The sequence below is a fragment of the Streptococcus suis genome (assembly GCF_002960445.1).
In the GTDB taxonomy this organism is placed as follows: domain Bacteria; phylum Bacillota; class Bacilli; order Lactobacillales; family Streptococcaceae; genus Streptococcus; species Streptococcus hyiners.
In genome coordinates, this window is the sequence record NZ_POJD01000180.1 from 1 (window position 1) to 45,698 (window position 45,698).

The window sequence follows — 45,698 nt, forward strand, 5'->3', positions numbered from 1 at the left end:
TGACCCCTCAAGGGTCACAATTCGAATACGTTCATCCTGTTCTGCTAAAGAAAGTACTAAATCCATCATTTCTTTTTCTGATCTCATTTACATACTCCTCGTTTATTTTTTCTATATTATTACATCTTCTTTTTTGCCGATACAATCAGCATCATTGGGCGTCGCATTTCATCCGCCATCCCCGGAATATCCATCATGTTCTCTGGCGGCTGTGGCTCCACAATCTGATTTATTATAAAACTATTTGAAAGCAGTGTATTTAGATATGTGGTCAGTGTTCTATGATATTTTGTAACCTTCAATAAGGCTTACCCAGACAAGTTTGCGCCAGTAGAAGACTAACCAAGGATTGTGGGAAAGATTACTGGAAATTTTATGCCTATTGAACAGTAAAAACCTCTGAAGTTACTCTTGACTTCAGAGGATTATTTTTATGAAATTTTTATATATTGAATAACAGATTCAAACCCTTGTCGAATAGTTTCAATATCTGTTTCTGGAGCTTGTAAATCAATTATTTTTGTCATATTCCATCTCATCTTCAGTTACCCACATATGATTCTTAACTTCTTTTTGACCATTGGTTGGAGTGTAATTAACAACGTAAACAGTTCTTGTAATAGATTTATCTACTTTTGCTTCAGCTCCCATCATCCCATCCATGTGATCGGCATTCAAGATAACAGTATCGCCCTCATTTGCTACAGTCTTAGTATCTTTTAACTCTTCTTGTACTACCCATCGATGATTCTTAACCATTGGTCCCCCAGTTTTTGGCTTATAGCTTACTTCATAAATTGTAGTATCAAAGGCTCCTACAACTTGAGCTTTTGCACCTTTCATCCCTTTCATATGATCGCCTAGCAGTATAACATTACTTCCCACCGGGAATTTAGGGTGCGCAGCATCTTTCATTGAAGAAGGAACCATACCTTCATGATTCATTCCCTCATGATTCATTCCCTCCATACTATTCATTTTACTAGACGCTATAGAAGTCGATTCCTCGTTTGTACTTTTAGAATTATTCGATTCACTTTGATTGCTACACGCTCCTAAAAATACAATAATTCCAAGACTTACAAATACTAATTTTATCATCTTTTTCACTGTGTTCATCCTCCTTTAATTAATCACATTTAAGTCATCTCATAAATTTGTAATCCAAAAACTTCTTTTTTAATTGTAGCTATTGATAAGTCCTTCTTAGAAAAGATTACTACAGAATTTGATAAGATATCTAAATGAACTTTTTCGATACTATCTATTGAAATCAGTTGAAAAAATATTTTTTGACCAACATTCACATATTAGTTTAGCATTTTTTATCTATTTTTGAAATAAATAACTCTCCTCCTTTATTGAAATGGTAACTTTATAACAAATTTAGTTCTTAGACCTAATTTACTTTTTACAGTTATACTACCTTTATGCGCTTCAACAAAGCTCTTTTCAATACCTTTCCTCCTTTCGACAGACTACAATTGTAGTCGATTGATTACATTTGTAATTATATCATCAAAAAAAATGAGCTGTCAAGAAAAATATTCTCGACAGTTTTTTAATGTTTAAAAAATTCAAGAAGTAGGTGCAAAGTTCCTCTGTTGAAGCAATACGGTTTCTGATACCCCAGCGAACCGTCTCGATAAAACAGACACCGATAAGCTCCTGATAATATTCAATAGGTACATTACCCTTCTGGTATCCACTCTTTTGCATCAAGGTTGGATACAGTTGCTCTTTTAGATACGTTCGTAGTACTCTATGAAAGTAGGGAATTTCAGCTATTCTATAAGTCTACCTCAGTTCCTTCCAGGAAGCGAACGGTTATCTCTCCTTCAAGCCCTATCCTGATATGGTCTAGCACTCGGCACATATCTGAGTGATTGAAGTCTGTCTGCTCCTGCCTAATCAGGTCACTCAATGCTATGCTGTAGTGCTTATCAAGCAGGCGATTCTCTTCTAAGATTTTCTCCCACTTGCCCTCAAGCAAATCAATGTTCTCGCTCAGTATCTCTAACGCCTTTAGGAAAATCTGCTCAAGTGTCGCTTCATCCAAATGGCTACTGTAACACCCTTCAACTCCCTTGATGCGATAGCGGTTGTTACATTGCCAAACTTTACGTTTCCCTCGGCTGGTTGCCCAATTCTTTCGACCAAAGGCAGACCCACAGGCTTGGCAGAAAACCTTGGTGGTAAATGGGTTGTCCTCACTCTGCATGATATAAGACTTGAGCTGATGTTCCTCTCGATAAGTTTTGCGTCTAGCTATTTCCAGTTGAACAGTCTCCCAAATCTCCTCATCAATAATACCTTCGTGGCTATCTTCCACATAGTATTGATTGACTTGTCCATCATTTTGAATAGTTGTTATCCTAGTTGATTAAAAAAATCTCTGATTTCCTCATCTTTTATAAAATAATATATAATTTTCCCCTCTCTTCTAGTGTCCAAGATGTTTTGATTGGCTAGTTTACGAAGATGGTGGGAGGCAGATGCCATACTGAGATTTAATAAACAGGCTATATCGCAGACACAGAGTTCTTCGACGGCAAGGAGATAAAAGATGATATTTATCTGTTTATTATCGGTAAATTTTGATAAAATACGAAGTGATTTTTGGACTTTTTCCTTTTCAAGGTAGTTCGTTGCGGTTGTAACATTTTGTTGATTTATAACATCCACTTGACAGATACTATCTTTTTTCATAATTTTTTCTCCTAGCCTAACACAGCCCATAGCATGTCAAAGCTGTTGTTTTCAATCAGGATATACATCCCCAATCCTAAATAGACGACGGCAATAAACCATCTGCTATATTTTTCCAAAGTTTCTCCAACAGAAGGGACTTGTGCCAATTTTTGGGCAGAAAAAACCAAGAGATAAATCATGACTAGAAAGGTAAGTAAAGCCACTATCAAATTCGCTAAATTTAAGGTAGTAAAATATGGGACAAAGACACCAATATTGTCAGCGCCACAACTTGCAAAAGTAATCATAGCGACTAGAAAGATCAGGTTTTTATTGTCTTTTCGCAAACCATCTTTTGCAATAGCTTCTCCATCAGAATCTCCTAGAAGCAAAACTTTGAGGCCTAGGAAAATTGGAATCAAACCGAGTAAACCTAAAATCTCTTTACTAGGAATATAATTTAAGACAAATGCAAAAAGCAAACTTAGCAATATTAGACTAACAGAGCCTAGAAATTGTCCTAAATAGATGTTAATGATGTCTTTTCTGCTTTTTCTTTTGGCAAAAAATAACATTAGGATAATAAGTAAGTCTACGGCTGTCCCAGAATACAGGATTATTGAAGTAACAACATTTTGAATCATAAAACACCTCATTCAAATATATTTTTGAATGTATTCTAACATTAAACTTTGTAGATGTCAACATAAAATCCACCAAAATATAGATAAGAAGTTAGTGTACCAAATATTAAAAAGCCCTGCCATCGAAATGATAGCAGGGCTTAACTTCAATATCCAGATGATATATTTATCTAAAAATGGTAGAGTAAAAGGTAGAGATTTGATAACTTTGAATAACAATTATTTAACGATTTGAAACAATCCAAACGATTATAAAGATTCAATCAAGATCTCCATCCTACCGATATGCAGTAAAATCTAATTCTTTAAGTAATTTGTTTCAGCATATACGAAAAACCCTTGAAGCCAAGCGATTTCAAGGGTTTTTAATCGTTAATTTGTATCAATTTCCTTATTCCGATTTCAGTCGACTATAGCGATGATTTAAGAGGGGGGGACATCTATTCCCTCATACTACTTTCCCCATGTCCCCACCTTGTGTCTACGGAAATAAAATCCTCTAAAATCCCCCAACATCTCAACTACCTCAACTGAGGTAGTTACACTGATACTACCCCGCCCAAACGTAAAAAGCCTTGTCTCCAAGGCCTTTAATAATGCTTTCGTTCAAAGGTTTCTAGGCTTTCACCAGCAGACCAACTACCTCGACGTGATGCGTATTTGGGAACAAATCCACCGGCCGTACCTTCATCAGTTTATACCCCAATTCCTCATAAAGCTTAATATCACGCGCCATGGTTGCTACATTGCAGGAAATATAGACGATTTTCTCTGGTTGTACAGAGCTACTTGTCTTGATAAAACTCTCCGTTAAACCCTTGCGAGGCGGGTCAACGAAAATTACCGTTGGCTTAATGCCATCTGATACCCATTTTTGCATAGCAGACTCCGCACTATCGCAGACATAAGTCACATTGTCAATCCCATTTCGACTAGCATTCTTTTGGCTGTCAAGAACAGCTTTTTCCACCACTTCCACACCGTAGACATGCTTGACCTGTTTAGCAAAAGACAGTCCAATGGTTCCAATACCAGAATATGCATCAATCACAACATCATCTGCTGAAAAATCAGCAAAATCGATAGCTGTCTGATAGAGTTTTTCGGCCATTTCTGTATTAACTTGATAGAAAGACGGTGCAGAAATCTCAAATTCATTCCCCAGCATGGTGTCGACAATGGTTTCACTGCCATGCAAAAGACGGAATTCTTGTCCAAAAATCGCATTGGTATTCTGGTCATTGATATTCTGGATGATAGAAACCAGATTTGGAAACTGGCTTGTCAAACGCTCAATAAGGGTTTCAACACGGAAAATCTTTGGTCTAGTTGTGACCAAAATCAACATCAACTGACCCGAATAATGACCACGACGAACGACGATATTGCGGATCAGTCCTGTCTGTTCTTTCTCATCGTAAGGCTTCAAATCTAACTTTCTCAATAGGTCACGAGTCGCAAGAATCAAGGCATCGATTTCCTTATGCTGGATATAAAAATCTTCAATTGGAACCAAATCATGCGAATTCTTACGGAAAAAACCAGTTTCTAATTGGCCATTAACTCGACGAACAGGAACTGCCGCCTTGTTTCGATAGGCAAGAGGACTGTCCATTCCAAGAGTACTTTCTACTTCTATTTCTGTAATGCCCGCAATCTTGCGTAGACTATTTTCAACTTGCTTTTTCTTAAATTCAAGCTGGGCTGGGTAATTCAAATGCCCCAAATCTGCAATACCCGTTCTCAGATAGGTCAAATCCAGGTCTTGATTACGGTCTGGTGAGAAGCTCTGCCATTCTTCCACCTTACCAAAACCAATATTTTTCTTGAGCTTCAAAATTCGCATGGAAATCTTCTCACCTGGAAGGGCATTATCAACGAAAAAGACCATGCCATCTAATTTGGCAACCCCCTGGCCCTCATGCGTCAGATCCACCACTTCTACTTCAACAATATCATTTTTCTTAAACATAGTTACTACTTTCTATTTTGGACACGAAAAAAGTGACCGAAGTCACTTTCTAGTATATCACATTTTTATCGCAAGCCCAAATCAGTTAAGCGCTGTTGGTACTTTTCAAAATCAACTCGCAGGGCCATGCCACCATACATATCATAATCGTCAATCCAATCCCCATTTTCAGGAATGGTGATGCGTTCGATGCCATTAGCTGCATCCATAACAACTCCCGGTCCATGAAAGAGCATGAAGGCCTGGGGAACTGTTGTTGGGGTCATCGCCACTACTTTACCAAGTGCTTCAGCCCCTGAAAAGAGCTTCATAGGATTTTTAGCCTGGGTCATGACAGCCGACAAGACTTGTTGCTGACGCTTGGTACGACCGAAATCCCCCTCATCATCTGAACGATAACGCGCGTAGTTAAGCAAGGTTTTACCATCCATCTGCTGTAGACCAACCTGAATGGTTTGATAGGCTGGGGCATTTTCCTCCAGCTGCAAATCATTTGGCACTTCCACCGAGCTAACCGTTTCTCCATCTATGGTTGAAAATTGTGCATCAATAGTCACACCCTCTGGAAAGAGTGTATCAATTGTTGTCGCAAAAGTGGCAAAATCAACCATAGCATAATAGTCAATATCAATACCAAAATTGTTTTTCAAAGCCTTACGAACTTCTTCAGCTCCCTGCTGATTATCCTGCTCTCCAAGGGTATAGGCGGTATTTAATTTATACTCATAACCCTCAATATCGACCAAGGTATCCCGCATAAAACTAACCAGTTTGACCTTATTATCTGCATTATTGATATTTAAGACCATAATGGTATCTGTCCGTATTTCGTCCGTGCTTTCACCTGCACGTCCATCCGTACCCAAAATCAAAATATTGGTACCATTAGCAGAACTAACCCCGTTAAATACTTCAGCAGTAGGCTGCTCACTCACACTATTCAGGCCCTTAATGAAACTAAAGCCCAAAGCAAAAACAAATAACAAAAGGACTACGGCTAGGAGCCTGAAAATCCGCTTTACTCCCCATTTCTTTCTTTTCTTTGGTTTCAATGGCATTTTAGGGACATAGTCCACTAATTCTGCTCTCTCACTAATCTGCTTTTTTCTTCTACTTCTTCTGGACCTAGTATCCGGATAGGCTGGAAGAAGGTCATCATCTGCCTTAGCAACTTCCTCAGACCAGGCATCACCTACAAAGTCCTCAGAAAACACAGGACTTTCATCATTCATTTGCTTTTTCGGTTTCCCATGTTGAATACGAAGTTCCCTCTTATAGAGAAGATAGTCCAACTCCTTCCGCTCTTTATCATTTAAATAATGGATATTTTTATGTAAATAATCCAACCTCAACTCTTCATGATGGGTTAAGATTCCTTTGTTTTTCGTCATACGTTCATCTTTATCCTAACTAGCTAGGTACACTTGATAATTACCTAGTATTTTACATGATATTCCCAAACTCGTCAATTCTTCAAGGGAATAGGACAGTAGGTCCTCTGATTGATTTTCAAGGTCCAGTATGAAAAAATACTCTCCCAAGGCTGTTTTTAAAGGCCGACTTTCAATTTTTGTCAGACTAATTCCTCTCCATGAAAAGACTGACATAGCTTTATATAAAGCTCCTGGTAAATTATCTGGTAAGGTTAAGGCCAAACTAACCTTTTTAGTCACTTTCTGAAGGCCGATTTCTGGAACTTCATTACCCAGTATCCAAAATCGTGTGAAATTTTCACTCATCTCTTGAATATCTTGTCCAATTACCATTAGACCATATTCCTCTGCCGCAGCTTGTGGTGCTATAGCCGCATAAGGCTGGGCTGGATGCTCAGCCACATACCGAGCTGCATAGGCTGTACTAGCTGTCACCTCTATCCGAGCATGGGGAAAATGCTCCAGAATATATTTCTTACCCTGTGCAATAGCCTGTGGGTGTGAATAAATAACTTCGATTGCCTTATCTGCACCCATTGCCAAAAGTTGCTGGGCTATGGGTTGAACAATTTCGGCAACTGCATGGATTTCCGCCTGATGAAAAAGATAATCGATGGTTTCGTGGACACTACCCTCAATAGAGTTTTCAACTGGAATAACAGAATAGACAACCTGCCCTGTTTCATAAGCCTTAATCACTTCTGTAATAGTTCCGAAAGCCTGCAAATCAGCACTTGGAAAGGCCTGTTGGGCAACTTGGTGGGTAAAAGAACCGCGCGGTCCTAGGTAAGCTACTTGCATAGAATCTTCCTTGCTACTTGTTCTGGAGTTAGGTGGTCTGTATTGATAATGGTAGCCGCCAATCCTTGATAAAGGGTCATGCGTTCTTGATAGATAGTTTCAAATTCTTCCTTGCTATGTTGCAAAAAAAGGGGACGCTTTGATTGACTATCTTGGCTAATACGCTCATAGGCAACTTCAAACGATGCAGTCAAAAGAACATTCTTTTCTTTATTATCTAATAATAACTGACGATTGAACTCAGATTTGACCACACCGCCACCAGTCGATACAAGACAGTCAGCAGGCAAATCCAATAATTCTTTCAAGACTTCCGTTTCAACTTTACGAAAAGTAGCTTCTCCTTCGAGCTTGAAATAATCAGCGATGGTCATGCCAATCCGTTCTTCAATAATTTGGTCCATATCGTAAACAGGGAGGTCCAACAAACGTGCTGTGGTGGTTTTTCCAACTCCCATAAATCCAAGTAAAACGATTGGCATAGCTTCTCCTAATCTATCAAACTATTTAAGTGATCAAAGAAGGCTGGATAGCTAGTATTGATAGCCTCCGCTCTCTCTAACTCCACTTCTCCATCCTGAGCCAAAAGGGCCGCAATAGCCGTCATCATACCAATACGATGGTCACCGAAGGTATTAACAGTCGCACCATGCAAGGCAGTCGGACCATGAATAATCATACCATCCTCTGTCGGCTCAATCTTGGCTCCCATGCTATTAAGGGCATCTGCCACCACTTGAATGCGGTCTGTTTCCTTGACTTTCAACTCCTCAGCATCTCGGATAACTGTTGTCCCATTTGCCTGTGTGGCTAAAAGAGCAATAATCGGCAACTCATCAATCAAGCGTGGAATTAAGTCACCAGCAATCTCCGTAGCCTTCAAGTCAGAAGTTTCCACCGTAATGGTCGCAGATTTTGCAATCTCATCAATATCTGATAGTGTCATCTGACCACCCATGGCCTCGATAACATCTAAAATCCCAGTCCGTGTTTCATTGATACCGACATTCTCCAGAACAATCTTGGAATTTGGCACCACCAAACCAGCTACTAACCAAAAGGCCGCACTTGAAATATCGCCCGGAACCGTAATCTCCTGACCTGTAAATTCCTGACCACCTTGGATACGAATTTCCTTGCCATTGACCGTCAACTCACCGCCAAACTGGACAATCATGTCCTCCGTGTGATTGCGGGTCAACTCTTTTTCAATGATGACACTTTCGCCCTCAGCCTGTAAGGCTGCAAATAGCAGAGCAGACTTGACTTGGGCGGATGCTACAGGGAGTTTGTAGTGAATTGGTTGTAGATTCTTGCTACCCTTGATGACCAGAGGTGGCAAATCACGCTCGGTCTGACCAGAAATTTCCACACCCATTTGACTAAGAGGAATGGTCACACGATCCATTGGCCGTTTAGAAAGAGAATCATCACCAAACATAGTCGCTTCAAAGTCCTGACCAGCTAAAACACCAGAAATCAAGCGGATAGATGTCCCTGAGTTGCCCATGTCCAAATGATTTTTCGGAGCTTGTAAGCCTTCAAAACCAACACCATGTACTTCAACCACGTCACCCTTGTCTTCAATGGTGACACCCAAATCACGAAAGACCTGCATGGTGGATAAGACATCCTCACCACGTAAAATATCATAGACCTTAGTAACACCTTTGGAGATGGAGCCAAAAATAATGGAACGGTGACTGATAGACTTATCACCTGGTACTCGGATAGTTCCTTGTAAATTTTCTACATTAACTCTCAATTTCATGACTTTACCTCAAAATAGTATTAGTTTCATTCTACCACATTTACAAAATATTTTCAGATTTTTTTGACAATTTATTGACAATAGCTGAAAATAATATATCTTTTATGTTGAATTTTCAGAATTTACTGTAAATTACACTTAGCATCCTATATCTTTATTTAAAAATCTTAAAAATAATGGTATAATTGAAAAAATCTAGTTACGAAAGAGGACAATCTATTGTTTACAGCAACCAGTGAAAAAATTGACATCAATCAAGTACGAGAGCATTCTAAACTTTCTCCAGAAACACTTGCCAAGAAACAAGCTCGTGACCGTGAACTTGAAGCCATCTTAAAAGGTGAAGATGATCGTCTTCTCCTAGTAATTGGCCCATGTTCATCAGACAATGAAGAGGCCGTCTTGGACTACGCACACCGTTTGGCCAAGCTCCAAGAAGAGGTCAAAGATAAAATTTTCATGGTCATGCGGGTCTACACTGCCAAGCCACGTACAAATGGTGACGGCTACAAGGGTCTCATGCACCAACCAGATACAGATGCTGCACCAAGCCTCATCAACGGTATCAAGGCTGTTCGTAATTTGCACTACCGCGTCATTACCGAAACTGGCTTGACAACAGCAGACGAGATGCTTTATCCAGAAAACCTGCCATTGGTTGACGATTTGGTTTCTTACATTGCCGTTGGAGCTCGTTCGGTTGAAAACCAACAACACCGCTTTGTAGCTTCTGGTATTGATGTTCCAACAGGCTTGAAAAACCCGACTTCTGGCAACCTTAAAGTTATGTTTAATGGTATTTTTGCAGCACAGAAGAAACAATCCTTCCTCTTCAACAATTCAGAGGTCGAAACCTCTGGCAACCCATTGGCTCACGTTATCCTTCGTGGTGCTGTCAATGAAAATGGGAAGTATTTACCAAATTACTACTACGACAATCTCTTGGAAACCATTGACCTCTATGATCAATTTGGTTTGAAAAATCCATTTATCATCATCGATACCAACCACGATAACTCTGGCAAAAATTATATGGAGCAAATCCGCATCGTACGCCAAACCTTGATTAACCGTGACTGGAATGAAGCCATCCGTAACTATGTTCGCGGCTTCATGATTGAATCTTACATCGAAGACGGTCGCCAAGATAACCCAGATATTTATGGTAAATCCATTACAGACCCATGCTTAGGCTGGGAAAAAACGCAAGAACTCATCCGAGAAATTTACAAGAGATAGGAAAATACTATGGGAATTCACAAACGTAGCACCAGTTTAGACATTGATAAAGTAAAGGAACTTTCCAAGTTAGAAGGAGATTTTCTGGCTGCAAAAAATCAGCGTGATGAAGAACTGAAAGGCATTATCCGGGGCGAAGATAACCGTCTGCTCTTGGTTATCGGACCTTGCTCTTCAGATAATGAAGAGTCCGTTTTGGAATACGCACGTCGTCTCTCCAAACTCCAAGAGGAAGTCAAGGATAAAATTTTCATGGTCATGCGGGTTTATACAGCTAAACCACGTACCAATGGTGAGGGCTATAAAGGACTGGTTCACCAGCCAGACACTTCTAAATTGCCCGACCTGATCAACGGTATCGCTGCCGTTCGTAACCTGCACTACCGTGTCATTACGGAAACTGGACTAACGACCGCTGATGAAATGCTCTACTCTGCCAACTATCCATTGGTAGAAGATTTGGTTTCCTACCATGCTATCGGAGCTCGTTCGGTTGAAGACCAAGAACACCGCTTTGTTGCCTCAGGCATTGACATGCCAACAGGTATGAAAAACCCAACTTCTGGCAACTTGACTGTTATGTTCAATGGTATCTACGCAGCACAAAACAAGCAAAATTTTATCTACCGCGATGCCGAAGTTGATACAGACGGAAACCCGCTTGCCCATGCTATCCTTCGTGGTGCCAATACTGAGCAAGGAACCTATGAGCCAAATTACTACTACGATATTCTCTTGAAAACCATCAAACAGTATGAACAATTTGGCCTTCAAAATCCATTTATTGTCATTGATACCAACCATGACAATTCGGGTAAAAATTATTTAGAACAAATCCGTATCGTCCGTCAGACCCTCATCAATCGGGATTGGAACGAATCCATTCGCAAATATGTCCGTGGTTTCATGATTGAATCCTACTTGGAAGACGGCCGTCAAGATAGCCCTGAGGTGTTTGGCAAATCCATTACCGACCCTTGCTTGGGCTGGGATAAAACGGAAGCCCTTATCCGTGAAATCTACCAGACCCTATAAACTCAACAATTAAAAAATCAGATGAAAAATGGAGGAAACCTGTGACTATTGATGGATATACTCGCCTGGCTGCTGTTGTAGCCAAGCCAATCAAACACTCTATTTCCCCCTTTATTCATAATCTGGCTTTTCAAGATACAGGTGTAAATGGAGTATATGTTGCTTGGGAAATTCCAGAGGAAGACTTGGCTGTTACGCTAGAAAATATCAAACGATACGATATGTTTGGTATCAACCTATCCATGCCCTATAAGCAGACTGTCATCCCGTATCTCGATAGCCTAACTGACTCTGCTCGATTGATTGGAGCTGTCAATACCGTAATTCATAAGGATGGTAATCTAATTGGGCACAATACTGACGGCATTGGATTTTTCAAGAGCTTGGAAAAACTTAGAGGATTTCAAGTGCACGACAAACGCCTAACCATTCTTGGAGGTGGAGGCGCTTCTACTGCTATCATTGCTCAGGCCGCTCTAGATGGGGCCAAGGAAATCACCATTTTCTGCCGCCAACAAAGCTTGGAAAGAACACAGGCGAGTATTGCACCAATTACTCAAGCTACTGGAGTGCCCATGAAGGTCCTAGCCAACGATGATAGCCAGTTGATGCAAGAAGAAATTACCAAGTCAGACTTGTTGGTCAACGGCACCAGTGTCGGTATGGACGGCGTTTCTCTACCGATCCCAGCTAACCTAGAATTTCCAGAACAACTCTTGGTAGCGGACATCATATACCAACCATTTGAAACACCTTTAATGAAGCTTGCCCAGTCACAAGGCAATCCAACTATCAATGGTTTGGGCATGCTTCTCTTCCAAGCAGCTGAAGCTTTCCAAGCCTGGACTGGTAAAGAAATGCCGACTGACTTGATTTGGGACCAATTAGTCCAGAAATACGACATCAAATAGAGAGGAAATCTGATGAAACTGACCGTCAATCTTCCCCACAATCCCTACGACATCCTCATTCAAAGAGGAAGTTTAGCACAGACAGGTGCATGGGTCAAAGAACTTTGGAAACCTCAGAAAATCGCCATTATTACAGATGACCATGTTGGCTCACTCTATGCTGCCACCGTTCAAACTAGTCTGGAAGCTGCTGGCTTTGAAACCATTGTCTTTGCATTTCCAGAAGGCGAAGCTTCAAAAAATCTTGACACTGTCAATCAGGCCTACGAATTTCTCGTACAGCATGGCATGACCCGCAGTGACGGCATTATCGCCCTCGGTGGCGGTGTCGTTGGTGATTTGGCTGGCTTTGTTGCCTCAACCTATATGCGTGGCATTCACTTTCTCCAAATTCCAACCAGCTTGACTGCCCAAGTTGATTCTTCTATCGGTGGAAAAACTGGCGTGAACACACCATTTGCCAAAAATATGGTGGGTACCTTCTGCCAGCCTGACGGCGTTTTAATTGACCCTGACACCCTCAAAACCCTTGGCAAACGGGAATTGATTGAAGGAATGGGCGAAGTTGTCAAATATGGCTTAATAGATGATGTGGAGCTTTGGGAAACCTTAGACCAACTAGATGGATCTGTCGAGAGCATTTTGGAACACGCTGACTATATCATCTACCATTCCTGCGAAGTCAAACGCAAGGTCGTTGTCGAAGATGAATTAGACAACGGTGTCAGACTCTACCTCAACTTCGGTCACACAATCGGACATGCTATCGAAGCTACCGCAGGCTACGGTCAGGTCATGCACGGTGAAGCTGTTGCCATCGGCATGGTACAGATTGCACGCGTTTCCGAAAGAAAAAAACTCATGCCAGCTGGTATCACTAAAAAAATCATCGCCATGTGCGAAAAATTTGGCCTGCCAACTGCTCACCAACCTTGGAATGTAGATGAACTATACGCTGCCTTGACACGAGATAAAAAAGCACGAGGCAAGTCTATCAAACTCGTCATCGTACCACAATTAGGCCAGGCAGCCATCCATCAAATTCCAATGGAAGAAATGCTGGAATTTCTACAACTATAAGAAAAAGACTACTGACTTGAATAAATCAGTAGTCTCTTTTTTTATAAAATCATTTCATCATCAGTTAGCTTTTCACCGCTGTTTTTGTAGAAGAGGTCCATTAGATTTTGAACGGTTAGGTTCTTCTTCTCTTCACCTTCTACATCGACAATGATCTGACCACGGTGCAACATGACCAAACGGTTGCCGTATTCGATGGCATTTTCCATGTTGTGGGTAATCATAAGGGCTGTCAACTGGTGACTTTCAACGATTTTCTTTGTCAATTCCATGACCATATCACTGGTTTTTGGATCAAGGGCTGCAGTGTGTTCGTCCAAAAGCAGAACCTTTGGTTTCACGAGCGAAGCCATCATCAAGGTCAGTGCCTGACGCTGCCCTCCTGAAAGAAACTGCGTATCCACCTTCATACGGTCTTCCAAGCCCAAGCCAAGCTCTTTCAAGGCTTCTTTGAAAATAGCACGTTCACTATCTTTCACACCCCAACCAAGTCCACGTGAAAGTCCACGACGGTAGGCAATGGCCATATTTTCTTCAATAGTCAATCGAGAGGCGGTTCCCATCTTCGGATCTTGGAAAACACGACTGATGTCCTTAGAGCGTTTGGCAGCTGATACATGCTTGATTGATTTACCTTCAAGCAAAATATCGCCTGAGTCAACTGTCAAAGCACCTGCCAGAGAGTTCATGAAAGTTGATTTCCCAGCACCATTACCACCGATAATGGAAATGAAATCCCCTTCTTTTACATCTAGGTTCAAGCCACGAAGAACATGGTTCTCATTGACAGTCCCTGCTTCGAAGGTCTTATGAATATTTTGAATTGATAAAATAGTCGTCATATCTTCCTCCTAAGCATTTCCGTTCAATTTTGGTCGACGAATGTTGAGCTTCTTCTGCAATTCTGGCACATAAAGGACTGTTGCCAAAAGAATGGCTGAGAAGAGTTTTACTAGGTCTGCATCCATGCCTGGAATTTCCAAAATCGCAAGAATAATCAAGCGATAAACAACTGCACCAAGTACAACGGATAACAATCTCCAACCTAAGCGCAAGTTGCGTAAAATTACTTCTGCAATAATAACAGAGGCCAGACCGATAACAATGGTACCTGTACCAGAGTTGAGATCCGCATAACCGTTATTCTGGGTCAAGAGAGCACCACAAAGGGCAATCAGACCGTTTGACATCATGTAGCCATAGATTTTCATATTGTCAACGTTGATACCATTAGCCTCACTCATTGGGATATTGTCCCCGGTTGAACGAATAGCCAAACCAATTTGAGTATTCAATAAAAGAGTAAGTAGACCTACAACTGCTAGTACAAAGACAAGACCGATAACCAAGACGGCATTTGTTTTGGTTAGACCAAATTCCTGCAATTGCGTTACCAAGGTTTCTTGTTTTAGTAGGGCCACATTGGCCTTACCCAAAATTTTCAAGTTGATAGAATAAAGGCCTGTCAAAGTGACGATACCTGTCAAAAGGGATGGAATTTTGAGCTTTGTATGAAGCAAACCTGAAATCAATCCAGCTACCATACCTGCTAGCACTGCCATAACAGTCGCCAGCAAGGGATTTACTCCATTAACAATCCCAGTTGCACAGACTGCAGCTCCGAGGGGATAAGACCCCTCCGCTGTCATATCTGCGATATCTAAAATACGAAAAGTCAGATAAACACCAATCGCCATGACCGACCAAAGCAGGCCTTGCGAAATACTTGATAAAATAATATCCACAATTTTCTCCTTATTTGATAAAAATAAACTAGGTTCTATCTTATCATTCTTATTCTGTTACAGATAGTTTAGAAGTATCAATACCCAATTTCTCAGCCATTTCTTCGTTGACATGAAGGCTAACTGTTTCAGGATATTCTACAGCTGTTTCAGATACCTTAGCACCTTCAATAATCTTAATGGCCATTTTGGCCGTTTGACGACCGAGTGCCTCATAGTTTGTACCATAGGTCAACAGACCGCCTTCATCCACCATATCTGTAGAACCACCGATGACAGGAACCTTATGCTCCACAGACAATTCACCAATCATGGTCATGGTTGAAGCAACTGTATTGTCAGTTGGAACAAAGACAGCATCTACATCTTGCATCAAGCTAGTTGTCGCATCTTGGACCTCATTTGAAGAAGCAATTCCTTTGACAACAACCGTATATCCTGCTTTTGCAAGCAATTCTTTGGCTTGCTCAACCTGAACTTCTGAGTTCCGTTCACTAGTCGTGTACAAAATACCAACTGTCTTGGCATCTGGAACAGCTTGACCTAGCAATTCAACTTGTTTATCAATTGGAGCCTGGTCTGATGTACCCGTCAATAAGCCACCTGGTTTCTCGATAGTTTCAACCAAGTCGGCTGACAAGGGATCAGTAACTGCTGTAAAGAGAATTGGTGTTTCCGTTGATACAGTCGCCAAACTTTGAGCTGATGGCGTTGCGATGGCTAGGACTAAATCATTTTCCCCAACCAATTGTTCTGAAATCGTTTGAAGGTTGGCTTGGTCACCTTGGGCATTTTGATAATCCAAGACCAATTTTTCACCTTCCTTGTAGCCGTTTGCTTCCAGTTCAGCCACAAAACCTTCACGCGCAGCTGTCAATGACTCATGCTCCATATACTGAAGGACACCAACCTTAACCGCTTCAGATGAGGCTTGTTCAGATGTAGATGAGCAAGCTGCAAGAGTTAACAAACCTACACTTGCCAATGAAATAGTTGCCAATTTTTTTACTAGCTTATTATACATATAATCCAATCTCCTAACTGTTTATTCTTCTAGTGATTTTATGGTTGCTGCATCGATACCAACAGCATTTGCCATTTCTTCGTTAACTGTAATAGCTGCTGTATTTGGTTTTTCAACAGCCAAGTCTGCTGGCTTCTCACCATCCAAAATTTTAGCAGCTAATTCTCCGGCCTGAACACCGATTGCGTGGTAATCTACACCGTAGGTAAAGAGTGCTGCATCAATAACCGCTGCGTCAGATCCCATAGCTGGAACTTTTGCCTCTTTCAAAACATCGCCAATGGTTGAAGCTGTTGATGCTACTGTATTATCAGTTGGAAGGTAGATTGCATCCACTTTGCCAGCCAATGAAGTGACAGCTTGCTGAACATCATTTGTTGAAGTAACAGTAGTCACTTCTACCTTAATCCCTTTTGCTTCAAGAGCTTTTTTAGCCTGATTAGCTTGAACTTCCGAGTTTACCTCGCTTGAATTGTAGAAAATACCAACTGTTTTGGCAGAGGGAACTACTTTGACTAACATATCAATTTGCCCCTCTACATCTGTCGCATCAATTGAGCCTGTCATGCTTCCTCCTGGGGCTTCCAAGGATTCCACCAAGCCTGCTTCAACTGGATCCGTTACAGCTGTAAATACGCCAGGAGTTTCAGCATCTGCGTTTAACATGGCCTGGGCAGCTGGTGTTGCAATGGCAAAGTTAAGGTCATTGTTACCAGCTAACTTTTGAACCATTGTTTGCAAGTTGGCTTGATCACCTTGTGAATTTTGCAAATCAATTGTTAAGTTTTCACCTTCTTTGTAGCCTGCTTCTGCCAAGGCTTCCACAAAACCTTCACGGGCTGCAGATAATGCCTCATGCTCGGCATACTGAATGATACCAACAGTTACTGAACTATTGTCTGATGAACTTGAGCTACAAGCAGCCATGGTAATTGCTGATAAGAGTGTTACTGAACTAAGAATAATTTTTTTAAATCCCATGATTTATCTCCTTTTTATATATAAAAAATGAACAAGAAAGGACCGCTTAGACTACACTCTAAACGGTCCTATATTTCAACTGTATATGAAAACAGAAGGAATTACTGTGCCATTTAGATGTATCATCTATGGGGCACACGTCAAAACAGCTACAGCCACATAGATACAAACTTTACGTTCCCGTGTTTGCATCCATGTTTACCATGTCTACAAACACTATCTAAAATAGCCGTAGAAATAAGTATGATTAGCTGAATGATTTTGACACATTAGTAACATTTCTGTTTTCCTTCCTAATTGATTTTTAATTCTTACTTATCTTAATTCATTTTCAAGCATTTGTCAACAAAAATTGCTTAAATTTTCAGATTTTTTAACTTTTTTCCGAAAATCTTTTAATAATTTCATGGAAAAAGGAATTGGAGATTGTCCAATTCCTGAATTTATTATTTGACTTCTACTTTTTCTGTCCAAGGACGAGCAGTTGTTGCAAGCACTTCGTTAAGTTCTTCTACGTTGCGACGACCTTGATCAGCCAACCAAGCTTTAGCTGCTTCTTCTCCTTCGCTTGCAAATATAGCTACTGCATCCTTCCAAGTTGCACGTCCACAAAGAACACCGTTAAAGCTGGAACCTGCTTCTTTAGCAAAGACAAGGGTTTCTTGGAAGAGTTTAGCAGATACACCCGCACTCAAATAGATAAACGGCAAGTGAGTACTGTCTGTTTGCTCCTTGAAGAAGGCTTTGGCTTCCTCAACTGTGTAGACTGGCTCTTCATCTGTGTAGCCTTCTACAAAGTTCATGTTAACCGGTACTTCTACCTTAAGCACATCTGCATTGTAGCGTGGCTTGCTGAATTCACGCATAGCACCATTGACCTTGTGTGGTTTGAGGGCTGCGTACTCGCGAGAGGTTACATCCATGTCGCTAGCATCGTAGGTCAAGATTTCCACGAAGTAAGGAATATCTTCTGCGATACACTCGCTACCAATGCGTTCTACCCAAGCATGCTTGATGTCGTTGATTTCTGCCTTGTCATCTACATCATAGTAGAGCAAGATTTTAACGGCATCTGCACCCAATTCTTTGATGCGTTTTGCTGACCAGTTTGGCAAAAGGTCTGGCAAACGACCTGGAGTTGAGGCATCGTAACCTGTTTTTTCATAGGCTGCAATGAAGCCACAGTCTGTATGGCGCAATTCTGAAGCTGGAACACCGTATTCCGCATCCAAAAGGATGGAGCTTGCATAAGGCGTCAAATCGCTTGAGATGACTTTCTTGAAGTCAATCAAAATATCATCTCCAAATTCGCCACCACCTGCTGCCGCAGCCAAAAGGCGTTTCAATGCACCACGTTGGTCAATAGCTAGGGCTGCAATGACTTTGTCGCTGTTTGATAAGCGTGTCATATGGTCAAATTTAGCCTGAGAAAGTTGTAATTTTGTCATTAGATTCCTCCTGGAAAATAGTATTACCAATTAAGTTGCTGTTGATATACAACTAGCAGTTTAGAAGCCTTTAACTAATTTTCAAATCGTTTCACACCGTCTAAGTAGGTTGCTTGCAATCGTCCTGCATCATCTACGACGATAAAGTCTGCTGCCCGTCCTTCTTCAATCTGACCACAAACATGATCAATATTGACAGAGCGAGCTGGTGCTAGAGAAGCCATTCGAAGGGCATCCGGTAGGGAAACCAAGCCCCATTCAACCACATGCTGAACAGCCTGAATCAACTCTAGAATGGAGCCTGCCAAGCTGCCATTGTGTTTGAGGCGAGCTGTGCCGTCTTTGACAATGACTTCAAATTCTCCTAGTCGAGAATTTCCTTCACCCATGCCTCCTGCTCGCATACAGTCCGTAATCAATACAGTTTCTTCTGCGCCACGCGCCTTGACAACAATTTCTGCTGCCGCTGGATGAACATGGTGACCATCACAAATCATTTCTGCATACACATTTTTTAAGTTCAAGGCTGCGCCAACCATTCCTGGCTCACGATGATGTAGGCCACTCATACCATTGTAAACATGTACAAAAATATTGGCTCCTGCATCAACAGCTGCTTTGGCTTGCGCATAGGTCGCATCACTATGGGCAAGAGCTGTATGAATGGCCTTGCTATTTGCAAATTCGATAAATTCTGTCACGCCTTCTCTTTCTGGTGCAATGGCAATTTTATTGACCAGACCCTTGGAGAGCTGGTGCCATTTGTCCAATTTCTCAATAGATGGATCGCTCATATACTTGGGATTTTGGGCTCCCTTGTATTTTTCTGTAAAGAAGGGACCTTCTAAGAAAATACCCTGGATCTTGGCACCTCTTTCCTGACCTGCATAGGTTCCGATGGTTTCACAGACTGCATCCAAATTTTCTGTGGAATCTGTCAGGGTTGTTGGAAGCCAAGAGGTCACCCCACAAGACAAGAGGCCTTCTGAAATCACCTTAATTCCTTCAAAATCATTGTCCATGACATCGTGAGATGCATAGCCATGAATGTGGGTGTCCACCAAACCTGCTGCCAGATGATAGTCGGAGTAATCAATAATATCCCCTTCTGGTTTTTCTGTCAGAATCTGACCAAAAGTACCTGCGTCAGTTACTTCGAGATAGGCATTCTCTACCTCAGTATCCTTTAAAATAATAGACTTAGCATATATATACTTAGACACGGCCTATCTCCTTAATTCAATATAATATTTTAACTCACTGGTTATAACCATATACTAACTGTAGTATATACCAATTCTTCAAGAATGTCAAGTACTGCCCAGAACTTTGCGTAAGAAAAAACAGCCATATGGCTGCTTCCTATAATAATTCATTCAAAGGTTTGAAAATAATGCGCTCTAAATCAGCTACGTAAGTAGCCAACTGTTGTTGTTTTGTGAAATATTCGACCAAAATTGGATTGGCTTGAACCTTCTTATTGAAATCCAACATGGTTTTTTGATCTTCTTCTGTAGGAATATCACCAGCTTGTAATTTTTCCTGAATACCTTTTTGGAAGGCAATATAGCTCTCCAAAATTTCTTTGGCTTCAGGATTGCCTTCAACGGTAACTTTAACCGCTTCTACCGCTTTGTACTCAGGCAGGTGACGGATTGCACGTTCCAATTCATTTGCAATATCATAGATATTTGTTGACATAAGCTTTCTCCTTTAATCATGGTGTACTTGATAAGTGGTTTGCTCCCTCAAACGTTGGGCTGCTTCTTCCAAGTTCACCTTATTTTTAAACGTAATTTGTAATATACCGTGTATATCTTCACGGTTCTCTTCATTGATACGGATATTGACAATGGAAATTCCACGAAGAACCTCCAAAACCTTCAAAATCGTATCTTCCTCATCGGGAACGCTAAGGAATAAATCATAAAAAGAATCCACCCCAGCTCGCTTATGAATTTCCATAGCCTTGCGGGTTTGACGACCACATTCAAAGAATTCCCAAATAGCTTCTTTATTCCCAGATTTCAAGACGGTTGAAACTTGGTTCAGTCGGTCTTGAAATTCCTCAATCCTATCCAAAATCGCTTCAGGATTGGTCATGAGAATACTAGTCCACATACTCGGTTCACTTTCAGCAATCCGAGTCATATCCCGAAAACCACCTGCCGCAAAATTGTTTGTGAAAGGATGCTCTTTAGCATAGTCACCAGCCTGGTTCATAAGGCTAGATGCCAAGACATGCGGAAAATGGGAAATCTGGCTTGTTACCTTGTCATGCTCTACCGCATCAATCTGGACAAAGCGGGCACCTGTTCCAGACAGTAAATCTGTCAATCTAGGTACAGCATCTGCCTTTGTAGCCTGACAGGGGGTCATGATAAAGTAGGCATTTTCAAACAAATGTACATCTGCCGCAGCAGCCCCTGACTTGTGACTACCTGCCATGGGATGTCCACCAAGGAAATTAATTTGTTTGGGAAGCAAAAATTTCTCAGCAGCATCTACAATAGCTGACTTGGTTGAACCAGCATCTGTAATTAGAACCCCTTCTTTCAGGTTCATGTGACTTAACTCTTCTATCAATTTAAGCGACACTTGAATAGGAACACAGAGCACTATTACATCTGCTTGACTAGCTAATGCTACCAAATCATCTGATAGGTAGTCCACCATTCTTCGCTCAAGCGCAACCTGTGCAGAAGCTGGATTGGGTTCATAACCTAAGATATGATAATCTGGGTGTTGTTTGCGGATACAGAGGGCTAGAGAACTTCCAATCAGTCCTAGACCGACTATCAAAATAGTTTTTTTCATTGTCGACCTAGAAATTTCTAACATAGTCACGGTGACTTGCTACGGCAGCCTTTAATTCTTCCATGTTATCAGAAGAAAATTTCTCCAAGATTTCTGTTGCAATGGTCGTAGCAACTACAGATTCCATAACCACACCAGCTGCTGGAAGAGCCGTTGGGTCAGAACGCTCCACAGTTGCCTTATAAGGCTCATGCGTGTCAATATCAACGGACATCAAAGGCTTATAAAGGGTTGGAATTGGTTTCATAACACCACGGATCACCAAAGGCTGTCCATTTGTCATACCACCTTCAAAACCACCGAGATTGTTGGTTCTGCGTATGTAGCCCTCTTGCTCAGACCAAAGAATTTCATCCATGACCTGACTACCTTTCAGGTAGCCTGCTTGGAAACCAACACCAAACTCTGCTCCTTTAAATGCATTGATAGAAACCACTGCCTGAGCTAGTTTAGCATCCAATTTCTTATCCCATTGAACATAAGAACCAAGACCAACAGGTACACCGCCAACAATGGTTTCGACGACACCACCAATGGTATCCCCATCACGCTTGATTTGGTCAATATAGGCCTTGATTTCCTCTTCACGCTCTTGGTTGACAATAGAAACTTCAGACTTGGCTGCACGTTCCTTGATTTCTGCTACGGTCAATCCATCTGGAACATCAATTTCCTTACCACCGAAAACGACAACGTGGTTAGCAATTTCAATATCCAGCTCCGCCAAAATTCGTTTGGCGACGGCGCCGACTGCCACACGCATGGTTGTTTCACGCGCACTAGAACGCTCCAAGGAATTTCGCAAATCATCAAAACGGTATTTCATACCACCGACCAAATCAGCATGACCTGGACGCGGATGTCTGATACGACGCTTGCTCTTAAGCTTGTCCTCAATATCTTCTACAGCCATAATATCCAACCACTTTTGGTGGTCTTTATTAGTGACATTAAGTGTAATTGGTGCCCCCGTGGTCTTACCATGGCGCACACCGGCTGTAATCTCGACACGGTCTGTTTCAATCTGCATCCGGCTGCCGCGACCGTAACCACCTTGGCGACGTTTCAAGTCCGTATTGATATCTTCTGCAGTCAAAGGAAGACCAGCTGGAACTCCCTCGATGATGGCTGTTAAGCGTGGTCCATGGGACTCACCAGCTGTTAAATAACGCATATTTAATTCTCCAAAATTTCCAAAAACTTACGTGTATTGGCCAAAGACATCTGTCCTGGAGCCGATACTTCATCCAAACTTGCAAAGGTCCAACAAGAACCAGTAATTACCCCTGCAATCCGTGTGATTTTTCCTAGCTCACCCATGGCAATAATCGCAAAGGTCTGTTCAGCATTCAAACTCTTAAAACCACGAGTGTAGTTCATCACATCTAGGACATCTTGCTCAGTATTGGCCATTACCGCCATTTTTACCACTGCTGGCGAAAGGCTGGTCAATTCTGAAATAATTTCCAAATAATTAGCAGGTGTCTCTTCAAAATTATGATAACTTAAGACAAGATTTGGAAACTCCAACATCTGCTCAAAGACTGACTGATAGGAATAATATTCAAAATCAATGTAGTCTGGCTGATAGAGGGCAGCCACTTCCTTAATCAAGTCCACATATTCCTGATCTGCCAAGTCCAAATAGCCACCCTCACGGGTCGTTCGAACTGTAAAAATCACTTCCTTGCCATTGCATTTTTCAAAAATGGCAGGAGCTACTCTTAGAATATCCTCTTTTGGAAGGTAATCCGCTCTCCACTCAATGAGATCTGCTTCTGCTAATCTCCCCACATCAAGAGCCTCTACTTCTTCCAAATTTCTAGGCATAATAGGTACTACTATTCTCATTTTTCTACCCTTATCGTAAAGACCTTGAGGTAATTACTACTTTCATCATTTTTATTGATTGTAAAATCGGCTGGTAGGCGATAGGCTGCCAAATAGCCATGTTTTTGAGAACCAAACCCTTTCTCAATCTGCTGACGGAATTTCTCAACCGTAACATTGGCTGCATTGTTTGATGCAATGATTACTCCATTTGGATTTAAAATCTCTAAGGACTGAGAAATTAGTTTGTGGTAATCCTTAGCTACCGAAAATGTCTGCTTTTTATTACGGGCAAAGCTGGGTGGGTCCAAGACAATGACATCATAGTTCAATCCCTTGCGCTTAGCATACTTGAAATATTCAAAGACATCCATGACCACAAAGTGATGATGATCTAATTCTATACCATTAACCTTAAAATGAGCTTTAGAAAGTTCACGCGATCGCTTGGCTAAGTCAACCGAAGTTGTTTCCACTGCCCCACCAATAGCGGCAGCAATTGAGAAGGCTGCTGTGTAGGAAAACATGTTGAGCAGTGATTTTCCAGCCGCCAGTCCATCTACTAAGGAACCGCGGACTTCATGTTGGTCCAGAAAAATACCCGTCATCAAGCCGTCGTTCATGAAAACTTGATAGGCAACTCCATTCTCTAAAATAGTGAAATTTTCCGGCGCCTCTTGTCCGTATAGAAAGGCTGACTCATAGTCCAAGCCCTTAAAACGGATTTTCTCATAGGCACCCTTCACCTCTGGAAAGACCTCTTGGAAGGCAGTAATAATCATATCCTTCTTCGAATAGATAAAGGTATTATACCAGGAAAAAACTGCATATGTATCATACAAGTCAACCGTCAAACCACCGAAATCATCCCCATCTTGATTGAACAAACGAAAGGCAGTGGTCAAGTCAGACTGGTAAAAATAATGTCGCTTCTGTCGTGCTTTCCTGAACAGGTTCACAAAGAAGCTTTCTGTCACTTCTTCTTTGGAGCTACTATACAGCCAGCCAATCCCTTTATTTTGAGGAGAAAGATAAGCTGCTCCAAGATACCTCCCAGCTTCAGAAACCAGGTCAACAAGCCTATCTTCTGTCACAGAAAAACCTGAAAAATCAGCACTATCTAGGAGTTGAATGCCCCTGTTAATCTTCTGCTCTACATTTCGATTTACCTTTATTTTCATATATTTATTATAACACGATTTTGCATATATTCCAAAAAAACTCCAAACTTTGAGGCTTATTTTAAAATTATGGTATAATGAACTGAGATTTAGAAAGGACCATGAGGTGTATTTGTGAAAAAAATAATTGACTATGTCAAAGAGCTTTCCAAAACTCGGTTTGGCTTCGTCCTCCTACTTCTAGTGATGTATTGGCTCAAGACCCTCTGGGCCTACTACGTTGATTTTAGCTTAGATTTACAGGGATTGTTTCAGCATTTCATTGCCATTCTCAATCCCTTACCAATCGCTCTACTCTTAATAGGACTGGCCCTATACGCCAAACAGACTAAACTATTTTATGGACTGGCCAGCGTCCTCTATATCCTACTCTTCGCCTGGCTGTTCTCAAATGCTGTTTACTACCGAGAATTTTCAGACTACATTTCCATCTCAACCATGATGGCAACATCTAGTGTTTCTGCGGGTCTTGGTGAAGCAGCAATCAAGCTGTTTCGGCCCTGGGACCTGGTTTATTTTCTGGACTTTATCGCCTTCGGTATTCTTTTTTATCGGAAAAATCTACAGTGGGATCCACAAGCCTTCCAGTCCAAAGCTAGCTTTGCTGTAACAGCATTCTCTACCTTGCTTTTCTCCATCAATCTATTTTTGGCCGAAGTTGATCGACCTGAATTGTTGACACGGGGTTTTTCCAATACCTATATCGTCAGGGCACTGGGCCTGCCAGCCTTTTTAGGTTATAATGCTCATCAGACCTATACAGCCCATAAGGATCGCTCAGGAGCCAATCCAAGTGACCTTGAACCCATTAAACAGTATGTTGAGGAACACTATGCCCAGCCCAATGATAACTATTTCGGCATCGCCAAGGGACGCAACGTCATCTATCTCCATCTTGAAAGCCTGCAACAATTTGTCATTGATTACAAGCTAAAGGTTAATGGAGCAGAATACGAGGTAACTCCCTTTCTCAATTCTCTCTATCATTCCAACTCTACTCTAGCTTTCTCCAATTTCTTCAATCAAGTCAAGGCGGGTAAAACCTCCGATGCTGAAACCATGATTGAAACCTCCTTATTTGGATTAAACCAAGGCTCATTCATGGTTCAGTATGGGGGAAGCAATACCCAGCAAGCAGCACCTTATATCCTATCTCAGAACGGTAGCTACACATCTGCTGTCTTCCACGGTAATTCGGCTAGTTTTTGGAATAGGAATAACACCTACAAACAATGGGGATACAACTATTTCTTTGACCAATCCTATTTTTCTGAAGCGACAGAAGAAAACTCTTTCCAGTATGGTTTAAATGATAAAATCATGTTTGCAGATTCCATCAAATATTTGGAACGGATGCAACAACCATTTTATGCCAAGTTCATCACCGTATCCAACCACTATCCTTATACCACTAGCTTGATTGGCGATGAGAAAGGATTTCCACTGGCCAATACAGATGATGAAACCATCAACGGCTATTTTGCTACTGCCAATTATTTGGATACATCCATCAAGTCCTTCTTCAACTATTTGAAGGCGACTGGTCTATATGAAAATTCAGTTATCGTCCTCTACGGCGACCATTATGGAATATCTAATTCACGCAATCCAGACTTAGCCCCCCTTTTAAATAAGGACCCTCAAACCTGGACAGAATTTGACAATGCCATGTTGCAACGCGTCCCTTATATGATTGTGGTGCCAGGTATGACCACGGGAGGCATTTTCAATACCTTTGGCGGAGAAATTGATACCCTCCCAACACTCGAACACCTGCTAGGCATAAAAGCAAATAATTTCTTACAGGTCGGACAGGATTTACTATCACCTCAGAACAAGCAAATCGTGGCTCTCCGAACAGAAGGAAGTTTTATCACACCAAAATACACCAGTTATGCAGGTAAGATTTACTATACCGAAACAGGGATTGAGATTACCAATCCTGACGAAACCACCCAAAAAGAAATTGATGTGATTAAGGAAGCCGCAACTGCCCAATTAGCAGCGAGTGATGCCATTCAAACAGGCGACCTCATCCGCTTCTTTGACAATGGTCTGCCAGCCCTAGATGCTAGCAAATACAACTACATTGATTCCTTGGCCGCTGAGATTGCACTAGAAAATGAGCTAGGGGCTAAATCAACCAGCCTCTACAGCCAGAATGGAAACCAATCCACTGTTGACCTCTTCAAAGCACCAAGCTACCTAGAATTAAACGGCAGTTCCACAAGCAGTACAGCCAGTTCGAGTACAGAAAGTAGTACGTCAACCAGTACTTCTTCCCAATAATCAAAAATATGCTGAAGGAGACCTCCACCAAGGATATCTCGTCCAGCATATTTTTCTATAGCAATCCTTCTAATAGCCCACGCATGAACTCTTCAGATTTAAATTCTCCGATGTCATCGATTTTCTCACCGAAACCAATCAGTTTAACTGGAATATCTAGTTCCTGACGGATGGCAAGAACAACACCACCTTTTGCAGTACCGTCTAGCTTGGTCAAGACTAAGCCTGTTAATGGAGTAATTTTTGCAAATTCTTTGGCTTGACTAAGGGCGTTTTGTCCTGTCGAGGCATCTAGCGCTAACAGCGTTTCATGCGGTGCATCAGGAAGTGTTCGTTTAATGATACGACCGATTTTTTCCAGCTCTGCCATAAGGTTATCTTTATTCTGCAAACGACCTGCTGTGTCAATCATGAGAATGTCCACGCCTTCTGCCACGGCACGTTTTACCCCATCAAAAACCACACTAGCTGGGTCTGACTTTTCAGGACCAGTGACCACTGGCACATCGACACGGCGACCCCACTCGACCAGCTGGGCTACCGCACCCGCACGGAAGGTGTCCGCTGCGACCAACATGACCTTCTTGCCAGCCTGCTTGTACTTGTAGGCCAACTTACCGATAGAGGTGGTCTTCCCAACCCCGTTGACACCGACAAAGAGCATGACTGTCAAATCATCTTGAAAATTGATCTGCTCGCTGAACTGACCATCTTTTTCGTAGATATCCACTAACTTTTCGATGATAACTCGGCGGAGTTCTTCCGTCTTTTTAGCCTTCTGTAGCTTGGCTTCATAGCGGAGCTCCTCTGTTAGCGTAGAAGCAACCTGCACCCCTACGTCTGACAAAATCAGCATTTCTTCCAACTCTTCGAAAAATTCTTCATCAACCGAACGGAAATTGGCAAAGAATTCATTGAGCCTTGCACCAAAGCCTGTACGCGTCTTTTTCAAGGTCCGCTGGTACTTGTCCTGCTCACTTTCCTCCTCGACTTGAGCGATTTCCTGAACAGGCTCTTCTTTGGCCTTGGTTTGAATGGCAGGGTCAAAACCTTGTTCCTGCGCTTCTTTAACTCGAGCTGCAGCAGCTTCCTTTGCCGCATAATATTGGGCCATCATGTCTAGCGTACGCTGTTTCTGTGCTTCTTGCTCAGCATTCAAGTCAGTTGGTCCTGGACTGTCCTGTTCAGGAATAGTTGACTCCGTTTCAGATACTTCAGTGTCCTTTTCAGAAACCAACTGCTCTACTTCAAGTTCTTCAACAACTTCTTCTCTAGGCTCTTCTTGAGCCTTTTGTCCAAATAATCGATCAAATAATCCCATATTAGTCCTCATTCAATACATAGTGCTCGATTGCCCAAGCAATGCCATCTTCATCATTGGTCTTAGGCAAGACTACCTTGGCTGCCGCTTTGATTTCATCTGTGGCATTAGCCATGGCAACCCCCAGGCCAGCCCATTCAATCATGGAAAGATCATTGCCCTCATCGCCACAAGCCATAACTTCTGACTGGTCAATCCCCAGATGTCCAATCAACTTGGCTAAACCATTTGCCTTGTGGACACCTTTTGGACTCCATTCGAGCAGGATATCACGCGATTTGAAAATCTCGAAATGCTCGTGAAGTTCCGCAGGAATTTTTGGAATTTGTGCGTCCAGAAAAGCCGCATCTACTGCTGATACTGCCTTATTATACACAAAGTCTTCCGGCAATTCCTCATCTGTTACTTTGATTTTGTTCAAAAGTGGATTGGCTGTTAAGTAGAGAGATTCGTGGGTAGCTGGTAGTGAATAGACATCCCCGCCATAGACTGCATCAAGTGGCAAATCTAGCTCATTGGTCACCTGACGAATGGCACGAACCTCCTCGACAGTAAAGCCAACCTTGTCCAAAATTCGACCCGTATTTTCCTGAACCAGACCACCATTAAAGGTAATGGAGTACTGCCCCTCACCAAGCAAGTCCAATTCCTCTAAAAAGGTTCCGATAGCTTGCAAGGGACGTCCTGTCGTCAAAACTACATAAACACCACGGTCACGCGCAGCCTTCAAGGCTTTTTTATTGGCCTCTGAAATCCGCTTATCTGATGTCAACAGCGTCCCATCTAAATCTAATGCAATCAACTTAATTGCCATTTACTAATTCCTCCATATAAGCCATGACTGCCTCATCATTGCAATGCCCAATGACCAGATCTGCTTGTGCTTTCACTTCATCAATCGCATTTGCTGTTGCAACAGAAAAGGTTGCCAGCTTCATCATTTCAAGATCGTTTTGGTTGTCCCCAAAGGCAATCAAATTCTTTCCAGACAAGCCAAGGTGCTTACATAAATGAGAAATACCAATTCCCTTATGCACACCTGACAAGATAATATCAATCGATGTAAAACCAGTAGTCACTGCCGTCAGTTGTTGAAAATGGTGGTTTATCCAGTCTTGTGCTTCAGCACGAATTGCCTCATCGATATAAAGATTTAATTTAATGATGTCCTCAGAAATATCCTCAAAGCTTGGAAGCAAGACAATATCTTGGTAATAGTCAGATAGAACTTGATATAGCTCATCTTCCACCGTATCCAGCATATAGCACGCCTTCAAACCAGATAGGGTAATATGTTGGGATTGAACATAGCCACTCTTAACCAGTTCATCCACTAAAGATAAATAGGTTTTTGGCTGAATGGGATCATCCATATAAATCGTTTGATTTCTATAAAGAACGACCGCCCCATTTTCTGCAACCAGGGCAATATCATCTAAGAAATCCTCGAATAAGAGCTTTAAACCTGGAAGAGAGCGACCACTTGCCGCTACAAACAGATAGCCTCGTGTTTTAAAGTTATCAAGAAGAACACGAAAACGCTCCTTATCAAAGCTATGGTCCCCTCTCAAAAAGGTTCCATCCATATCAGTTGCAATTATTTTATTATATATCATACCACTTCCCCTTATCTCATCCATTATACCATAGTTCCATCGAATTTCGAATCTTGTCTTACAATCTCGCATATGAAAATATTTCTTTGTTCAAGTTAAAAACCAGCAGTTCCCTACTGGTGTAATGTTAGACCATGACTAAATCTCTTATTCAGAAATCCTTGACCTACAAAGTTATCGTTTGAAACGACTAAACAAGTTAAAATATGGCTTTGTCCATACCTAATTTTGTGCACCGATTCGGTGCTTTTTATCTCTGTTATTATTATTATTTCAAGCTTTAAATCGTTTTCTATACATATATTTGTACTATCCATTCCTCATCTGTGCTTTTTTCTTCATTCCATGTTAAACTTATAGGTAAGATTTAAGAACCTGTATTCACTGTTCAGCACTTCCATCTAAGGCTAGTTTATCAGCTACTCATCGTTAGTTTTTTTAAAAAATACAGTCAGTATTCCCTTGAAAAATTATCTAGATTAGCTTAAAACTATCTCTTATATCAAGTGAATACAGATTCTAGTTAGAAAGCACATTATTATGATTACAAAAGAATTCGACACAATAACCGCTATTTCTACCCCTCTCGGAGAGGGAGCTATTGGAATTGTCCGCCTGTCTGGGACGGATGCCTTTGCCATTGCCAGCAAGGTTTTCAAGGGCAAGGACTTGGCGACTGTACCTAGCCACAGCCTCAACTACGGCCACATTATCGATCCTGCGACGGGTCAAGTACTGGACGAGGTCATGATCGGAGCCATGCGTTCCCCTCGCACCTTCACCCGCGAAGATGTCATCGAGATTAACACCCACGGAGGCATCGCCGTTACCAACGAAATCCTCCAGCTCCTGATTCGTCAAGGGGCTCGGATGGCTGAGCCGGGTGAATTTACCAAGCGTGCCTTCCTCAACGGCCGTGTGGATTTGACCCAGGCTGAAGCCGTTATGGATGTCATCCGTGCCAAGACCGACAAGGCCATGCACAATGCCGTCCGCCAGCTTGACGGCTCCCTCTCCCAGCTCATCAACGACACGCGCCAGGAGATTCTCAACACGCTGGCACAGGTCGAGGTCAACATCGACTACCCTGAGTATGACGACGTCGAGGAGGCGACGACAGAGCTGGTCCGTGAGAAGACCCTCCAGTTCCAAGCTCTTTTGGAAAATCTCCTCCGTACCGCCCGCCGTGGTAAAATCCTGCGTGAAGGCATCGCAACTGCCATTATCGGTCGTCCCAATGTCGGAAAATCCAGCCTGCTCAATAACCTCCTCCGCGAAGAAAAAGCCATCGTTACAGATATCGCAGGAACAACCCGCGACGTTATCGAAGAATACGTCAACATCAAAGGCGTCCCCCTCAAGCTGATTGATACAGCAGGTATCCGTGAAACAGACGACATCGTTGAAAAAATCGGTGTGGAACGCTCCAAAAAAGCCCTTGAGGAGGCCGACCTCATCCTGCTGGTCCTCAACGTATCTGAGCCTCTGACCGAGCAAGACCGCAATCTCCTAGCCATTTCTGACATGGCAAACCGCATTGTCCTGCTCAACAAGACCGACCTAGAAGAGAAGATTGAAGCAGACCAACTGCCTGAAGATGTCATCCGCATTTCCGTCTTGAAAAACCAAAACATCGACCAAATTGAAGAAAAAATCAACCAGCTCTTCTTTGAAAATGCTGGTCTGGTAGAGCAAGATGCCACCTACCTCTCCAATTCTCGCCATATTTCCCTCATTGAGCAAGCCGTCCAAAGCCTGCAAGCTGTCAATGACGGACTGGAAATGGGCATGCCAGTTGACTTGTTACAGGTTGACCTGACCCGCTGTTGGCAGATTTTGGGAGAAATCACAGGTGATGCTGCTCCAGACGAACTCATCACCCAACTCTTTAGCCAATTCTGCCTTGGAAAATAGTATCACATATCATGCAAGAAAACTTGTATGATTTTTTTAATATATCAACACATAAATTCTTGACAATATATACACTTTAAGATATACTAAACTATAGAGAGGAGGTCTTCCCATGAAAAAAATCATCATCTGTATTGCACTTCTGTCCTGTATAGTTTTTCCCTTTATCGGCTGGAAACTCTATGCCTACCAGCACAACAAAATAAGTTTGACTGAGAATGCGGATTTCTACTTGGTTTATCCCGGTAAGGTCGAAGCCTTTCAACTAAATGGCCAAGAACCTCAACTCCTTCATACACAAAAGATGAGTTCGGAAGGCTATTTTGGCTCTGGTGAAAATTATGTCCTAGACAATCAGTATCTAGTCTTTGCCAACAATCAGCAAAAATTCATTAACGACAATCTGATATCCATTGATTTCAATACTGGCACTGTCTTGCGAAAGCCAAGTCAGTATAGTAGCTATATCAGTGGAACAGATGGACAAGACTTTTATACAGCAGGGCCCTTTCATACTTTGGCACAATTTGATAAGCAATTTGAAACCATTCAAACGCTTGTCCTCAATGACGACTTCATACCAAATGCTCCAGTCATGGTAGACCAAACGTCAGTCTATTTAACTGGTTTTGTGAAAGATTTTACCCAAGAAGGACCCGAAGAAAATGTCTTGATTGCATTTGATAAGAAGGATTTTTCAAAACAAGAGGTATTTAAGTACGATAATACCATTGCCACAGGAGAAGGGCTTTTGGTCAATGCATCCATCTATCTCCCAAATTTAGGGAAAAAAACAAGTGAGTATGAGGACATCGAACAGTCATCCGAACTCCTGACCTTCGATACACGTTCCAAAACATTTTCATCCATCAAGCTGGAACACCCTTCACCAAGCACGCTCCATGCTCTCAAAGACAAAAACCTTCTTCTCATCGAGCATCAAAATGGCATGTTTAGCCCAATCTCATTTACCATTTACAATACTCAAAATGGCGAGCAATCCTACCATACTTTGAAGGACTTAAATCCCCGTCCTCATTACATCGACCATATCCGTCAAATTGATGACAAGCGCTTAATGATTGTTTTGGCAAATCAACTCCTTATCTATGATATGGAGGCTAAGAGCATTATCAACCAGACAACTCTGTCTGAAGACTACGTTTCTGGTGTTTGGATCAATCAATAAAATAAGAACTCGGCTCAGGGAGCCGAGTTCTTTATTCGTTATCCTGTAAATCCACACTTGGCACTGTTGTCGCCGCATCTGTGCTAGCTTGGAAAAGGTCGACTTTTTCATAGCCAAATAGGTTGGCATAGAGGGAAGTCGGGAATCGTTTGATTTTTTTATTATAGGCCGTTGCCACCGCATTATAATCCTTGCGGGCAACCAAAATCCGATTTTCAGTCCCCTCTAGCTCGGTAATGAGGTCAGATACCTGTTGATTGGCTGTTAACTGCGGATAATTTTCCGTCACCATCAGCAAACGTGAAACTGCCGAATCCAGCTGACTTTGTGCTTGATTGTAGTCGCTGGTTCCCACTTGGCTAGAGCCGATTTTTGCACGCGCATCCGCTATGGCAGTGAAAATCTCTTCCTCATGCTCCATGGCTCCCTTAACTGCTGCCACGACATTCGGTATCAGGTCATAGCGTCGCTGGAGCTGGGTATCCACATTGGCTTGAGCATTTTCCACTTCCGCATGGCTATCGACCAGCCCATTGTATTGACCGACTGCTCCCATTCCTAAAAATAGCAGAGCGAAAACCGGGATTAGTATAGCTAACCATTTCTTTTTCATAGACTTTCCTTTCTTTTCTTACCAACCAGATGAGGCTCCGCCTCCGCCACCACCGCCGCCAGACCAACCACCTCCACCATAGGATGATGAAGAATGGGAAGAATGATTGTTGTGGTAATGATGGTGGTCATCTACCAACATCCAAAGCAGATTGCCCGGACCTCCGCCACCACGGCTGGATTTATCAATAATCATAAAGATGATGATCACGAGAATAAAAATCATAAACCAGACAAAATCATCACTTTCTGCACTGGTCCTTTCTTCCATGGCAGCCAGCTGTTCTTGGCCCAGACTAGTCCCGTAGAAGCGATCTCCGATGGATTGGACAATATAGGTCACTCCTCCATCATAATCTTCCTGACGGAAAAACTCCCTAGAACTTTCCAGAATATCCTTGGCTTCCACATCTGTCAACACCGTTGCAGCATTGTCGGAGGTTTCTACCCGAAACTCCCTGTCGGCTATGGCAATCACCAAGAGAATGCCATTGTCCGTTCCTGCAAAACCAACCTGCCAGTCACGGAAGGTTTCATTTGCCAGACTTTCAATATCCCTTGAAAGACTTTCCGTCACATAGACCCCAACCTGTAACTGCTGTTCACTTGCTGCCCAAGTCTGATTGAGCTGGTCAATGTTGGCAATGGTTTCACTAGAAAGAAGCTGGGTTTCATCAACCACCGTCGTATCAATTGGACGGTCTGGAATTCCCTCAGCTCGTGCCAGGCTAGGTAGACCTAGACTAAACAGTAAAAGCAAGAAACCCAATAAATAGAACAGATACTTTTTCATACGGCACCTCCTCTGAAGGTAGAAATAACATCTTTATATTATTGTATCATTTTTACTTTATTTTTCAAGGGATTGCTGAATTATTTTTGATAAAGTGCTACTCTTGATTGGCTTCTTGCTCTATGAAAAACCAACTTTCTTAAACATGGTCACATCTTCTTCTAAGGCTCGGAAACCGCATTTTTTGTAGAAAAAATATGCCGGAAGGTTGCGTTCGGTTTGCAGAAGAATATGAACAATTTTTCTATCAGCTAACTGCTTCTCTATATCCGCTAGAAAACCAGCACCATGTCCTTGCCCTTGGTAATCATGGGAAATACAGAACTCTTCAATTCGATACTCTGTTCCTTCATACCAATAGCGGATGTAGCCAAGTGATAGACCTAGCAATTTTCCCTGGTCAAACAAGCCAAAACAGAGGGATCTTGGATGTGCCAGTAAATCGCCTATGTAGCGGTTCAGTTGCTCCTTGTCAGACCAATCGTCGTTCCATGGTTCCTGGCTAAAGACAGACAAGAAGAGCTGTTTGACCATTTCCATATCTGAAAAGCAAAGTTCTTTCAGTTTCATTCTTCCTCCTAAAAAAGACGGGTATCCCCGTCTTCATGTATTACTTAATGAGTTCGTAGATAGCTTCTGCATAAATGGCAGCTGCACGGTAAAGTTGCTCAACTTCAATAAATTCGTTGGCTTGGTGCATGGTGTTGACATCGCCTGGGAACATAGCTCCATAGGCTACGCCACGTTTGAGCAAGCGGCCGAATGTACCACCACCGATAACTTGTTCGTGACCTTTCAAGCCTGTGTGTTTTTCGTAAACAGACAAGAGAGTTGCGACCATTGGGTCATCGATTGGGCAATAATGTGGAGTGTGGCCATGCTCAGACAAGCTGACAGCTTCTACGCCAAGTTTTTCCAAACCAGCCTTGATGGTTTCAGGGTTGGTATTTTTTGGATAACGGAAGTTGAGGGCAATGGTGTTGTCAGATGAAGTTTCATCAAACTTGAAGACACCTGCGTTCATAGAAAGAGCTCCCATCTGCTCATCGTAAATGGCTACGCCGAGTTTTTGTCCATCGTGGTCTTCAAGAAGGACTTGACCAGCCAAATCAAGATAGGCTTTAGCTGCTCCGTCAAAGGCAAATTGGCTGAGGAATTTTGCCAAGTAAGTTGCACCGTTGACGCCTTCTTCTGGGGTTGAACCGTGGGCTGATTTTCCGATGACGGTGACTTGAACTTGACCGTTTTCAAGGTTTTCCGCGTCAGCTTTTAGGCCATAGGCTGCTGTGAAATCTGCCAACTTGCTGTCTAGGTCTGCTAGGTCACCAGAGATAATAGCTGTCGCAGACTCAGGCACCATGTTCTCACGCAAACCGCCTGTGAAGGAATGCAGTTTAGCAGCTCCGCTATTTTCCCCCGCAAAATGAAGATAAGCTGTTATATTGCCCTTTTCTCCGTTGATAATCGGGAACTCAGCATCTGGAGAAAATCCGAAATCTGGCAAGGGAAGGCCGACGTGCTCGAAGTAGTAATCCATGTCCGCCCAGCCTGACTCTTCGTCGGTACCGACGATGAAGCGGACTTTTTTAGAAGTCGGAAGACCCAACTCCTTGATGATTTTCAAGCCGTAGTAGCAAGCCATGGTCGGTCCCTTGTCGTCAGAGGATCCGCGGGCAAAGAGCTTGCCGTCGATGATTTGCGGCTCGTACGGGTCAGTGTTCCAACCGCTTCCTGCTGGCACCACGTCCAAGTGACCAAAGATACCGAGAACTTCTTCGCCCTCGCCAAATTCAAAGTGACCTGCGTAGTTGTCAACGTTCTTGGTTGGATAACCATCACGCTGAGCGATTTCCAGGAACTTGTCCAAGGCACGCACTGGGCCTGGTCCAAATGGGTGCTGGGCATCTGCCTGGCTGTCGTCACGCTCAGAATTGATGCGGAGGAGGTCAAAAAGGTCCGCTAGAAACTCATCTTTGCGTTTGTCAAACTCTGCTCTAAAATCTACTGTCATATGTTCTCCTTTTCAGTATCGTCATTTGGTTTCTCTTTTATTACTGCGACGAGCAAGGAAACGTCGTTTCCTTATTTCCAACTTCAAACACTCCACTGGAGTGTTTGAACTCGCCTTGCCGTACTTCAGTTATGCCTGCGGCTGTTGACACAAACTTCGTTTGTTTCATCTCCGACCTTCAAAGGTTCCCCGAACAGTTGTTGACACAAACTCTGTTTGTTTCATTTCCAACCTTCAACAGTCACTACTCTGACTGTTGAAGCTAGTAATAAAAGTAAACCAAAAGACTATCAAAGTAAGTCTATTTTATCATATTTTTCAAGACTTCACTGCTAAAAAATGACCTTTCACAAAGAAAGATCATTTTGCTTTATTCAAACTCCAACTGGGCCTTGTTGGTAAAATAGGTCTGATAGGCTGCGTAGGAGGCGATTACTGAAGCCAGACTGGTTGCAGACAGCAACATGAACATGACCATTATCTGATAGCGGATGGCATGGACCGGATCAACTCCTGCAAATATTAGCCCTGACATCATTCCAGGCAGGCTGACCAGACCGACTGTCTTGGCTGAGTCAATGGTGGGCTGCATACCTGTTTTGATAGCCTCTCGCAAAATATCCTGTGAAGCCAATTTGACAGTTGCTCCCAGACTTAATTTTTCCAAGACTTGTTGACGATTGTCTGTGAAAGACTTGTACATAGCCCGATAGGACAGACCGATTGCCGTCATGGCATTACTAGCCAACATCCCTGAAATGGGAATGACCTGTGAAGGAATAAATTGGATAGCACCCGATAGTACCAAGATTGTCAAGGTCAATCCAGTCGAAGCCAAAAGTGCAAGAAAAGGATGAAGCAAGGATTTCTTGCCATTGGGATTGCGTTTGTTGGCTTGGACACTGGCATTGTAAAGAATAATCAGAATCATAGCCAAGCTGAGAAAGACATTGGAGGCTTGGAAGATAAATTTGAGAACGTAGCCGACAAAAATCAACTGGAGAACTGTTCTGACAACTGCCATAAAAATATCCTTGGTCAAGCCCAGTTTTTCCTTTTGACTGATTCCCATAGCAACTAGGACTAGCCCGAACACAAGGGCTAGGGACAGGTTATCTACTGAAACATTCATACTTGGACCCGACCTCCTTCTATTTTCAAAATCTTTTGGGCTGCCTCAATCTCTGATTGGTCATGAGTGACTTCAATTAAGGTATTTCCAGCTGCATGGTAATCTGCTAAAAGCTTGTTGACAATGGCCTTGGTTTCAGAGTCCAGTCCCGCAGAGATTTCATCTAAAAGTAAGACTTTGGGTTCAAAGAGCAAATTGCGAACGAGGGCCACTCGCTGTTTTTCTCCTCCTGATAATTCTGTGATTTTCTTGGTCAAAAATGCTGGCGCTAGATTGACCCTTTCTAAAGCCTTGAGGGCTTTGCTTTGGTCAAATGCAAGCTGACGGAGCTCATAAGGAAAGCGGAGATTGTCTTGGACGGTCTGCCCAAAGAGAACTGGCTGTTGAAAACAATAGGAAACTTCTCTCCTGTAAGTCGGCATATCCAGCTCTGCTATGTTCCGACCCTGAAAGAAAATGGTCCCACTTGTCGTGGATGTCAAACCTGCCAAGAGCTTGAGGATGGTGCTTTTTCCACTGCCCGAAGGTCCAACCAAGGTTAGCCGCTCTCCTTCTAAAACAGTGAAGCTAATATCAGTTAAAATCGACTTATCCCTATCAGATAAGCCGACAGATTGAAGTTGGAAAAGGTGCATCTTAATGTCCGTGCTCTTCTGCTTCTTCTGCAGCAATGGCAATAGCTTGTGTTTCATGAACTGTCCCGTGAGCGTGATGGGCAGGTCCATAAATAGAGTAGATTTTAAGATCTTCTTGGCCAATGTTGATGACATTGTGGTATGCACCGTTTGGAATTAAGATTGCATCTTCTGGTCCGACTTCAGTATCAAGTGTAATCTTGTCTTCGGACTCTCCCATAATAACACGACCGTGACCTTGTTCAATGCGGAGGAATTGGTCGTTTTCGTTGTGTACTTCCGCTCCGATGTCCCCGCCAACTGGGATGGACATCAGTGTAACTTGCAAGAGTTCCCCGGTCCAAAGTGCTGTGCGGTAGTTGGTATTTTCAAGCGTTGCTGTTTCAATATTGGTTACAAATGGTGCTTTTCCGTAATCTTTAGTTGTCATAGTTGTTTACCTCTAAATGATAATTATTCTAAACTTTCTTTAGAACAATTCTAATTATACTCCTTTTAAAATACTTGTCAAGCTTTTTTAGAAACATTATAATTTTCAGAATATACTTAGCGAATAGCTAAGAAAAAGCCACCTTTCGGCAGCTTGCTTCTTATGTCAATTCATTAAAATCCCATACATCATCTACCCAGCCTTGATAGAAATCAGGCTCGTGGCAGACCATGAGGATAGAGCCCTTATAGGCCTGAAGGGCACGTTTGAGTTCATCCTTGGCATCCACATCCAAGTGGTTAGTCGGCTCGTCCAGAACCAAGACATTGTTTTCACGGTTCATAAGCAAGCAGAAACGAACTTTGGCCTGCTCACCACCTGAAAGAACTTGAATTTGGCTTTCGATATGTTTGGAAGTCAGACCGCAACGAGCCAAGGCTGCCCGTACTTCTGCCTGGTTAAGGGCTGGAAAGGCATCCCAAACGGCTTCAAGCGGAGTCTGACGATTGCCACCAGCTACTTCTTGCTCGAAATAGCCTAGTTCCAAATACTCCCCACGCTCCACAGAGCCTCCGAGCGGTGGAATAATCCCCAGCAAACTTTTGAGAAGAGTGGATTTCCCGATACCGTTGGCACCGACAATGGCAATCTTCTGGTTGCGTTCAAAGGTCAAATTGAGCGGTTTACGTGTCAATACACGGTCATAACCAATTTCCAAATCAGTCGTTTGGAAGATAAATCGACTTGGCGTTCGAGCCATTTTGAAATCAAAGGATGGCTTTGGTTTCTCTGCTTGAAGCTCAATAATCTCCATCTTGTCCAATTTCTTCTGACGAGACATAGCCATGTTTCGAGTTGCAACACGGGCCTTGTTACGGTTAACGAAGTCCTGCAAGTCCGCGATTTCTTTCTGCTGGCGTTCGTAGGCAGCCTCTAACTGAGCCCGCTTCATAGCATGTACTTCTTGGAATTGGTAATAGTCGCCTGTGTAACGGGTCAAGAGTTGATTTTCCACATGGTAGACAATGTTAATCACATCATTCAAGAAAGGAATGTCATGCGAAATCAAGACAAAGGCATTTTCATAGTTCTGCAAGTAGCGTTTGAGCCAGTCAATATGCTCTGCATCCAAGTAGTTGGTCGGCTCATCCAGAAGCAGGATATCAGGTTTTTCCAAGAGTAATTTTGCCAAAAGAACCTTAGTACGTTGGCCACCTGATAACTCCGTCACGTCCTTGTCCATACCATAATCCATAACGCCCAGAGCCCGTGCCACTTCGTCAATCTTGGCATCCAGCGTATAGAAATCACGGCTTTCCAAACGATCCTGCAGCTCACCAACCTCTTCCATGAGGGCATCCATATCGGCTCCCTCTTCTGCCATGGACATGTAAATGTCATTGATACGAGCTTCTGTCTTGAAAAGTTCATCGAATGCTGTCCGCAAGACATCACGGACTGATTGACCCTTTTCTAGTTTAGCATGCTGATCTAAATAACCTGCCGTTACATAACGTGACCATTCAACCTTACCTTCATCTGGCTGCAATTGACCTGTCACGATGGACATGAAGGTTGATTTTCCCTCACCATTGGCACCAACAAGACCAATATGCTCCCCCTTCAACAAACGGAAGGAAACATTCTCAAAAATTGCACGGTCACCAAACCCATGACTCAAATTCTTTACTTCTAAAATACTCATAATTTCCTCACAAAAGAGGCTGGAAATCCTTCCAGTCTCTGTTTACATTTTCCTTAATCCAAACCTATTTCTGCACGGACCACATCAGCAATGGTGTCCACATAGTAATCGACTTCAGCATCTGTTGGAGCTTCTGCCATGACACGCAAGAGTGGCTCGGTACCACTTGGACGGACCAAGATACGCCCGTTTCCAGCCATCTCTGCTTCCATTTTTTCAATGATAGCTGCAATAGCAGGCACTTCCATGGCCTTGTCCTTCATGCTGTTTTCCACACGGATATTGACCAATTTTTGTGGGTAAATGGATACTTCTGCCGCCAATTCTGACAACGTTTTACCTGTTTCTTTCATAATTTTGGTCAATTGCACAGCGGTTAACTGACCATCACCTGTGGTGTTATAATCCATGAGAATGACGTGTCCAGACTGCTCACCGCCGACATTATAGCCACCTTTGCGCATTTCTTCGACAACATAACGGTCGCCGACTGCGGTCACGGCTTTTTCAATCCCCTCACGGTCCAAAGCCTTATGGAAACCAAGGTTAGACATAACCGTTGTTACAATGGTATTTTTAGCAAGAAGTCCCTTGTCTGCTAAGTACTTACCTACGATATACATGATACGGTCACCGTCAACCAAGTCACCATTTTCATCGACAGCAATCAAGCGGTCACTGTCACCGTCAAAGGCCAGACCGATTTGGCTTCCTGTTTCCTTGACCAATTCTTGCAACTGCTCAGGATGGGTTGAACCAACTCCCTCATTGATATTCAAGCCGTCTGGATTTTCAGCCATAACTGTCAAATCAGCTCCCAAATCCGCAAAAATTTGACGAGCAGAGGTTGAGGCTGCACCATTAGCAGTATCCAAGGCCACTTTCATCCCTTCCAACTGAGTACCAGTCGATACTAGGAAGGATTCGTATTTACGCAAACCCTCTGGATAATCGACCACATCCCCCAAACCTTGTGCAGATGGACGTGGTAGCGTATCTTCCTCAGCATCCAAGAGAGCCTCAATCTCTGCTTCTAAGGCATCATCCAACTTAAAGCCGTCGCCCGCAAAGAACTTAATACCGTTATCTTGGGCAGGGTTGTGACTGGCTGAAATCATAACACCAGCGCTAGCTTTTTCTGTTTTCACCAAGTGAGCTACACCTGGTGTTGCAAGGACACCTAGTTTATAGACGTGAATTCCAGCTGATAAAAGTCCAGCTACCAAGGCAGCTTCCAACATTTGTCCCGAAATACGTGTATCACGCGCCACAAAGACACGAGGTACATCCGTTTCATGTTGACTAAGAACATAACCACCAAAACGACCTAGTTTAAATGCCAATTCTGGCGTCAATTCTACGTTTGCTTCTCCGCGGACACCGTCCGTACCAAAATATTTACCCATTTTAAAATTTACCTCTTATTTCGTTTTTGTTATGGTGATTTGTAGGTTGGCTTCTGTTTGTGATAAAACAACTGGCAAGACATTGCCATCACCATCTACTGCCTGCAACTTCGCTGTTCCACTATAATTAGCGGATAAATTGCTGACATCTACTGCGATTGCCTCGATGCGATCAATCTTAGCCATGGTTTCTTCATCCGTTGTTACTTTTACAGTATCGACATTGACGGAAACCTTAGAAAGACTATAACCTTCTGCCAACTGGTTACTATAAACCTTAGCTTCAACAGGTAGAGCCTTACTGACACGCTTGCCTATTTTAACTGTAATGGTGTCTGGTGCCAGGGTCGCAGTTACTCCTGCTGGTAAATTGGCCAATTGGAGTTTGACAGTATTGGTTCCGGCCATCATCTCCTTCAAATCTGCGACAACTTGAAAAGTTCGCGTAGATTCATCGGATTCCCGTTGCAAAAGCACTCGATTGGATCCTCTCAACTCCACAGTAACTGTTGATGAGAAACCTGAAATAAAGTACTCACTGGTATTATATTCAATATCTATCGGTACATTATTTAAGGTATGAACATAGGTTTCTGACTCCGTATTCTGAGCGGCTGTTTCTGAATTTTTATAGTTGGTAGTAGTCGCATAGAAAAAAAGCAAAAGCGCTAAGAATAATGAGAGAAGTAAGTGACCTACAGCTTTAAATTTTTCTTGCATGTTTGCCCCCTCTCAATCGCTTCAAAAATGTGTTTTTCTCCTGATTATCAGAACCGAAAATAGTCCATAGTTCAGCCTCAAATTCCTCCAAGCTCAAGTCATGCTTGAAATTACCATTATGAGCAATGGAAATACTACCCGTTTCCTCTGAAACTATGAAAACAAAGGCATCTGAAACCTCTGACAAACCAATCGCAGCCCGGTGCCTAGTGCCAAATTCTTTTGAAATACCTGCACTTTCAGACAGGGGAAGGTAGGCACAGGAAACCGCAACCTTATCATCCTTGATAATAACTGCTCCATCATGCAAGGGGGTATTAGGAATGAATATATTTATCAATAATTCACGCGAAATATCTGCGTTCAACGAAATACCCGTTGCCCTATATTCTTGCAAGGTTTGAGCCTGCTCCACTGCCACAAGTGCTCCAATTTTACGCGGTGACATATAGGCTGCGGATTTTACAAGAGCATCAATGAGCTTTTCTTCCTTACTGAGCGTATTAGCTGAAAAAATATGGGTCGTCCGTCCTAACTTTTCAAGCATGGCTCGCAGTTCTGGAGCAAAAATAACAACTGCTGCGATAACTCCATAGGTAATGACCTGATTGATCAACCAGGCAATGGTCTGCAAACCAAATAAACTAGCAAGAAGTTGTGCAATGATAAAGAGAAATACCCCACGGATGAGGGTCATAATCTTCGTACCAGCAATAGCCTTACTAAAATTATAAATCAAATAAACAACGATGCTGATGTCAATCAAGTGTAGGATAGCTACCCAAGGACTAGCAATCAGACTTGACCAATACCCAGCATCCAGTAACTGGCTTAAGTTTAACATAGGTTTCTCATACTTCCTAACTCGTACATGGTAACGTTTCTATTATATCACATTTTTTCTTTCTTTTTTTAGAAAAGGATGAAGATAGGATTAAATTTATTACAAATAGTCATCAGAAATGTATCAGTATTTCTACATACTCCGTTCTAGAAAATCCCTGACCTTTATGATAAAATAGTCCCATGAAAATAAATACTTTATTAGGGATTGCCGCAGGGAAGACCAGCCAGTTTGTCCTCAACAAACTGGGCCGAGGAACTACCTTGCCTGGTAAAATTGCCCTTACATTCGATAAACATATTTTAGATAGTTTGGCTAAGGATTATGAAGTCGTTGTTGTGACAGGTACCAACGGTAAGACTTTAACAACTGCCTTGACCGTTGGAATTCTTCAAGAAGCCTTTGGCGAAATCACGACCAATACCAGCGGTGCCAATATGATTACAGGGATTACGGCAACATTTTTATCTGCCAAGAAAAACAAAAAGGGCAAGAAGATTGCCGTCTTGGAAATAGACGAAGCCAGCCTGGCCCGTGTGACCGACTTTATCAAGCCTAGCTTGATTGTCTTTACCAATATCTTCCGTGACCAAATGGACCGTTATGGTGAGATTTATACCACCTACCAGATGATTTTGGACGGGGCTGCCAAGGCTCCACAGGCAACCATTTTAGCCAACGGCGACAGCCCGCTTTTCAACTCGACAAACGTTATCAATCCAGTGAAATACTACGGTTTTGCGACAGAGGAGCATGAGCCACGTCTGGCCCACTACAATACCGAGGGTGTTCTCTGTCCTCATTGCCACCAGATTATCCAGTACAAGCTCAATACCTACGCCAACTTGGGCAGCTACATCTGTAGCAACTGTGGTTTTAGCCGACCTGAGCTGGACTACAAGTTGACCGAACTAAAAGAAATCACCAATACCTCTTCTACCTTTGCCATTGACGGTCAGGATTACAAAATCAACATCGGCGGGCTTTATAATATCTACAATGCCCTAGCAGCTGTCAGCGTAGCCGCATTTTTCGGAGTAGCACCTGAGAAAATCAAGGCAGGTTTTGACAAGTCCAAGGCAGTCTTCGGTCGCCAAGAAACCTTTAAACTCGGTGATAAGGATTGTACACTGGTCTTGATTAAAAACCCTGTCGGTGCAACCCAGGCTATTGAAATGATGAAACTGGCTCCATACGATTTTAGCCTGTCCGTCCTTCTCAATGCCAACTACGCTGACGGAATTGATACCAGCTGGATTTGGGACGCTGACTTTGAACAAATCACTCAAATGGACATTCCACAAGTCTTTGCAGGCGGTGTCCGTTCGTCTGAAATCGCCCGTCGCCTCCGTGTGACTGGCTATCCTGAAGACCAGATTACTGAAACACCTAAACTGGAAGACATCATGACCTTGATTGAGCAATCGAGTAGCCAACATGCTTATATCCTCGCCACCTATACAGCTATGCTGGAATTCCGCGACCTGCTGGCTCAACGCCAAGCCGTTGGAAAGGAGATGAAATAATGGTCTATACATCATTAAAAAGTCCTGAAAAAGACTACACTTATGATCTCCACATCGCCCACCTCTACGGTGATTTGATGAACACCTACGGGGACAATGGCAATATCCTCATGCTCAAGTATGTGGCTGAAAAGCTGGGGGCTCGTGTTCAGGTGGACATCGTTTCCCTGACAGATGAATTTGACAAGGATTTCTACGACATCGCCTTTTTCGGTGGTGGTCAAGACTATGAGCAGTCTATTTTAGCCAAGGATTTACCAACTAAAAAAGACAGCCTAACAGACTTTATCGAAAACGACGGTGTCATGCTGGCTATCTGCGGTGGCTTCCAGTTGCTCGGTCAATATTATATTGAAGCAGGCGGTAGAAAGATTGACGGACTGGGTATCATGGGCCACTACACCCTCAACCAGACCAACAACCGTTACATCGGTGACATCAAAATTCACAATGAGGAGTTCAACGAAACCTACTACGGTTTTGAAAACCACCAAGGTCGCACCTTCCTAGCTGACAACCAAAAACCCCTGGGCAAGGTTGTCTATGGCAATGGCAATAACAAGGAAGACGGCGGCGAGGGCCTACACTATAAAAACACCTTCGGCAGCTACTTCCACGGACCAATCCTGTCCCGCAATGCCAACCTGGCCTACCGCCTGGTCACAACTGCCCTCCGCAAAAAATACGGACAAGACATCCAACTTGCCAGCTACGCTGACATCCTCAGCAAAGAAGTCGCTGAAGAATACGGCGATGTGAAAAGCAAGGCAGAATTTGATAAATAAAGCAAAACCGCTTCTGATATTCAGAGGCGGTTTTGTTATTTTCTATTAACTTATATTCCCTTTAGTAACGTGTAACTTTCCAAATTTAAAAAAGCGACTCATAGAATTATTTCCTCCCGTTAAATAATAGATAACTATTAAAAATAGACAATACTTGCTCATAAGTA

General features: G+C 42.6%; 44 protein-coding genes and 4 pseudogenes. 10 read left to right on the top strand and 38 right to left on the bottom strand.

Annotated features, from left to right (window positions below; genetic code table 11):
* From C1G53_RS07390 to C1G53_RS07420, 7 genes and pseudogenes are all read right to left on the bottom strand, one after another.
* Positions 1–87 (bottom strand): aminoglycoside 6-adenylyltransferase (locus C1G53_RS07390; RefSeq protein ID WP_161497580.1); only part of this gene is annotated, 87 nt, incomplete at its 3' end.
* Positions 88–119: 32 nt separating this feature from the next.
* Positions 120–299, bottom strand: a pseudogene (locus C1G53_RS07395) (class I SAM-dependent methyltransferase); the annotation flags it as partial.
* A gap of 211 nt (positions 300–510) precedes the next feature.
* Entirely contained in the window at positions 511–1,119 is a 609-nt protein-coding gene (locus tag C1G53_RS07400) for a YdhK family protein (RefSeq protein ID WP_170243550.1), read from the bottom strand.
* 20 nt (positions 1,120–1,139) lie between these two features.
* A pseudogene (locus tag C1G53_RS07405) lies at positions 1,140–1,329 on the bottom strand (hypothetical protein).
* A 460-nt stretch (positions 1,330–1,789) separates the two neighbouring features.
* Positions 1,790–2,332, bottom strand: coding sequence for a zinc ribbon domain-containing protein (locus tag C1G53_RS07410; protein ID WP_416367538.1), 543 nt, complete (start codon positions 2,330–2,332; stop codon positions 1,790–1,792).
* Positions 2,333–2,370: 38 nt separating this feature from the next.
* A complete protein-coding gene (cadX, locus tag C1G53_RS07415; RefSeq protein ID WP_000711078.1) occupies positions 2,371–2,709 on the bottom strand; it encodes a Cd(II)/Zn(II)-sensing metalloregulatory transcriptional regulator CadX in 339 nt (112 codons plus the stop codon).
* Positions 2,710–2,720: 11 nt separating this feature from the next.
* Positions 2,721–3,335: a CadD family cadmium resistance transporter gene (locus C1G53_RS07420; RefSeq protein WP_330847470.1), complete on the bottom strand. Its 615-nt coding sequence runs from the start codon at positions 3,333–3,335 to the stop codon at positions 2,721–2,723.
* A 28-nt stretch (positions 3,336–3,363) separates the two neighbouring features.
* Between C1G53_RS07420 and C1G53_RS13340 the strand changes: the two genes are divergently transcribed.
* Positions 3,364–3,570 carry a FanG protein gene (locus tag C1G53_RS13340; protein ID WP_105107604.1) on the top strand — a complete coding sequence of 69 codons (207 nt, stop codon included), beginning with the start codon at positions 3,364–3,366 and terminating at the stop codon, positions 3,568–3,570.
* A 381-nt stretch (positions 3,571–3,951) separates the two neighbouring features.
* On the opposite strand, the gene rlmD is transcribed toward C1G53_RS13340, so the two are convergent.
* From rlmD to aroA, 5 genes are all read right to left on the bottom strand, one after another.
* Positions 3,952–5,307 (bottom strand): 23S rRNA (uracil(1939)-C(5))-methyltransferase RlmD, encoded by a 1,356-nt coding sequence (gene rlmD, locus C1G53_RS07435; RefSeq protein ID WP_105118230.1) that lies wholly within the window; start codon positions 5,305–5,307, stop codon positions 3,952–3,954.
* A gap of 65 nt (positions 5,308–5,372) precedes the next feature.
* Complete coding sequence (locus C1G53_RS07440; protein ID WP_105118231.1) at positions 5,373–6,698, bottom strand: LCP family protein; 1,326 nt, start codon at positions 6,696–6,698, stop codon at positions 5,373–5,375.
* A 15-nt stretch (positions 6,699–6,713) separates the two neighbouring features.
* Positions 6,714–7,541 carry a prephenate dehydratase gene (gene pheA / locus C1G53_RS07445; RefSeq protein WP_105118232.1) on the bottom strand — a complete coding sequence of 276 codons (828 nt, stop codon included), beginning with the start codon at positions 7,539–7,541 and terminating at the stop codon, positions 6,714–6,716.
* Positions 7,532–8,023: a shikimate kinase gene (locus C1G53_RS07450; protein WP_105118233.1), complete on the bottom strand. Its 492-nt coding sequence runs from the start codon at positions 8,021–8,023 to the stop codon at positions 7,532–7,534. Before C1G53_RS07450 ends, pheA begins: the two co-directional genes overlap by 10 nt.
* Before the next feature lie 8 nt (positions 8,024–8,031).
* A complete protein-coding gene (aroA, locus tag C1G53_RS07455) occupies positions 8,032–9,312 on the bottom strand; it encodes a 3-phosphoshikimate 1-carboxyvinyltransferase (RefSeq protein ID WP_105118234.1) in 1,281 nt (426 codons plus the stop codon).
* Between the two features lie 216 nt (positions 9,313–9,528).
* Between aroA and C1G53_RS07460 the strand changes: the two are divergent.
* From C1G53_RS07460 to aroB, 4 genes and pseudogenes are all read left to right on the top strand, one after another.
* Positions 9,529–10,551: pseudogene (locus tag C1G53_RS07460) on the top strand (3-deoxy-7-phosphoheptulonate synthase); the annotation flags it as partial.
* A 9-nt stretch (positions 10,552–10,560) separates the two neighbouring features.
* On the top strand, positions 10,561–11,586 hold the full coding sequence (locus C1G53_RS07465; RefSeq protein WP_105118236.1) for a 3-deoxy-7-phosphoheptulonate synthase: 1,026 nt from the start codon (positions 10,561–10,563) through the stop codon (positions 11,584–11,586).
* A gap of 41 nt (positions 11,587–11,627) precedes the next feature.
* Complete coding sequence (locus C1G53_RS07470) at positions 11,628–12,497, top strand: shikimate dehydrogenase (RefSeq protein ID WP_105118237.1); 870 nt, start codon at positions 11,628–11,630, stop codon at positions 12,495–12,497.
* A 12-nt stretch (positions 12,498–12,509) separates the two neighbouring features.
* A complete protein-coding gene (gene aroB / locus C1G53_RS07475; RefSeq protein ID WP_105118238.1) occupies positions 12,510–13,577 on the top strand; it encodes a 3-dehydroquinate synthase in 1,068 nt (355 codons plus the stop codon).
* A 41-nt stretch (positions 13,578–13,618) separates the two neighbouring features.
* Here the strand turns inward: aroB and C1G53_RS07480 are convergent, their stop codons facing one another.
* From C1G53_RS07480 to C1G53_RS07530, 11 genes are all read right to left on the bottom strand, one after another.
* Positions 13,619–14,419, bottom strand: a complete 801-nt coding sequence (locus C1G53_RS07480; protein WP_105118239.1) for an ABC transporter ATP-binding protein — start codon at positions 14,417–14,419, stop codon at positions 13,619–13,621.
* 9 nt (positions 14,420–14,428) lie between these two features.
* Complete coding sequence (locus C1G53_RS07485; RefSeq protein ID WP_105118240.1) at positions 14,429–15,322, bottom strand: ABC transporter permease; 894 nt, start codon at positions 15,320–15,322, stop codon at positions 14,429–14,431.
* A gap of 49 nt (positions 15,323–15,371) precedes the next feature.
* Positions 15,372–16,346: an ABC transporter substrate-binding protein gene (locus C1G53_RS07490; RefSeq protein WP_105118241.1), complete on the bottom strand. Its 975-nt coding sequence runs from the start codon at positions 16,344–16,346 to the stop codon at positions 15,372–15,374.
* A gap of 21 nt (positions 16,347–16,367) precedes the next feature.
* Positions 16,368–17,327, bottom strand: a complete 960-nt coding sequence (locus C1G53_RS07495) for an ABC transporter substrate-binding protein (RefSeq protein ID WP_105118242.1) — start codon at positions 17,325–17,327, stop codon at positions 16,368–16,370.
* Positions 17,328–17,773: 446 nt separating this feature from the next.
* Entirely contained in the window at positions 17,774–18,775 is a 1,002-nt protein-coding gene (gene lacD / locus C1G53_RS07500; protein ID WP_105118243.1) for a tagatose-bisphosphate aldolase, read from the bottom strand.
* A gap of 74 nt (positions 18,776–18,849) precedes the next feature.
* The gene (nagA, locus tag C1G53_RS07505) at positions 18,850–19,998 is read right to left on the bottom strand and encodes an N-acetylglucosamine-6-phosphate deacetylase (RefSeq protein WP_105118244.1); all 1,149 of its coding nucleotides are present in this window, start codon (positions 19,996–19,998) and stop codon (positions 18,850–18,852) included.
* Positions 19,999–20,137: 139 nt separating this feature from the next.
* Positions 20,138–20,476: a YlbF/YmcA family competence regulator gene (locus C1G53_RS07510; RefSeq protein WP_105118245.1), complete on the bottom strand. Its 339-nt coding sequence runs from the start codon at positions 20,474–20,476 to the stop codon at positions 20,138–20,140.
* A gap of 12 nt (positions 20,477–20,488) precedes the next feature.
* On the bottom strand, positions 20,489–21,592 hold the full coding sequence (locus C1G53_RS07515) for a prephenate dehydrogenase (RefSeq protein ID WP_105118258.1): 1,104 nt from the start codon (positions 21,590–21,592) through the stop codon (positions 20,489–20,491).
* A gap of 7 nt (positions 21,593–21,599) precedes the next feature.
* Entirely contained in the window at positions 21,600–22,766 is a 1,167-nt protein-coding gene (aroC, locus tag C1G53_RS07520; protein ID WP_105118246.1) for a chorismate synthase, read from the bottom strand.
* Positions 22,767–22,768: 2 nt separating this feature from the next.
* The gene (gene aroD / locus C1G53_RS07525; protein ID WP_105118247.1) at positions 22,769–23,443 is read right to left on the bottom strand and encodes a type I 3-dehydroquinate dehydratase; all 675 of its coding nucleotides are present in this window, start codon (positions 23,441–23,443) and stop codon (positions 22,769–22,771) included.
* Positions 23,440–24,603 carry a class I SAM-dependent rRNA methyltransferase gene (locus C1G53_RS07530; protein ID WP_105118248.1) on the bottom strand — a complete coding sequence of 388 codons (1,164 nt, stop codon included), beginning with the start codon at positions 24,601–24,603 and terminating at the stop codon, positions 23,440–23,442. Before C1G53_RS07530 ends, aroD begins: the two co-directional genes overlap by 4 nt.
* Before the next feature lie 114 nt (positions 24,604–24,717).
* On the opposite strand from C1G53_RS07530, the gene C1G53_RS07535 reads away from it, so the two are divergent.
* Positions 24,718–26,892 carry an LTA synthase family protein gene (locus C1G53_RS07535; protein ID WP_105118249.1) on the top strand — a complete coding sequence of 725 codons (2,175 nt, stop codon included), beginning with the start codon at positions 24,718–24,720 and terminating at the stop codon, positions 26,890–26,892.
* 55 nt (positions 26,893–26,947) lie between these two features.
* On the opposite strand, the gene ftsY is transcribed toward C1G53_RS07535, so the two are convergent.
* The 3 genes from ftsY to C1G53_RS07550 are packed head-to-tail and all read right to left on the bottom strand — an operon-like array spanning position 26,948 to position 29,829.
* Positions 26,948–28,213, bottom strand: coding sequence for a signal recognition particle-docking protein FtsY (gene ftsY, locus C1G53_RS07540; RefSeq protein WP_105118250.1), 1,266 nt, complete (start codon positions 28,211–28,213; stop codon positions 26,948–26,950).
* Position 28,214: 1 nt separating this feature from the next.
* Positions 28,215–29,027, bottom strand: coding sequence for a Cof-type HAD-IIB family hydrolase (locus tag C1G53_RS07545; RefSeq protein WP_105118251.1), 813 nt, complete (start codon positions 29,025–29,027; stop codon positions 28,215–28,217).
* Positions 29,017–29,829, bottom strand: a complete 813-nt coding sequence (locus tag C1G53_RS07550) for a Cof-type HAD-IIB family hydrolase (RefSeq protein WP_238139120.1) — start codon at positions 29,827–29,829, stop codon at positions 29,017–29,019. The genes C1G53_RS07545 and C1G53_RS07550 overlap by 11 nt, the downstream gene beginning before the upstream one ends.
* A gap of 540 nt (positions 29,830–30,369) precedes the next feature.
* Between C1G53_RS07550 and mnmE the strand changes: the two genes are divergently transcribed.
* Both mnmE and C1G53_RS07560 read left to right on the top strand, forming a co-directional pair.
* Positions 30,370–31,743 (top strand): tRNA uridine-5-carboxymethylaminomethyl(34) synthesis GTPase MnmE, encoded by a 1,374-nt coding sequence (gene mnmE / locus C1G53_RS07555; RefSeq protein WP_105118252.1) that lies wholly within the window; start codon positions 30,370–30,372, stop codon positions 31,741–31,743.
* A 112-nt stretch (positions 31,744–31,855) separates the two neighbouring features.
* A complete protein-coding gene (locus C1G53_RS07560; RefSeq protein ID WP_105118253.1) occupies positions 31,856–32,932 on the top strand; it encodes a hypothetical protein in 1,077 nt (358 codons plus the stop codon).
* Between the two features lie 31 nt (positions 32,933–32,963).
* Here C1G53_RS07560 and C1G53_RS07565 read toward each other — a convergent pair whose 3' ends face one another.
* From C1G53_RS07565 to cdaA, 11 genes are all read right to left on the bottom strand, one after another.
* The gene (locus tag C1G53_RS07565; RefSeq protein ID WP_105118254.1) at positions 32,964–33,545 is read right to left on the bottom strand and encodes a LemA family protein; all 582 of its coding nucleotides are present in this window, start codon (positions 33,543–33,545) and stop codon (positions 32,964–32,966) included.
* A gap of 18 nt (positions 33,546–33,563) precedes the next feature.
* Positions 33,564–34,337 carry a TPM domain-containing protein gene (locus C1G53_RS07570; RefSeq protein WP_105118255.1) on the bottom strand — a complete coding sequence of 258 codons (774 nt, stop codon included), beginning with the start codon at positions 34,335–34,337 and terminating at the stop codon, positions 33,564–33,566.
* Positions 34,338–34,457: 120 nt separating this feature from the next.
* Positions 34,458–34,907 carry a GNAT family N-acetyltransferase gene (locus tag C1G53_RS07575; RefSeq protein ID WP_105118256.1) on the bottom strand — a complete coding sequence of 150 codons (450 nt, stop codon included), beginning with the start codon at positions 34,905–34,907 and terminating at the stop codon, positions 34,458–34,460.
* Between the two features lie 40 nt (positions 34,908–34,947).
* On the bottom strand, positions 34,948–36,348 hold the full coding sequence (gene pepV, locus C1G53_RS07580; RefSeq protein ID WP_105113340.1) for a dipeptidase PepV: 1,401 nt from the start codon (positions 36,346–36,348) through the stop codon (positions 34,948–34,950).
* A gap of 370 nt (positions 36,349–36,718) precedes the next feature.
* The gene (locus tag C1G53_RS07590; RefSeq protein WP_105113342.1) at positions 36,719–37,480 is read right to left on the bottom strand and encodes an ABC transporter permease; all 762 of its coding nucleotides are present in this window, start codon (positions 37,478–37,480) and stop codon (positions 36,719–36,721) included.
* Positions 37,477–38,115, bottom strand: coding sequence for an ABC transporter ATP-binding protein (locus tag C1G53_RS07595; protein WP_105113343.1), 639 nt, complete (start codon positions 38,113–38,115; stop codon positions 37,477–37,479). The genes C1G53_RS07590 and C1G53_RS07595 overlap by 4 nt, the downstream gene beginning before the upstream one ends.
* Position 38,116: 1 nt before the next feature.
* On the bottom strand, positions 38,117–38,545 hold the full coding sequence (locus C1G53_RS07600; protein WP_105113344.1) for a cupin domain-containing protein: 429 nt from the start codon (positions 38,543–38,545) through the stop codon (positions 38,117–38,119).
* A 160-nt stretch (positions 38,546–38,705) separates the two neighbouring features.
* Complete coding sequence (locus C1G53_RS07605; protein ID WP_105113345.1) at positions 38,706–40,250, bottom strand: ABC-F family ATP-binding cassette domain-containing protein; 1,545 nt, start codon at positions 40,248–40,250, stop codon at positions 38,706–38,708.
* 53 nt (positions 40,251–40,303) lie between these two features.
* A complete protein-coding gene (glmM, locus tag C1G53_RS07610) occupies positions 40,304–41,656 on the bottom strand; it encodes a phosphoglucosamine mutase (RefSeq protein WP_105113346.1) in 1,353 nt (450 codons plus the stop codon).
* A gap of 15 nt (positions 41,657–41,671) precedes the next feature.
* Positions 41,672–42,376 carry a YbbR-like domain-containing protein gene (locus C1G53_RS07615; protein ID WP_105118257.1) on the bottom strand — a complete coding sequence of 235 codons (705 nt, stop codon included), beginning with the start codon at positions 42,374–42,376 and terminating at the stop codon, positions 41,672–41,674.
* The gene (gene cdaA, locus C1G53_RS07620; RefSeq protein WP_105113348.1) at positions 42,360–43,220 is read right to left on the bottom strand and encodes a diadenylate cyclase CdaA; all 861 of its coding nucleotides are present in this window, start codon (positions 43,218–43,220) and stop codon (positions 42,360–42,362) included. The genes C1G53_RS07615 and cdaA overlap by 17 nt, the downstream gene beginning before the upstream one ends.
* A gap of 182 nt (positions 43,221–43,402) precedes the next feature.
* Here cdaA and murT point away from each other — a divergent pair, with 182 nt between their 5' ends.
* Complete coding sequence (gene murT / locus C1G53_RS07625) at positions 43,403–44,746, top strand: lipid II isoglutaminyl synthase subunit MurT (RefSeq protein WP_105113349.1); 1,344 nt, start codon at positions 43,403–43,405, stop codon at positions 44,744–44,746.
* Complete coding sequence (gene gatD, locus C1G53_RS07630) at positions 44,746–45,531, top strand: lipid II isoglutaminyl synthase subunit GatD (RefSeq protein WP_105113350.1); 786 nt, start codon at positions 44,746–44,748, stop codon at positions 45,529–45,531. The genes murT and gatD overlap by 1 nt, the downstream gene beginning before the upstream one ends.
* 54 nt (positions 45,532–45,585) lie before the next feature.
* On the opposite strand, the pseudogene C1G53_RS13680 reads toward gatD, so the two are convergent.
* Positions 45,586–45,693 (bottom strand): annotated as a pseudogene (locus C1G53_RS13680) (rRNA adenine methyltransferase); the annotation flags it as partial.
* Positions 45,694–45,698 lie beyond the last annotated feature (5 nt).

What these genes read in the sequence shown, in the direction of transcription:
- C1G53_RS07400 (WP_170243550.1), bottom strand. Translation starts at nt 1,119, where the DNA reads ATGAACACAGTGAAAAAGATGATAAAATTAGTATTTGTAAGTCTTGGA.
- cadX (WP_000711078.1), bottom strand. Translation starts at nt 2,709, where the DNA reads ATGAAAAAAGATAGTATCTGTCAAGTGGATGTTATAAATCAACAAAAT.
- C1G53_RS07420 (WP_330847470.1), bottom strand. Translation starts at nt 3,335, where the DNA reads ATGATTCAAAATGTTGTTACTTCAATAATCCTGTATTCTGGGACAGCC.
- C1G53_RS13340 (WP_105107604.1), top strand. Translation starts at nt 3,364, where the DNA reads ATGTATTCTAACATTAAACTTTGTAGATGTCAACATAAAATCCACCAA.
- rlmD (WP_105118230.1), bottom strand. Translation starts at nt 5,307, where the DNA reads ATGTTTAAGAAAAATGATATTGTTGAAGTAGAAGTGGTGGATCTGACG.
- C1G53_RS07440 (WP_105118231.1), bottom strand. Translation starts at nt 6,698, where the DNA reads ATGACGAAAAACAAAGGAATCTTAACCCATCATGAAGAGTTGAGGTTG.
- pheA (WP_105118232.1), bottom strand. Translation starts at nt 7,541, where the DNA reads ATGCAAGTAGCTTACCTAGGACCGCGCGGTTCTTTTACCCACCAAGTT.
- C1G53_RS07450 (WP_105118233.1), bottom strand. Translation starts at nt 8,023, where the DNA reads ATGCCAATCGTTTTACTTGGATTTATGGGAGTTGGAAAAACCACCACA.
- aroA (WP_105118234.1), bottom strand. Translation starts at nt 9,312, where the DNA reads ATGAAATTGAGAGTTAATGTAGAAAATTTACAAGGAACTATCCGAGTA.
- C1G53_RS07465 (WP_105118236.1), top strand. Translation starts at nt 10,561, where the DNA reads ATGGGAATTCACAAACGTAGCACCAGTTTAGACATTGATAAAGTAAAG.
- aroB (WP_105118238.1), top strand. Translation starts at nt 12,510, where the DNA reads ATGAAACTGACCGTCAATCTTCCCCACAATCCCTACGACATCCTCATT.
- C1G53_RS07480 (WP_105118239.1), bottom strand. Translation starts at nt 14,419, where the DNA reads ATGACGACTATTTTATCAATTCAAAATATTCATAAGACCTTCGAAGCA.
- C1G53_RS07490 (WP_105118241.1), bottom strand. Translation starts at nt 16,346, where the DNA reads ATGTATAATAAGCTAGTAAAAAAATTGGCAACTATTTCATTGGCAAGT.
- C1G53_RS07495 (WP_105118242.1), bottom strand. Translation starts at nt 17,327, where the DNA reads ATGGGATTTAAAAAAATTATTCTTAGTTCAGTAACACTCTTATCAGCA.
- lacD (WP_105118243.1), bottom strand. Translation starts at nt 18,775, where the DNA reads ATGACAAAATTACAACTTTCTCAGGCTAAATTTGACCATATGACACGC.
- C1G53_RS07510 (WP_105118245.1), bottom strand. Translation starts at nt 20,476, where the DNA reads ATGTCAACAAATATCTATGATATTGCAAATGAATTGGAACGTGCAATC.
- C1G53_RS07515 (WP_105118258.1), bottom strand. Translation starts at nt 21,592, where the DNA reads ATGAAAAAAACTATTTTGATAGTCGGTCTAGGACTGATTGGAAGTTCT.
- aroC (WP_105118246.1), bottom strand. Translation starts at nt 22,766, where the DNA reads ATGCGTTATTTAACAGCTGGTGAGTCCCATGGACCACGCTTAACAGCC.
- aroD (WP_105118247.1), bottom strand. Translation starts at nt 23,443, where the DNA reads ATGAGAATAGTAGTACCTATTATGCCTAGAAATTTGGAAGAAGTAGAG.
- C1G53_RS07530 (WP_105118248.1), bottom strand. Translation starts at nt 24,603, where the DNA reads ATGAAAATAAAGGTAAATCGAAATGTAGAGCAGAAGATTAACAGGGGC.
- ftsY (WP_105118250.1), bottom strand. Translation starts at nt 28,213, where the DNA reads ATGGGATTATTTGATCGATTATTTGGACAAAAGGCTCAAGAAGAGCCT.
- C1G53_RS07545 (WP_105118251.1), bottom strand. Translation starts at nt 29,027, where the DNA reads ATGGCAATTAAGTTGATTGCATTAGATTTAGATGGGACGCTGTTGACA.
- C1G53_RS07550 (WP_238139120.1), bottom strand. Translation starts at nt 29,829, where the DNA reads ATGATATATAATAAAATAATTGCAACTGATATGGATGGAACCTTTTTG.
- mnmE (WP_105118252.1), top strand. Translation starts at nt 30,370, where the DNA reads ATGATTACAAAAGAATTCGACACAATAACCGCTATTTCTACCCCTCTC.
- C1G53_RS07560 (WP_105118253.1), top strand. Translation starts at nt 31,856, where the DNA reads ATGAAAAAAATCATCATCTGTATTGCACTTCTGTCCTGTATAGTTTTT.
- C1G53_RS07565 (WP_105118254.1), bottom strand. Translation starts at nt 33,545, where the DNA reads ATGAAAAAGAAATGGTTAGCTATACTAATCCCGGTTTTCGCTCTGCTA.
- C1G53_RS07570 (WP_105118255.1), bottom strand. Translation starts at nt 34,337, where the DNA reads ATGAAAAAGTATCTGTTCTATTTATTGGGTTTCTTGCTTTTACTGTTT.
- C1G53_RS07575 (WP_105118256.1), bottom strand. Translation starts at nt 34,907, where the DNA reads ATGAAACTGAAAGAACTTTGCTTTTCAGATATGGAAATGGTCAAACAG.
- pepV (WP_105113340.1), bottom strand. Translation starts at nt 36,348, where the DNA reads ATGACAGTAGATTTTAGAGCAGAGTTTGACAAACGCAAAGATGAGTTT.
- C1G53_RS07590 (WP_105113342.1), bottom strand. Translation starts at nt 37,480, where the DNA reads ATGAATGTTTCAGTAGATAACCTGTCCCTAGCCCTTGTGTTCGGGCTA.
- C1G53_RS07595 (WP_105113343.1), bottom strand. Translation starts at nt 38,115, where the DNA reads ATGCACCTTTTCCAACTTCAATCTGTCGGCTTATCTGATAGGGATAAG.
- C1G53_RS07600 (WP_105113344.1), bottom strand. Translation starts at nt 38,545, where the DNA reads ATGACAACTAAAGATTACGGAAAAGCACCATTTGTAACCAATATTGAA.
- C1G53_RS07605 (WP_105113345.1), bottom strand. Translation starts at nt 40,250, where the DNA reads ATGAGTATTTTAGAAGTAAAGAATTTGAGTCATGGGTTTGGTGACCGT.
- glmM (WP_105113346.1), bottom strand. Translation starts at nt 41,656, where the DNA reads ATGGGTAAATATTTTGGTACGGACGGTGTCCGCGGAGAAGCAAACGTA.
- C1G53_RS07615 (WP_105118257.1), bottom strand. Translation starts at nt 42,376, where the DNA reads ATGCAAGAAAAATTTAAAGCTGTAGGTCACTTACTTCTCTCATTATTC.
- cdaA (WP_105113348.1), bottom strand. Translation starts at nt 43,220, where the DNA reads ATGTTAAACTTAAGCCAGTTACTGGATGCTGGGTATTGGTCAAGTCTG.
- murT (WP_105113349.1), top strand. Translation starts at nt 43,403, where the DNA reads ATGAAAATAAATACTTTATTAGGGATTGCCGCAGGGAAGACCAGCCAG.
- gatD (WP_105113350.1), top strand. Translation starts at nt 44,746, where the DNA reads ATGGTCTATACATCATTAAAAAGTCCTGAAAAAGACTACACTTATGAT.